The sequence below is a fragment of the Aestuariivivens sp. NBU2969 genome (assembly GCF_019931125.1).
GTDB classification, from domain to species: domain Bacteria; phylum Bacteroidota; class Bacteroidia; order Flavobacteriales; family Flavobacteriaceae; genus Aestuariivivens; species Aestuariivivens marinum.
In genome coordinates, this window is the sequence record NZ_JAIOUU010000021.1 from 1 (window position 1) to 42,812 (window position 42,812).

General features: G+C 35.6%; 36 protein-coding genes and 1 tRNA gene. 18 read left to right on the forward strand and 19 right to left on the reverse strand.

Annotated elements, in window-relative coordinates:
• Positions 1-169: 169 nt before the first annotated feature.
• Positions 170-243: transfer RNA gene (locus K7G79_RS12435), tRNA-Asn, on the reverse strand.
• 69 nt (positions 244-312) lie between these two features.
• Positions 313-1,656 carry an RIP metalloprotease RseP gene (gene rseP, locus K7G79_RS12440; RefSeq protein WP_223551918.1) on the reverse strand — a complete coding sequence of 448 codons (1,344 nt, stop codon included), beginning with the start codon at positions 1,654-1,656 and terminating at the stop codon, positions 313-315.
• Between the two features lie 172 nt (positions 1,657-1,828).
• Between rseP and K7G79_RS12445 the strand changes: the two genes are divergently transcribed.
• From K7G79_RS12445 to K7G79_RS12460, 4 genes are all read left to right on the forward strand, one after another.
• Entirely contained in the window at positions 1,829-2,497 is a 669-nt protein-coding gene (locus K7G79_RS12445) for an SCO family protein (RefSeq protein ID WP_223551953.1), read from the forward strand.
• Between the two features lie 189 nt (positions 2,498-2,686).
• Positions 2,687-2,920 (forward strand): FeoA family protein, encoded by a 234-nt coding sequence (locus K7G79_RS12450; RefSeq protein ID WP_223551919.1) that lies wholly within the window; start codon positions 2,687-2,689, stop codon positions 2,918-2,920.
• Entirely contained in the window at positions 2,913-5,012 is a 2,100-nt protein-coding gene (gene feoB, locus K7G79_RS12455; RefSeq protein WP_223551920.1) for a ferrous iron transport protein B, read from the forward strand. The genes K7G79_RS12450 and feoB overlap by 8 nt, the downstream gene beginning before the upstream one ends.
• 28 nt (positions 5,013-5,040) lie before the next feature.
• Positions 5,041-5,178 carry a FeoB-associated Cys-rich membrane protein gene (locus K7G79_RS12460; RefSeq protein WP_223551921.1) on the forward strand — a complete coding sequence of 46 codons (138 nt, stop codon included), beginning with the start codon at positions 5,041-5,043 and terminating at the stop codon, positions 5,176-5,178.
• Between the two features lie 158 nt (positions 5,179-5,336).
• On the opposite strand, the gene K7G79_RS12465 is transcribed toward K7G79_RS12460, so the two are convergent.
• The 5 genes from K7G79_RS12465 to K7G79_RS12485 all read right to left on the reverse strand — a co-directional run bounded on the left by K7G79_RS12465 (position 5,337) and on the right by K7G79_RS12485 (position 15,487).
• Positions 5,337-8,699, reverse strand: a complete 3,363-nt coding sequence (locus K7G79_RS12465) for a VCBS repeat-containing protein (protein ID WP_223551922.1) — start codon at positions 8,697-8,699, stop codon at positions 5,337-5,339.
• Positions 8,700-8,795: 96 nt separating this feature from the next.
• Positions 8,796-10,364 (reverse strand): RagB/SusD family nutrient uptake outer membrane protein, encoded by a 1,569-nt coding sequence (locus tag K7G79_RS12470; RefSeq protein ID WP_223551923.1) that lies wholly within the window; start codon positions 10,362-10,364, stop codon positions 8,796-8,798.
• Positions 10,365-10,375: 11 nt separating this feature from the next.
• Entirely contained in the window at positions 10,376-13,816 is a 3,441-nt protein-coding gene (locus K7G79_RS12475) for a TonB-dependent receptor (protein WP_223551924.1), read from the reverse strand.
• Positions 13,817-13,894: 78 nt separating this feature from the next.
• Positions 13,895-14,848, reverse strand: coding sequence for a FecR family protein (locus tag K7G79_RS12480; protein WP_223551925.1), 954 nt, complete (start codon positions 14,846-14,848; stop codon positions 13,895-13,897).
• A gap of 66 nt (positions 14,849-14,914) precedes the next feature.
• Positions 14,915-15,487 (reverse strand): RNA polymerase sigma-70 factor, encoded by a 573-nt coding sequence (locus tag K7G79_RS12485; RefSeq protein WP_223551926.1) that lies wholly within the window; start codon positions 15,485-15,487, stop codon positions 14,915-14,917.
• A 223-nt stretch (positions 15,488-15,710) separates the two neighbouring features.
• On the opposite strand from K7G79_RS12485, the gene K7G79_RS12490 reads away from it, so the two are divergent.
• From K7G79_RS12490 to K7G79_RS12520, 7 genes are all read left to right on the forward strand, one after another.
• Entirely contained in the window at positions 15,711-16,370 is a 660-nt protein-coding gene (locus K7G79_RS12490; protein ID WP_223551927.1) for a metal-dependent transcriptional regulator, read from the forward strand.
• Positions 16,363-17,157 (forward strand): transporter, encoded by a 795-nt coding sequence (locus K7G79_RS12495; protein ID WP_223551928.1) that lies wholly within the window; start codon positions 16,363-16,365, stop codon positions 17,155-17,157. The genes K7G79_RS12490 and K7G79_RS12495 overlap by 8 nt, the downstream gene beginning before the upstream one ends.
• A gap of 68 nt (positions 17,158-17,225) precedes the next feature.
• On the forward strand, positions 17,226-18,131 hold the full coding sequence (locus K7G79_RS12500; protein ID WP_223551929.1) for a metal ABC transporter solute-binding protein, Zn/Mn family: 906 nt from the start codon (positions 17,226-17,228) through the stop codon (positions 18,129-18,131).
• Positions 18,132-18,222: 91 nt separating this feature from the next.
• Complete coding sequence (locus K7G79_RS12505) at positions 18,223-18,960, forward strand: metal ABC transporter ATP-binding protein (protein WP_223551930.1); 738 nt, start codon at positions 18,223-18,225, stop codon at positions 18,958-18,960.
• Positions 18,961-19,097: 137 nt separating this feature from the next.
• Positions 19,098-20,225 (forward strand): metal ABC transporter permease, encoded by a 1,128-nt coding sequence (locus tag K7G79_RS12510; protein WP_223551954.1) that lies wholly within the window; start codon positions 19,098-19,100, stop codon positions 20,223-20,225.
• The gene (locus K7G79_RS12515) at positions 20,218-21,378 is read left to right on the forward strand and encodes a metal ABC transporter permease (protein ID WP_223551931.1); all 1,161 of its coding nucleotides are present in this window, start codon (positions 20,218-20,220) and stop codon (positions 21,376-21,378) included. The genes K7G79_RS12510 and K7G79_RS12515 overlap by 8 nt, the downstream gene beginning before the upstream one ends.
• A 148-nt stretch (positions 21,379-21,526) precedes the next feature.
• Positions 21,527-21,886, forward strand: a complete 360-nt coding sequence (locus K7G79_RS12520; RefSeq protein ID WP_223551933.1) for a YraN family protein — start codon at positions 21,527-21,529, stop codon at positions 21,884-21,886.
• A gap of 4 nt (positions 21,887-21,890) precedes the next feature.
• On the opposite strand, the gene K7G79_RS12525 is transcribed toward K7G79_RS12520, so the two are convergent.
• The 3 genes from K7G79_RS12525 to K7G79_RS12535 form a co-directional block, all read right to left on the reverse strand.
• On the reverse strand, positions 21,891-23,237 hold the full coding sequence (locus K7G79_RS12525; RefSeq protein ID WP_223551934.1) for a TlpA disulfide reductase family protein: 1,347 nt from the start codon (positions 23,235-23,237) through the stop codon (positions 21,891-21,893).
• Positions 23,238-23,313: 76 nt separating this feature from the next.
• Positions 23,314-26,727 carry a transcription-repair coupling factor gene (gene mfd, locus K7G79_RS12530; RefSeq protein ID WP_223551935.1) on the reverse strand — a complete coding sequence of 1,138 codons (3,414 nt, stop codon included), beginning with the start codon at positions 26,725-26,727 and terminating at the stop codon, positions 23,314-23,316.
• Positions 26,728-27,113: 386 nt separating this feature from the next.
• Positions 27,114-27,632: a ferritin gene (locus K7G79_RS12535; protein WP_223551936.1), complete on the reverse strand. Its 519-nt coding sequence runs from the start codon at positions 27,630-27,632 to the stop codon at positions 27,114-27,116.
• Between the two features lie 221 nt (positions 27,633-27,853).
• Between K7G79_RS12535 and K7G79_RS12540 the strand changes: the two genes are divergently transcribed.
• Complete coding sequence (locus K7G79_RS12540; protein WP_223551937.1) at positions 27,854-28,285, forward strand: TerB family tellurite resistance protein; 432 nt, start codon at positions 27,854-27,856, stop codon at positions 28,283-28,285.
• A gap of 280 nt (positions 28,286-28,565) precedes the next feature.
• On the opposite strand, the gene K7G79_RS12545 is transcribed toward K7G79_RS12540, so the two are convergent.
• From K7G79_RS12545 to metG, 5 genes are all read right to left on the reverse strand, one after another.
• Complete coding sequence (locus K7G79_RS12545; RefSeq protein WP_223551938.1) at positions 28,566-30,692, reverse strand: Tex family protein; 2,127 nt, start codon at positions 30,690-30,692, stop codon at positions 28,566-28,568.
• Positions 30,693-30,781: 89 nt separating this feature from the next.
• A complete protein-coding gene (locus K7G79_RS12550; protein WP_223551939.1) occupies positions 30,782-31,486 on the reverse strand; it encodes an OmpA family protein in 705 nt (234 codons plus the stop codon).
• Positions 31,487-31,496: 10 nt separating this feature from the next.
• Positions 31,497-31,967: a lipocalin family protein gene (locus K7G79_RS12555; protein ID WP_223551940.1), complete on the reverse strand. Its 471-nt coding sequence runs from the start codon at positions 31,965-31,967 to the stop codon at positions 31,497-31,499.
• 184 nt (positions 31,968-32,151) lie between these two features.
• Positions 32,152-33,036 (reverse strand): DUF6268 family outer membrane beta-barrel protein, encoded by an 885-nt coding sequence (locus K7G79_RS12560; RefSeq protein ID WP_223551941.1) that lies wholly within the window; start codon positions 33,034-33,036, stop codon positions 32,152-32,154.
• 42 nt (positions 33,037-33,078) lie between these two features.
• Complete coding sequence (gene metG, locus K7G79_RS12565) at positions 33,079-35,214, reverse strand: methionine--tRNA ligase (protein WP_223551943.1); 2,136 nt, start codon at positions 35,212-35,214, stop codon at positions 33,079-33,081.
• 57 nt (positions 35,215-35,271) lie between these two features.
• Between metG and K7G79_RS12570 the strand changes: the two genes are divergently transcribed.
• Positions 35,272-36,300: an LD-carboxypeptidase gene (locus K7G79_RS12570; protein WP_223551944.1), complete on the forward strand. Its 1,029-nt coding sequence runs from the start codon at positions 35,272-35,274 to the stop codon at positions 36,298-36,300.
• Between the two features lie 180 nt (positions 36,301-36,480).
• Positions 36,481-36,720 (forward strand): hypothetical protein, encoded by a 240-nt coding sequence (locus K7G79_RS12575; protein ID WP_223551945.1) that lies wholly within the window; start codon positions 36,481-36,483, stop codon positions 36,718-36,720.
• Positions 36,721-37,112: 392 nt separating this feature from the next.
• Here the strand turns inward: K7G79_RS12575 and K7G79_RS12580 are convergent, their stop codons facing one another.
• Complete coding sequence (locus K7G79_RS12580; RefSeq protein WP_223551946.1) at positions 37,113-37,856, reverse strand: TerB family tellurite resistance protein; 744 nt, start codon at positions 37,854-37,856, stop codon at positions 37,113-37,115.
• Between the two features lie 118 nt (positions 37,857-37,974).
• On the opposite strand from K7G79_RS12580, the gene K7G79_RS12585 reads away from it, so the two are divergent.
• The 4 genes from K7G79_RS12585 (at position 37,975) to K7G79_RS12600 (ending at position 40,460) form a co-directional block, all read left to right on the forward strand.
• Positions 37,975-38,385, forward strand: coding sequence for a BrxA/BrxB family bacilliredoxin (locus tag K7G79_RS12585; protein WP_223551947.1), 411 nt, complete (start codon positions 37,975-37,977; stop codon positions 38,383-38,385).
• A gap of 253 nt (positions 38,386-38,638) precedes the next feature.
• The gene (locus K7G79_RS12590; RefSeq protein ID WP_223551948.1) at positions 38,639-39,034 is read left to right on the forward strand and encodes a hypothetical protein; all 396 of its coding nucleotides are present in this window, start codon (positions 38,639-38,641) and stop codon (positions 39,032-39,034) included.
• Between the two features lie 21 nt (positions 39,035-39,055).
• A complete protein-coding gene (locus K7G79_RS12595) occupies positions 39,056-39,796 on the forward strand; it encodes a 1-acyl-sn-glycerol-3-phosphate acyltransferase (protein WP_223551949.1) in 741 nt (246 codons plus the stop codon).
• Positions 39,789-40,460 (forward strand): HD domain-containing protein, encoded by a 672-nt coding sequence (locus K7G79_RS12600; RefSeq protein WP_223551950.1) that lies wholly within the window; start codon positions 39,789-39,791, stop codon positions 40,458-40,460. The genes K7G79_RS12595 and K7G79_RS12600 overlap by 8 nt, the downstream gene beginning before the upstream one ends.
• Positions 40,461-40,480: 20 nt before the next feature.
• On the opposite strand, the gene hemB is transcribed toward K7G79_RS12600, so the two are convergent.
• From hemB to K7G79_RS12615, 3 genes are read right to left on the reverse strand one after another with little or no spacing between them, the layout of a single operon-like run.
• Positions 40,481-41,473 (reverse strand): porphobilinogen synthase, encoded by a 993-nt coding sequence (hemB, locus tag K7G79_RS12605; protein ID WP_223551951.1) that lies wholly within the window; start codon positions 41,471-41,473, stop codon positions 40,481-40,483.
• 37 nt (positions 41,474-41,510) lie between these two features.
• Positions 41,511-42,413 carry an oxygen-dependent coproporphyrinogen oxidase gene (gene hemF / locus K7G79_RS12610; RefSeq protein ID WP_223551952.1) on the reverse strand — a complete coding sequence of 301 codons (903 nt, stop codon included), beginning with the start codon at positions 42,411-42,413 and terminating at the stop codon, positions 41,511-41,513.
• A 2-nt stretch (positions 42,414-42,415) separates the two neighbouring features.
• Positions 42,416-42,730, reverse strand: a complete 315-nt coding sequence (locus K7G79_RS12615) for a GNAT family N-acetyltransferase (protein ID WP_370634225.1) — start codon at positions 42,728-42,730, stop codon at positions 42,416-42,418.
• Positions 42,731-42,812 lie beyond the last annotated feature (82 nt).

Consider the following 42,812-nt stretch of genomic DNA (forward strand, 5'->3'; position numbering starts at 1 on the left):
TTAGGGGAGTCAGGAATACGGAATACTTCTTATATCGCTTGATTAAATTATATTCTTAAAATGGTAAAAACCCAGATTTTGGACTTGATCCCTTCTTTGTAGAGTAAATGCGGATTTCCAAGGATTAGACAAAAAAAAGCCATCAATAATGATGGCTTGTCCAATATAGCTCCCCCTCTTGGGCTCGAACCAAGGACCCTTTGATTAACAGTCAAATGCTCTAACCAACTGAGCTAAGGAGGAATGTTTTTCGCTTTTGCGAGCGCAAATATATATTAAATTTTAATTACTACAAATTTAATAATTAAAAAATTAATTAAAAATAGCCTTAAAAATATCATTCCCATTGGCAAATAAAACCAAAGCTATTAAAATAATAAATCCTACCATTTGAGCATACTCCATAAATTTATCTCCAGGTTTTCTGCCAGATACCATTTCATAAAGTAAAAACATAACATGGCCCCCATCTAAAGCAGGTATTGGCAATAAATTAAGAACGCCTAACATAATTGACAAAAATGCTGTTAACATCCAAAAATCTACCCACGACCATGAGGATGGGAAAATATCATAAATTGCCTTAAATCCACCTAATCCTTTATAGGCTCCTGTTTTAGGATTGAAAATGGCCTTTAACTGGTCGAAGTAAGAAAAGATCATCTTTGTAAATTTATCGGCTCCTACCACTATGCTTTCCGAAAAAGAGTATTCCTTTCTAACAATTTGAAAATACCCTAATTCTGCCATACGTTTTTCACTGATTCCTGGAAAAATTCCAAATTTACCTTCATCGTCAACCCTTAAGTTAAGTGAAATTTTTTCGTCCTCTCTTAATATTTCAACTGGAACCGTTTGTCCTTTAAGCCCTTTCAGCCTCGGCTTTAATTCATCAAAATAGGTTAACGGTTCATTATTAATTGAAAGGAACAGATCTCCCTTTTTTAAATCTGCATCTCTATTTACAGATTCTTTATCAACTTTGCCTACCATAAAAGGCACCCTTAACTCAAACAAGCCATACTCTCTCTTAGAAGTAGATAACCGCCCCAAAAAATCCTCGGGTAAGTCGATAGTAATATCTTCGCCTTGCCTATTTACTGTGATAGATTTTGCTGCAATTATATTAGACCTGATTTCTGACTCATTTTCAATCCGTTCCCCATTGATCGCTAGAACATTATCTCCCGTTTTAAAACCTAACTCAAGTAACAAAGGATTTTCAATCGAAAAACCTCCCTTAAGACTATCCAATGAAATATCTGAATCGCCATAAGTGAACGACACAAAAATGTATATAATTAACGCTAAGATAAAATTAACCGTAACACCCCCCAACATAATAATTAAACGCTGCCATGCTGGTTTTGAACGAAATTCCCATGGCTGTGGTGGTTGGGCCATTTGTTCAGTATCCATGCTTTCATCTATCATCCCAGAAATTTTAACATAACCCCCTAAAGGCAACCAGCCAATACCATAAACAGTTTCACCTATTTTCTTTTTAAATAGTGAGAACTTCACATCAAAAAACAAGTAGAACTTTTCTACACGTGTTTTAAATGCCTTTGCAGGAAGAAAGTGGCCTAACTCATGTAAAACAATTAACAGAGAAAGGCTCAATAGAAATTGGGATATTTTTATAACAAACTCCATAAATCTTCAGTCAATTTTTTATAATCGCACAAAAGTAAGCTTTTAAAGCTAGTTTAAAAAAGATATTTATAAGACACAGACGCTTTTAACACGAATTTAAGTGTCATTAATTCTTTTCCTGATGGCTCTTTCATTGTACTTTTGCAACAATTTAATGTCTCAAAACAATAAAATGCTGTCGTTTTTCAAGGTCTATAAAAAGTTTGCTATCGTTTTTGCCATACTTTCCATTATCATTATTGTTATTATTTACAATACTTTAAACATCTACCAGCCACTGCCTATTTATCAACCTACCATGGTAAGCACAGAATTAGTAGATAGCACCATTCAATACCAAAAAAAATATCATAAAATAGCCGACTTCTTATTGACCAACCAAAATGGAAAAACCATTACCGAAGCCAATTACAAAGACAAAATCTATGTGGCCGATTTCTTTTTTACTACATGCCAGACCATTTGTCCCATTATGACCGATCATATGGCAAGCATTCAAAAGGAAATTATAAATGATGATGAAGTACTATTATTATCACATACCGTTACTCCAGAAATTGATACTGTAGCACAGTTAAAACGCTATGCCGTTGAGAAAGGAGTAATTGATAGAAAATGGAACTTGGTTACCGGAAATAAAGAACAGATTTACAATTTGGCCCGTAAAAGCTATTTGGCTGTAAAAGACAATCCCTATACTGGAAAATATGACATGATACATACCGAAAACTTTATGCTCATTGATAAAAAGCGACAAATACGTGGGTTTTACGACGGTACAAAACCCGAAGACATCGACAAACTCCTTAAGGATATCAAACACTTAAAAAAAGAAAAATAAAGTGCTATTGAAAAGTTGTCAAAGTTGTTTAAGTCTTTATTTACTAAAGAAGCTTCAAGAACCTCGGCCCCCAAATTAAAGTTCTGAATACTTTATAGCCATGGAATTTTTAAAAACTTTGAACTTGAAACTTTGAACTTGAAACTAATTGACTTACTTTTGCTTCTTTAAAATCAATCTAAATAAGCCTTGCAGTATACCATAGCACATCTTAAGCGCGGCGAACGCGGTATTATTACCAATGTATCTTCTAAATCAATTCCCTTAAAGTTATTGGAAATGGGCTGCTTACCTGGCAATATAGTCGAACTTGTTCAAGTAGCACCTTTTCAAGACCCCATGTACCTAAATATTAACGGATCACATTTAGCGATTAGAAAAGAGACTGCGATTCATATTCAAATTGAAAAAATAAATGGGTAAACAAATAAATGTTGCTTTAATTGGAAACCCAAACACGGGAAAAACCTCTGTCTTTAATGCTCTAACTGGCTTAAACCAGAAAGTAGGTAATTACCCTGGAATAACGGTTGAAAAAAAAGAAGGCATCTGCAAATTACCCCGTGGTGTTAAAGCGCATATAATAGACCTCCCTGGAACTTATAGCTTAAATGCCTCATCGCTTGATGAAAATGTGGTTATAGAGCTTTTGCTTAATAAAAAAGACAAAGATTTTCCAGATGTTGCTGTTGTAGTTAGTGATGTTGAAAATTTAAAACGCAATCTGCTGCTTTTTACCCAAATTAAGGATTTGGAAATTCCAACTATTCTGGTCATAAACATGGCAGACAGGATGGACTACAAAGGTATTTCGTTAGACATTGCTTATTTAGAAGAACGCCTCAATACAAAAATAGCATTAGTAAGCACCCGAAAAAAGGAGGGCATCGATCTACTTAAAGATCTAATTACCAATTACAAAGAAATTTCAGTTACACCGTGTTTGGACACTTCAGAAATTGACAAAGATTATTTTGACAATCTGCGCAAGGCCTTCCCCAATCAATTACTCTATAAACTCTGGCTGGTTATTACTCAGGACGTGAACTTTGGAAAAACAGAGCGAAAGGAAATTGAAGACGTGTCCTCTTTTAAGACTAAAAGCAAAGTAGATTTAAAACGACTTCAACAAAAGGAAACTATAAAACGTTACCAGTTTATTAATGATGTTCTAAAAGTAGGGCAAACCATTGATTTAAAAAGTGCTAAAGATTTACGCATTAAATTAGACAGAATTGTTACCCATAAAGTATGGGGTTATCTTATTTTTGGAGTCATCCTGCTAACCATTTTCCAAGCCATTTACGATTGGTCCAGTGTACCAATGGATTTTATTGATAGTACTTTTGCTTCCCTCAGTGAATGGACCAAAAATCAACTCCCTGCCGGCGCATTTACCAATTTATTGGCAGAAGGCATAATCCCAGGGCTTGGTGGCATTGTTATTTTCATTCCCCAAATCGCATTCCTTTTCTTATTCATTTCAGTTTTGGAAGAAAGTGGATATATGAGCCGTGTTGTATTTTTAATGGATCGCATTATGCGTCGTTTTGGTTTAAGCGGAAAAAGTGTTGTTCCTCTAATTTCGGGAACAGCTTGTGCCATTCCAGCCATTATGGCAACCCGAAATATTGAAAGTTGGAAAGAAAGGCTTATTACTATTTTAATTACCCCTTTCACTACCTGCTCGGCAAGGCTTCCCGTATACTTAATTATTATTGCCCTCGTAATTCCCGAAGGTCGTTTTCTTGGTTTAGGATATCAAGCCTTAACCTTAATGCTTCTCTATTTAATAGGATTTGGAACAGCTGTCATTTCGGCTTATATCCTCAATAGGATATTAAAAATTAAAAGTCGTACCTTTTTTGTGGTTGAAATGCCCAATTATAAATTACCACTTTTTAAAAATGTGGTATTCACGGTTGTCGAAAAAACAAAATCTTTTGTGTTTGGTGCCGGTAAAATTATTTTAGCTATTTCCATAATTTTATGGTTTTTAGCATCATACGGCCCTAATGAAAATTTTAATAACGCAGAAAACATAGTTAAAACCAAATTAGCCGATAAAAATATAACTGAGGACGAACTACAGCAAAAAATAGCTTCCCATAAATTGGAACACTCCTTTATAGGTATTACCGGAAGAACCATTGAACCACTTATACGCCCCTTAGGCTACGATTGGAAAATAGGCATAGCCATAGTAAGTAGCTTCGCTGCACGGGAAGTATTTGTTGGCACATTGGCAACCATTTACAGTGTGGGTAGCGATCAAGAAGAAACCATAAAAAATAGGATGGCAGGTGAAATAAACCCTATTTTAGGGGGGCCGTTGTTTAATTTTGCTTCAGGTATTTCACTCTTACTTTTTTATGCCTTCGCCATGCAGTGCATGAGCACCTTGGCCATTGTAAAACGTGAAACCAATAGCTGGAAATGGCCTGTTTTACAACTGGCTATCATGAGTAGTTTTGCCTATATTGTTGCTTTAATTGCATATCAATTTTTGAAATAATAATAGACCTCTAACGTCATAAAGCATTATGAACCATATTGTCCAAACCATATTAGTAATTGCTGCATTGGTTTTGGCTCTTCTGTTTTTAGTGAAAAAATTCTTTTGGAAAAAAGCTTCAAAATCCAAAAAATCGTGTGGTGGGGATGATTGTGGATGCCATTAAAAAAATACACCATGGTTTACACTATAAACAGAAAAAACTTCATATAATTTCACAAAACATCTTATTCAATTAAGGTTATGGATAATTTGAAACCATATAAAAAGTCTGAACGATAGTTAGAAAAAACAAAGTTCAGACTTTCTTCTTTTACTGTATTACTAGTTTATTTGAAGCAGTGACAAAACATCGTTGTTCTTAGCAATTAAGATCGCCTTCTTTCCTCTTACGGTTATAAAAGCTGCATCTTTAACATCGCCGTTCGCCCATAAGTTAGCTGTTGAATTTGATACGAATTGAAACTTCTTATCGCTAGTATTATTTCCTAGCAATAAAAACCCATAGTTGGCATCGTTTCTAGGTGTTTCCACTTCCGACCCAAAAAGATTGCCCAACAACAGAATATCTTTTTGATTGTCGTTGTTATAATCTTCTACCAAAATTTTATTTACAGAAGAAAGTTGCACTCGATTTTCAAAGGGTTGGAATGTAAACTTACCATTATTGTTCACGAGTATTGCAGAAGCAAAGTCATTTGCCTCATAAGTTATCCCTTTGCTAAGTTCATCTCCATAAATATCCCTTATGTTTGCCGATCCAAATTCATTGTAGTTTTTAAATTTCTTTTTAATAAAAGGCATTTGTTGGGAAGAACACTGCCGTCCCCTTACAGGATAAATTTCATTCTCTTGAGTGTACCCCAAAACTATGTCGTCTGTATTGTTGCCATCAAAATCGTTTAAATACAAATAGAAAGGTTTTTCAAAACTCGCCTTATACTTATAATTCTGGCCTAAATTGCCTGCAATAATATCTAAATCCCCATCATTATCAATATCATTTACTTCAATAGCACTCCACCAACCAATATGCTCTGCCAAGCCATATTCCTTAGTTTTATTGCTAAAAGTTCCTGAGTCATTAATAAACAGTTCTATAGTTCCCCACTCATTAGCAACAAGCAAGTCTTGATCTCCATCTTTATCCATATCTGCCCAAGTGGAAGATGTTACCATGGTGTGCTCCAACACCTCTGACATTACATCTTTTGTAACATCTTTAAACTGTATTTTGCCTTTATCAGAAATATTTTCCAACAAATAACTGTTGACTGGCCTACCATAAAAACCTGGTTTAACCCTGCCTCCAACAAACAAGTCTAAATCACCATCATTATCATAATCACCAATGGAAACTCTTAATCCGCTCGACGTTATATTAGGTAATGCGGAAATGTTTTTTACAAAATTACCATTACCCTTATTCTCATAAAAACGATCTAAATAGTAGCTATTACCAACCTCTTTTTCTGTACCTCCGCTAATCACATAAAGATCGCTGTCGCCATCATTATCGGCATCAAGAAATATGGCTCCAACATCTTCATGTTTTCTATCTGAAGTAAATGCCGAAATGGTTTTGATAAAGTTTCCCGATTGGTTTTGTATATACAATGCACTCGATTGGTCTTTGGCTCCACCAATATAAAAGTCATCTAACCCATCGTTATTAACATCTGCGACAGCTAAAGCTGGTCCCAATTGAGACATTCTGTGTGGCAATAATACTTCTTTTTCAAAGTCATCAAAATTGTTTTCTTCATGCTTGAAATCAATTCCCGATTCATTAGTGATGTCTTCAAAATAACCTCTGGAGCTACTAACGGCTTTATTATTTAATCTACCCTGATCTTTAAATGACATTGTAATAGTTTGATTTGGCTTAATGTTTTTAACCACATGGCTAGTATTATCATTCCAAATTACTTTTAAACTGTCTATTATTTGTGTTTGACCTACTCCAAAATGAACATCGCCTGCCATTGCAGATTGAAATCCTCTAGTGAAATGATTTTCTATTATTTGTTGTGTAGATTTGGAATACAACTCAATACGCGTTCCTATGGCATTAAGGTTTTGCTTAGAACCTTTCAATTTTACTTTTAAGTAGTTATTTGAAGTCGTATTGTTTTGATAAATAAACGAAATACCAGATGAGTTGTTAACTACTATATCCATGGCACCATCATTATTAAAGTCAGCATATGCAGCACCATTTGAGTTTGTAACTTCCTGTTCTATATCTAGTTTTTTGAAGGTAAGGTCTCCATTATTAACGTAAAAGTAATTTTCCTTTTTACGAGTTGGCATTCTAGATAGAATATCTGTGATGTAGCTCTCAGTATCTACCTTTTGGTTCTTAATAACCTCTGCTTGTTTTTCTTTTCTGTAATTAACAAAATCGTTATTTCTAAAATCTCCCTTAATTCCATTTGAAATAAATAAATCTTTGTTACCGTCATTGTTAAAATCGAAAAATAAGGGTGCCCAGCTCCAATCGGTACTTGAAACCCCTGCTATTTGTGCTATGTCAGAAAACATTGGGACTCCAGTTTCCTTATTCACTCCATTATTGAGCTGCAATGTATTATACATGTATTGATGGTGCAGACCTAAATTGGCATTTCTGTAAAATCGTTCTGGAGCCATTCCACTCATACTCGTTTTTTGAGAAAAATTGTCTTCAGCCATCATATCAACGGCCATAATATCCAATAGTCCATCATTATTTATATCAGCAATATCATTGCCCATAGAAAAATTAGAAATGTGTTTAAAGGCTTCTAACGAAGCTTCTCTAAAAGTGCCATCATGATTATTAATGTATAAAAAATCTTTTTCAGAAAAGTCATTTCCAATATAAACATCTGGCCAACCATCGCTGTTTAAATCTGCTATTGCTACTCCCAGCCCATAACCAATCATATTATTAATTATTTTGGCTTGTTCTGTGACATCCACAAACTTTCCATTATTATTTTTATAAAGACGATTTCCCCTAAATTCTGATTTTTGTTTGATTAGGTTTTTCAAGTTGTTTTCATCATAGGTGTCAATACCGTGATTTAATAAGAACATATCTAAATCACCATCTTTGTCATAATCAAAAAAAGTAGCTTGGGTTGTAAAATCTGGTATATCCAAACCATAATCGCTAGCTCTATTTTCAAAATGTGGTATCCCACTTTGGTTAGCCCCTAGATTGATCAGCAATTCATTTCTTCTATGGTTTTTATCATCTATTTTTCCAGATTTACAATAATAGATGTCCATTAATCCATCATTATTAATATCGACCAGTGTAACTCCAGTACCAAAACCGTAACTCCCTGTTGCATTGGCTGTTCTGGCAACATTTTTAAATTTCATGTCTCCTAAATTCAAATACAAAGCATTTGATTTAGTACTGTTTACGAAATAAATATCTATTAAATCATCATTATTAAAATCGGCAACAGCAACACCTCCACCATTATAATAATACTCGTAATACAATCCATTATTACTTAGGTTTTCCTTAAGCTCATTTAAAAAAGAAATCCCTGTTCTTTCTGGAGGCAGAACCGTAAACAATTCATTTTGGTTTTCCTCAGCTAATTGGTCATGCGAATTTTGTTTTGCATTATCCTTTTTGCAGGCATTAAGCATTAATAAAAAAGCCAGAACGCAAATTGTTTTTTTCATTTGTCGATTTTCAATTTTGAAAAAGAACCCATCTATAAAAATGGGTTCTTTAAACTATAAAAACTAACTCAAACTAAACTATATATAAAGTTTACATTAATAACCTGAATTTTGAGTCAAATTAGGATTCTTATCAATTTCCCCTTGTGGTATTGGAAACTTAAAGTTTGCATTATCCCAATTTCGGGTTTCCCATACGTCCTTGCCATCATCAATAAGGGCGCCGTTGGCATCCATATCTACTCTGTAAATGGTTAAAACTTCCGAATCACCAGCTATTCCCCAACGTCTAATATCCCAAAAACGATGCTCTTCAAAGGCAAGTTCAACTCTACGTTCACGTCTTACCCTAGTTCTTAATTCAGATTGACTTCCAACAACTATTGGTGGCATATCAGCTCTTTCTCTTACCGCATTTATAGCATCTACGGCCAAATCTAAACTGGTTCCAGATTCAATTAAAGCCTCAGCATAGTTAAGATACACTTCTGCTAATCTTACATGAATCCAATGTTGGGTACTTTGTTCTCCATGATTTCGGTCTTCTTGAATCATTTTCTTCATGGCGTAACCTGTTCTGGTCCAATCTCCACTAGTTTGTATTCCCGCATGTCCACCAGGTCTAAACTCCCAAGTAACGCCTTTCCATACTGAACCTTCATACAAAATTGAGGCTTCAAATCGAGGATCCCTACCATCATATGGATTGTTCGGATCGTAACCAGAACCGGCTTCAGCAGGTAATAACCCCGTATCTTTCATTTCATATTGATCTACAAGATTTTGAGTAGGGCAAGTGCCACCCCATCCACTAACTGAACTGTTGGACTTAGGTGTGTTAAACAAATTTCCCCAATGCCCTTTATCAGGATCACTGAACTGAGTATCAAAAATAACTTCTGAGGCACCATTGTTTACAAAAACACTTTGATAATCTGAATCCAAATCACGTGACGTATTATCCAATACTTGTTTCGATGCTACTGCCGACTCAGAATATCTGCCTTCATATAGTAGCACACGCCCTTTCATGGCCATTGCTGCGTCCCAAGACCCCCTAGTAGATGACGCCGTCTCAGCGTTTTCAAAAAAACCTGCTGAAGTGTCGTACTCAGAAACTATAAAATCTAAAGTCTCTTCTGCTGAGTTTCTTGAAACAAGTAGATCATCTGTCAATTCTTGTGGAACGGTTATTATTGGAACACCTCCATAAGTTCTTAAGAGCAAAGTATAGTAATACCCTCTTAAAAAGTGGGCTTCACCTTTTAATCGATTCTTTACTTCGTCTGTTCCTTCTAACTGATCATAATTTTGAATGAAACCGTTCAATCGTCTTATTTGAAAATAAGCATTACTCCATAAACCATTAAAAGGCGAGTTACCTGTTGTTATGTTTGCTGGGTTAAAAATGGTATTAGAAGCAGGCCAAGTATATGCATTTTCTGCATCATCTGATGCCGCATCGAGCATATACCACCCTCTTGACCAACCATGAGGCACGCCATTATAAACTGCATTTAAGAACGTTTCTGCAAAAGCAGGGTCTGTAAACACCACATCGGACGAAATAGCCCCTTGTGGATCAAAATCAATAGAATCACTAGTACATGAAAATTGTAGTATAACAAATGATCCTATATAAAATAATAATTTTATATTTTTCATGATATTTTTTTTTAGAATTGTAGATTAACACCTAAATTATAAACTCTTTGTTGCGGATAAAACCACCCCCTAGCTTGCGGGTTCTCAGGATCTAGATGCTTAATTTTTGACCAAGTCACTAAGTTTCTTCCATTAAGGTAAACTCGTAATTTGTTTATGCCAATTTTATCTAAAACGTTTTGCGGTAAAGTATAGCCAATTTCTATATTCTTAAAGCGGATATAGTCTCCAGGTACTAACCAATATGATGAAAAACGTTGGTTTACAGCATTATTTATTAATGTTAACCTAGGGTAACTGGCATTCGTATTAGTTACATTGCCATCGGCACCAATTTGAGCGCGGTCTAAATGCCTGCCAAAAACTTTTCCGCCATTAAAAAATGCCCAAGCTGCTTCTTCAGACAAATACATATCAAAATTCGCAGCACCTTGGAACAATGCAGCAAAATCAAATTGTTTGTAATTAAACCCAAGGTTCAACCCAAAAGTAATCTCAGGAACATTAATTTTCCCAATAAATGTTCTATCGTCATTATCTACCTTGCCATCCCCGTTTAGATCTTTATACTTAATATCCCCAGGCTGCGGATTTTGGGTTTGATACACACCGTCTGGTGCTGCTGCATCCAAATCGTCTATCTCCTGCTGGGTTAAGAACAAGCCTTCGGCAATAAATCCAATTCGGCCTTGAGCACCAATTTGTCTACCTGTAAGTCTTCTTAAAGGATCTACATCATCAGGTTCGGCAACATCGACAACCTCATTTTGGGCATAACCAAAATTAAAGTTAGTAAAATAGTTAAAGTCTTTAACATTTCCTTTGTGATTTATTACAACTTCAAATCCTCTATTATCAATTACCCCTATGTTTTCGGCAGGAAGTATGGCCCCAAAGGTACTCGGAACTTCTAATTCTCTTGTAGTTAATATATCGGATGTTCTTTTATAAAACACATCTGTTTCAATAGTTAATGCGTTATGCCATAAGCCCAAATCAATACCAAGGTTATAGGTTTTGGCCTTCTCCCAAGTTGTTGCATCATCTGGCAAACCACTACTAACTATAGTCTGCGCTACACTGGAATTATCTATAAAAGCGCCGCCAAATCCAAAAAACTCCAAATATCTGAATGCCCCAATACCTGAGTCGTTTCCTAATTCACCGTAAGACGCTCTAAACTTTAAATTGCTTATAACATTAGAGTCATTTAAAAAACTTTCCTCTGATGCTCTCCAAGCTAATGAAACCGAAGGGAAAAACCCGAATCGAGAATCTTTACTAAACTTATACGACCCATCATACCTTCCATTAAATTCAAACAAATACTTATTATCGTATGCATAGGTAAATCGACCCGCATAACCTAAAATACCTGTTTCTGAAGTACTATTTGAAATGCTTCTGGTTTCCGCATCACCAGCAATAAAGAAATCAACAGCAGTACCTAAAACATTACTTATACCTGCAGATAGGAAATTGTTTTCTGTTACAGTTCTAGAATATATTAATTTGGCTCCAACATCATGTTTATCGAATGTTTGGTTATAACCTAAAATAGCTTCTGTAACAAGCTTAAAACCTTGGCTTTGCGACTCAGAAAGACTAGCTTTTTCACCACGATCGTTAGGAGTACTCGTGCCAAACGTTCCGTCTGCTGCATTAAAGGTAGTAAATGTTCGAGGCACAGAGAACGATTTATTTCTAAATGTCGCCCTATCATAAGCAACTTGGGTCGTTAAATTTAATCCTTCTAAAAAGGGAAAATCTATTTTCAACGCAATTTTCGATTGAAAATCAAAATTACGCGTATCTGAATACCCTACATTTATCTCTGGCTGTAATCCAAATATAGAATAACCTCCGTTTGAATATTGATTTACTTCAGTAGGAGGCGTTCTCATAATTCTAGAGAACAAGGTTCCTGCACCAATACCTGGTCGGTTACGAGTTTCAAAACTTCCACTAAAATCTGTAGAAAGATTAATGTTGTCGTTTATTTTTATATCTAAGTTAGAACGGAAATTAAAACGGTCGAAGTTGTTTCTATCATAAATAGCATCTTCATAAAGGTATCCCAAGGATGTAAAATAATTGATGCTATTAGTTTTGCTACTACCACTAGATGAAATATCTACATAATGCATTGGTGCACTAGAATCCAGCACCTCGTCTATCCAATCTGTATCTGGATGTGTATCTGGACTAGAACCATCCCTAAACTTTTGTAAATCTTCAGCAGTATAGGCAGCTGCTACACCATCATTAGCATTTGCTTCGTTCAATAAAGTTGCATAATCGTAAGAATCTAAAAAATCAGGCAATCTTGTAGGCTGTTGTACAGCTGTATAAGCATTAACACTAAATGTATTTTTACCCTTTCCTCTTTTGGTTGTTATTAAAACTACTCCATTTGCAGCTCGCATACCATATATAGCTGATGCAGCGGCATCTTTTAAAACACTTATGTTTTCAATATCATTAGCATTAATATTATTAAGTGCTCTTGGAATACCATCAACAAGTATTAGAGGCGCATTAGATCCCAAAGTACTCAATCCACGAATATTTACAGACGAACTACTGCTACCTGGCTCACCAGAGCTTTGTATGGTTATAACCCCAGCTAATCTTCCTGATAATGCACTACTAACACTTGAGGTGCTATTTTTCACAATATCTTCAGACTTTACCGTAGCAACAGAACCCGTTAGATTTACTTTCTTTTGTGCTCCGTAACCAATAATTACAACTTCATCCAACTCAGATGTACTTTCCTGTAAGGTTACATTTATTATGTTCTGATCGTTAACCGCTATTTCTTGGGTTGCATATCCTATATAAGAAAACACTAAAACACTGTCTGGATTTTCTACATTAATGGAGTAATTGCCGTCAAAATCAGTAGTGGTTCCATTTGAAGTACCTTTTACTAAAATAGTTACTCCTGGTAAGGAGTTACCATTAGCATCTACAACTTTACCATTAACACTGGTTTGCAGGACAGATTGAAGATACTCCTTTACCTTTGTAGGAGATAAAGAAGAGGTAACATTGGTTTCTTTTTCCCTAAAAAGATTTTCAATTTTTAATTTTAATTCTGGCCTATCCTTTGGAAATAATATAATTTGATTTCTAAGGAAACTGAAGTCTATGTTAGTGTTTTCAAACAGTTGACTTAAGACATCATTAATTTCAACATTCTCAACAGCTAGTGACTTTTTTAAGCCAACATTAACAATACTACTGTTGTAAAAAAAGCTAAAGTCGCTTTTTTGTTCAATTTCAGTAAGAATTTTTTTAATTGGTACATTTTCCGCATTTAAGGTGATACTCTGTGAGTACACTTCACTTGCAAAGATCTTTGTAAGCGCAACGCAAAGTAAGACTAAATAAATTTTCATAATCCGAAAAATAGGGATCCCTGAAAAAAAGTGTTGCTTTTTTTTCATACTTAGTTTGGTTTTAATTGTTTAATACTTAATGTGCTAAATGATTAGCTTATAGGGTAAGTGGTGGTAACACTTACCCTATTTATTTTCAATGTTTAATCTTATAATGTTGTTTTGTATTGAATAGGTTATTGGTGATGATATTTCGAATAATTCCAATATTTGCTTAATCTCAAGATTATCAAATTCTCCTTTATATTTATAATCAAGAATTTTGCTTGACGTAATATCAAATTTTATATCGTACATCCTTTCCAAATCCTTGATTACCTCTCGCATTGGGGTATCATTATAAATTAATCGTCCTTCTTTCCAAGAGGTATAATTTACAGTGTTTACTTGCTCTACAATCATTTTATCCTCATGCTTAATATAGGTGGCCTTTTGAGATGGTGACAATTCTACAATAGTGTTTTTTCGCTCTTCAATCACTTTTACTTTTCCGGACACTAAGGTCGTTTCCATTTTTTTGTCCTCTGGGTAAGATTTCACATTAAAAGATGTACCAAGCACCTTTATTTTTAAGCCTTCGTTAGTGGTAACAATAAAGGGCTTGTGTTCATCTTTAGTGACATCAAAAAAAGCTTCACCCTTAATGACTACTTCCCTTGTATTCCCCTTAAAATGTTTTGGATACGATAACGCACTGTTCGAATTCAAAATTATTCTTGTACTATCCTCTAAAATAATCTCCTTTTTTTCAGCTTTCTGAGTTGTTACTAAAACCAATGACGTATCGCTTATACTTTTATCACTTAAATGAGTATCATTAAACAGCATGTGCCATGTTAAAACAGATGAGAATATAGCTATTAACATAACGGCCACATATTTTGATAAATGACTTGTCTTTATTTTATACGATGAAGAAACTTTGCTAGCCTCGCTTAAGCTAGACGCAACCTCCTTGGCTTTAAGAATCTCGTACTGCTTCCTTTTTTTAGGATTATTTAGCAACCAATCAACAACAACCTTCTCTTCTTGTGGGGGCAGTTGTCCTTTAATTAGTTTTAATATCTTTTTATTATTCATTTAGATAGCCTTACACTATTAAATACGAGTAAATTCAAAGTACCCCCTAGTAGCTATATGATAAATTTATAAAAAAGGTAAATAATCTTTTAAAGACTTTCTTAAATGCTTGATTGCCTTAGAAATATGATTCTCGACCGTTTTATTGGAAATATCAAGCTCAGATGAAATTTGCTTATGTTTCATCCCTTCAAATCTGCTTTTAATAAAAACCAAGCGACATTTTTCAGGTAGAGATTCTATACTTTCATTTATTAAAGCAACGAGTTCATTCTTAATTATAGTAGACGCTGTATCATTAGTTAAAGCATGAAAGTTTAATAAGTTTTTTTGCTGGATTGAATTAGTTTCAAGAGCTAAAGCGTGCCTTTTACTCCTTAAAAAGTCTAAGCAGGTATTTCTAGTAATTTTAAACAGATATCCTGTGACATTTTTATTCATGTCTATCTTTTCAAAATTATACCAAATCTTCATAAAAACATCCTGCAACACTTCTTCAGCATCTTCAATTGAAGGCACATACTGCCTTACAATTTGCAATAATAAATCATAATGCAAATTATATAACAAGTCAAATAAATCCTTTTTACTGGTTTTATTTAAAGGAATTGTTTTTTTAAACTGTTTTTTGTAGTTCAAGAATAAATTAATTTGTTGCAATATAATAAAAGTTAGGACATCTTGACAACACCAAGTAACTTCTTACTCAATACCAATCTGTAACCGTATAGAACTATGTTGTACTTATGTTGTCATGACAAACGCTAATGAAAAACTAAAAATTACCTACTTAAAAACATTTTTTTTTGCTACATTTGAAAAATTTTTAAGCATACTTAAAAATATTTTAAAGCAATTATAAATGTCTGTAGCCATAGAAAACTTTGTAAAGGCCATTTACAAAAACGGAAAACGCGATAACAACGACACCAAACCAGGAAGTATTGCTAAAGAATTGGGCATTTCTAGTGCTGCTGCAACTGATATGGCACAAAAGTTAGCTGCAAAAGACATTCTGCACTACGAAAAATATCAAGCCTTAAAGCTAACCGAAAAAGGCAATAAAATAGCTCTGAACGTTGTTCGTAAGCACCGTCTTTGGGAATCGTTTTTATTTAAAACCTTCGATATGTCATTACACGACATCCACCGTGAAGCCGAATTGTTGGAGCATCAAACCTCTAATTTCTTGGCCGATAAAATCAGTGCCTATTTAGGGAATCCTAAATTTGATCCACATGGTGACCCTATTCCTAATGCCAATGGAGAAATCACCACGACAGATACCTCCATTATGTTGTCCAATGCCAAAGAAAGCAAAACGTATATCATCTCCCGTTTAATGAGTGATGACAAGGAGTTCTTTGACTTTTGTTCACAACATGGCTTAAAATTTGGCAATACTGTTTTGGTTTCAAAACAGTTCAGCAAAAATAAAATGACACAAATACTAATAAACAATAACACCATCATTTTAAATGAAGATTTTACCTCAATTATTTATGTTAACGAAAATGAATAAAATTACCTTACTAATAGTTGCATTTATACTAACGGTTCCAGTAGTTGCACAAGAAACAGAACATTTACCAGGAACCTTAATAACCGATCGTCCCGATGCAACCGAATCTCCAAATACGGTTCCTGTGGGCTACCTCCAAGTGGAGACCGGAGCCTTTTTTGAAAGTTTTAAAACAGGAAATACAAAGTTTGAAGATTTTACCCTGAACACCTCATTGGTAAGAATTGGGCTTCTTGACAATTTAGAGTTACGCTTAGGATGGGATTTTGTTGAAAGCTCCCTAAAAGTAAACGGTTCAAAATTAGATAATGTTATGAGCGGTTTTAGTCCTATGCTTTTTGGAGCAAAAGTTAATATAGCTAATGAAAAAAAGGGCTTCCCAGAAATCGGACTTATAGGCCATGTGTTCTTGCCATTTACCGCAGGTAAAGATTACAAACCAGAAACCACAGGCATTGATTTTCGCTTTGCTTTTGCCCATACACTTAGTGAAAATTCCAGCTTATCCTATAACATTGGTGCCCAATGGGGTGACGATTCCCCTGAAGCATCTTATGTTTATACCATAGCCTATGGAGTAGGCATTACCGACAAACTTGGTGCCTATGCAGAGTTATACGGTGACCTCCCCGAGAACCATAATGCTAATCATTTTTGGGATGCAGGCTTAACCTATTTAATCTCAGATAGCGTGCAATTGGATGCCACCTTTGGTTCAAGCATTACAGAAGGTCAAGATATTTTATTAAGTGGAGGCGTTAGCTTCAGAATACCAACTAAAAGATAAAAGTAGGAAGACCGAAGACGGGTGCAAACATCTTTTTAAGCTTTTCAATAAAAATAAAAAATAAGGACATGAGAAAAATTATTTTATCAATATCAATTATAATCACACTTTTCAGTTGTAAAAACACCCAAAAGGACAACTCAAAATTAAATGTGGTCACTACGACCACAATGATTACTGACCTAGTTAAAAATATTGGTGGCGACCACATTAACCTACAAGGTTTAATGGGTAGTGGTGTCGATCCGCATTTATACAAAGCCAGTGAAGGCGATGTTAGCAAATTGGCTAATGCTGATATTATTTTTTACAACGGATTACATCTAGAAGGGAAACTAGTGGAAGTGTTTGAAAAAATGAAAAACAAGAAAGCCATTGCTATTGCCGATGCTTTAGATAAAAGTACATTGATTGGTTCTGAATACTTTGCGTCCAATTACGATCCGCACATTTGGTTTAATATCGAGTATTGGAAACAAGCAACTCAATTTGTGGTTAAAAACCTTACTGATGCTATTCCAGAACAAAAAGAGAGCTTTAAAACCAATGGAAGTAATTACATTAAGCAATTAGACGTTCTAAGAAATAAACTTGAAACGGTTATTGAAACCTTACCGAGTGAAAAGCGTATTTTAGTAACAGCACACGATGCTTTCAACTATTTTGGAAAGGCCTTTAATTTTGAAGTGGTAGGACTACAGGGTCTATCGACAGCTACTGAAGCCGGTGTTCAGGATGTACAAAATTTGTCAGCCTTCATTATAGAACACCAAGTAAAGGCTATTTTTGTAGAAAGCTCTGTACCAAAACGTACCATTGAAGCCTTGCAAGCAGCTGTAAGATCGAAAGACCACGATGTTACAATAGGTGGTACCTTATATTCAGATGCCCTAGGTGATGCTGGCACAATAGAAGGCACCTATATTGGTATGTTTGAATATAACGTTAATACTATCGTGAATGCTTTAAAATAAAATATCATCAAAAGCGAAGCGTTGAATCTAATATTTGGTTTTATAATAAGATTCTTTAGTCGTTGTTCCTTTTGAATGACAATATATAAATATGGAAAACAAAATAGCCGTACAAGTAGACGATTTAACAGTAGCCTATAACTACAAACCTGTACTATGGGACATCGATTTAGAAATCCCAGAAGGGGTACTTATGGCTATTGTTGGCCCCAACGGTGCTGGTAAATCCACATTAATCAAATCTATTTTAGGTATTTTAAAACCCATTGCCGGTAGTGTTAGCATTTATGGTAAACCTTATAATAAGCAACGCACCCTTGTTGCCTACGTTCCACAAAAGGGAAGTGTGGACTGGGATTTCCCAACCACAGCTATAGATGTGGTTATGATGGGAACTTATGGTAATTTGGGTTGGATAAGGCGCCCAGGGCAAAAAGAAAAGAAAGCAGCTTTGGAAGCCTTAGAAAAAGTTGGTATGTTGCCGTTTAAAAACCGCCAAATAAGTCAGTTATCAGGCGGACAACAACAACGTATATTTTTAGCACGAGCCTTGGTACAGAAAGCCTCCATATATTTTATGGACGAACCTTTTCAAGGGGTTGATGCCACTACCGAAATTGCTATTATCAACATTCTTAAAGAGCTTCGTAAAGCAGGAAAAACTGTCATTGTAGTTCATCACGACCTTCAAACTGTTCCAGAGTATTTTGATTGGGTCACTTTTTTAAACGTAAAAAAAATAGCAACTGGCCCTGTTAAGGATATTTTTAATGATGATAATTTAACAAAGACCTACGGTATTAATTATAAAGTGAGTGTACAGGAATGACATTCATATCATCCTAACTGTCACAATGAGCTTGCCTACGTGTTATTAGTAGGATTATATATTGAAACTTGAGATTCTGTATAAAATAATTTTTAATAGATTCCACATCAAGTGCGGAAAGACAAAAACAAAGAAAAATAGACCTAACAGAATACATACAATTAGTTTTTACAGATTACACCCTACGTACCATCACGATTGGCACAGCCGTTTTAGGCGCGATAACGGGTATGTTGGGTAGTTTTGCTGTATTGCGAAAGCAAAGCCTACTTGGTGATGCTATTTCACATGCCGCACTGCCCGGCATTGCCATTGCTTTTTTGGTTACTGGAACAAAAGACAGTAACATATTGTTAATAGGTGCTTTGATTAGCGGGCTTATAGGTACCTTTTGGATTCAGGGCATTATCAAAAAAACCCACTTAAAATCCGATACTGCTTTAGGATTGATTTTGTCATTATTCTTTGGGTTTGGCATGCTATTACTCACCTTTATCCAAAAACAACCCAATGCCAATCAAGCAGGATTAGATAAGTATTTATTTGGTCAAGCAGCCACATTAGTGGAAAGCGATGTGTGGATGATGACCCTAGTAACTGGTATTTGTTTGTTTGTATTACTATTATTCTGGAAAGAATTCAAGATTCTTTTATTCGATGCCGATTATACCAAAACCCTTGGGTTTAACGCTAAGTTTATTGATATTTTAATCACTACTTTTATTGTTTTGGCTATTGTTTTAGGCTTACAGACCGTTGGTGTGGTTTTAATGAGTGCCATGCTATTAGCCCCAGCTGCTGCTGCTAGACAATGGACCAACAGCTTGGGACGCATGGTTATCATAGCCGCCATATTTGGGGCATTATCGGGTGTTTTTGGTACAGCGGTAAGTGCAAGTCAAAACAATTTATCTACAGGCCCTGTTATTGTTATCATAGCTGGAATTTTTGTGTTAATCTCCTTTGTGTTTTCACCAAGTCGTGGGTTACTTTTTAAACAAATTCGGTTTATAAAAAACAGGCGGGACCTACAATTGCATAAAACTTTATCTTTTATGTACAACATTGTTAAAACCCATGATGATACATCACATCCGCATGCTATTAAAATCCTAAATAATTTTCAGGGTTACACCAAAGGGACGCTTCAAAAACTGGTTAGAAAAAATTATGTGCGTTTGGATGGCAATCAATGGAGTCTTACCAACGAAGGCTATAATACAGCATCTAATTTGTACAATCAACAATCTAAAACCAATGAGTAGTGCTCAAATAGAAATACAGCTTATCGCCAGCCTAGTTGCCATTGCCTGTGCCATCCCTGGAACATTTTTAGTTTTACGTAAAATGGCCATGATTAGTGACGCCATAAGTCATTCTATTTTACCTGGCATTGTTATCGGCTTTTTTATAACCCAAGATTTAAACTCCCCACTCCTAATTTCATTAGCAGCGGTTACTGGAATTGTCACCGTGGTTTTGGTGGAATACATTCAAAAAACAGGTTTGGTAAAAGAAGATACTGCCATAGGATTAGTTTTTCCAGCGCTTTTTAGTATTGGCGTTATATTGATAGCTAAAAATGCCAATGACGTTCATTTAGATGTTGATGCTGTATTACTGGGCGAACTGGCCTTTGCCCCTTTTGATAGGTTAATCATTTATGGAGTTGATGTTGGCCCAAAATCCTTATGCATTATTGGGTGTATATTATTAACAACCCTTGGTTTGTTATCTGCTTTTTTTAAGGAACTAAAAGTGAGCACTTTTGATGCTGGATTAGCGGCTTCTTTGGGGTTTTCTCCAGGAGTGATCCATTATGGACTCATGTCTGTATCGTCTGTAACCACTGTTGGCGCCTTTGATGCTGTTGGTGCCATATTGGTCGTGGCTTTAATGATTGCGCCAGCAGCCACCGCTTATCTATTGACTACAAATTTAAAGCGCATGCTTGTTTATGCCATGTGCTTTGGAGTTTTTAGTGCCATATCGGGGTACTGGTTGGCTCACCTACTCGATGCCTCAATCGCTGGATCCATTACCACCATGTTAGGGTTTCTTTTTTTTGTGGTGTACTTATTTGCCCCAAGCAAGGGTATCATCGCTGTTTTGTATCGCGAGAAACAGCAACGCACCGAAGTTTCCTTATTAACTTTTTTGCTTCATCTTAAAAACCATCATGAGGAAACCGAACGCCACGTTAACCACTTAAACGAACACATTAATTGGCAAAAAGTACGTAGTAAAACCATATTGGATTTAGCCTTAAAAAATAACATGGTTACCATAAAGAACAAAATTGTTTCGCTCACCGAAAAAGGTAACGATTTTACCACCCAGGCCATCGATTACATTATTACCAACGAAGATGCCCAGATTGAACACATGAAAGATGATTTCTTTTTATTTAGGGGGTAATGTCATTTAAGATGCAACTAAGAATCTATACTTTTTTACTATTTTAACCTTATAAAATCAAAAAGCAATCAAAAAGCAATCAAATAACGTTTAGATTCTTCAGTCGACCTTTGGTCTCCTTCTGAATGACAAAATATAAAACATTCTAATGGCGCAACACAACCAACTCGGTAAAAAAGGCGAACAACTGGCTGTAGACTTTCTACTGAAAAAAGGCTATGAGATTGTAGAACGCAACTTCCGTTTTGAAAAAGCAGAAGTGGATATTATTGCTCAGTACAATGACACACTTGCCATTGTAGAAGTAAAAACCCGCTCCTCGGCTGATTTTGGCAACCCCCAGGATTTTGTAAAACCTAAACAAATTAAAAATTTGGTGAAAGCTGTTGATGAATATGTTACCGTTAACGATTTAGACGTCGAGGTTCGGTTTGATATTATCGCCATTGTTAAAAACGGTAAATCCTTCGAAGTTGAACACTTAGAAAATGCGTTTTATCATTTTTAAATTTCTATAAGTCTTTGGTAAACCAGGCTTTCAAAGCTTCAACATCTTCTGGTTTGGAAATAATTTTCTTGTCCTTGTCCAAAATAAAATAAGTAGGTGTTGCCGTTACACCATAGCTGTTCCCTATCTCATTATCCCATTTACCCTTTCCATAAATATGTATAAATTCAGGGTAGTTCAATTTCAACGTTTTCCATTTAATATCTTCATCTTCAATGGCTATAGCAATAACTTTAACCAATCCTTTTTCTAGTGTTTTTGCAAATGCTTGAAGCCTAGGAATTTCATCCAAACAGTATGAGCAGGTAGTACTCCAAAATACAACAACATAGTTTTTATACTCTGAAAGTTCACTTAATCTTTTAATAGTTTTTTCACCCTCTTTGGTCATTTCAAATGAAAAATCCGGAGCTTCATTTCCAACAGAAGTATCCCTATAAACCACCAACCCATGCAACAAATGTTGATCGTTTAGAGCGACTGCGATATCCATTAAGTAGGTTTCGGCTAGGTAATTAGCTACTGCTTCTTTGTTTAGGTCAACCATCTGTTGCCATAAATCGACTAATAAAATACGTTTTACTTCAAGCGGTGTTGGTTTTATAACCGTACAAAATACATCAATATTATCTTTATAATTGTTGATTTCGTCTTTGGTTTTTGAAAGCATCCCAAAGACATAATTAAGCATTTTCTCTTCTAAAAAACTAGAGCTTTGAAGTATTTTATTGTTAAAATCGATATAATCAAAATAATGGTCTTTTAACTGCTTGACATAAGTTTTAAAATCAACATACTTCTTTGGAATATAAGGTTTATTCGCTTTAATAAATTGAAAAACAATACTGCCCTTAGCTGTTTTTTCGAAATTTTCTTGAGTTTCTTTTTGGGTTTTAAAAATAGCCTTTAAAGCTATAGTATCTTTATTTTGTTGACTATAATAATTTGCTATGGCTTGTGTTACCATGGCCATGCTATTAGTATAAGAAGTCAATAATTTGTTTTCAAAAGACTTTTGAAATGTAACCCCCGTTTCGGCATTAAAAGTTAACTCAACATCTTCCTTGGCGTTGTAGATCACATCGAAATTATAGTCTTCCTGAGGAATGGCATACACTATTTTATATATGCCCTTGGTCATTGTGGAGTCTAATTGAAATTGAAAACTACCATCTTCTTTTATCTCTGAACTGGCAATATAATTTGAAACCGTTGGCATCGATTTATATAAAAGCACCACACTGTAGTCTTCAGCAGGCGAGAACACCCCCTTTATGGTATGTTGGGCCAAAAGCAAACTCGGCAACAAAAAGAATGTTAATACTAAACGTTTCAATTTTATTTTTTTCATCGGTCAGATGTAATTCGCCAATAATAATCTCTACAGATATAAAGATTTGCTATGGTTCGCTTCATAAAATCAACAATTAAGCCACAATAGGTTTTAAAACCTGCAATGCATGTTTAACCGTTTTGATGTTTTCAAAAGTAAGCATTAAACGCAACCCTTTTCTAGTTTGCTTTTCTTTCATTCTGCATACATTGGAATGTGTTTGAACAAACTGTAATACTTTTGTAAATGCAGAACTCTGATAAAAACTACTTTGTTGATCACTAATAAAATATCCAATAAATTTACCTTGTTTCATCACCACTTTTTCCAACCCTATCTTAGTAGCCAACCACTTTATTTGAACACTATTTAATAAATCGGTTACTTGTGGTGGCAATGCTCCAAATCGATCCGTCAAAGACGCTTCAAAAGTATGCAATTCTTCTTCGGTTTTAATATTATTAAGCTGAGTGTACAGATTTAATCGTTCAGTTATGTTATTCACGTAACTATCTGGAAATAACAACTCAAAATCGGAATCGATAGTGACATCCTTTACAAAAACTTTATCTTCTTTTTGGCCTTGATATAGGTCTTTAAATTCATTTTCCTTAAGTTCTTCAATGGCTTCATTTAATATTTTCTGATAAGTATCAAAACCTATTTCATTGATAAAACCACTTTGCTCGCCACCCAACAAATCCCCTGCGCCACGTATTTCCAAATCCTTCATGGCTATATTGAAGCCACTGCCCAATTCTGTAAGCTGCTCTAAGGCCGTAATACGTTTTCTGGCATCTTCGGTCATCGCCGAATACTCTGGTGTGATGAAATAGCAAAACGCTTTTTTGTTGCTTCGCCCAACCCGACCTCGCATTTGGTGCAGATCACTCAACCCAAAATTATTAGCATTATTAATAAAAATGGTATTAGCGTTGGGGACATCAAGTCCACTTTCCACTATAGTTGTGCTTACCAGCACATCGAAGGCACCATCCATAAACGCCAGCATCAACTGTTCCAATTTTTTGCCTTCCATTTGTCCGTGACCAATACCAATTTTGGCATCTGGAACTAAACGCTGAATCATCCCAGCTACCTCCTTTATGTTTTCAATCCGGTTATGGATGAAAAAAATCTGTCCGCCACGCTGAATTTCATAACTTATTGCATCCCTAATGGTTTCTTCATTAAAGCGAACAACATGGCTTTCTATGGGATAACGGTTTGGTGGTGGTGTAGTAATCACCGATAAATCACGAGCTGCCATTAAGCTAAACTGAAGTGTTCTTGGTATAGGCGTTGCTGTTAAGGTTAATACATCTACATTTTCCTTTAAGGTTTTTAACTTCTCTTTTACAGCGACACCAAACTTTTGCTCTTCGTCCACAATTAATAATCCCAGATCCTTAAAATTCACATTTTTATTCACCAGTTGGTGTGTGCCAATAATAATGTCTACACCACCTTTTTCAAGGCCCTCTAAAGTCAATCTTTTTTCTTTAGCCGTTCTAAATCGATTAAGATAGTCTACATTTACAGGAAAATCTTTTAACCGCTGTGAAAAGGTTCGGTAATGTTGATACGCCAAAATAGTTGTGGGGACTAAAACGGCAACTTGTTTACCATTATCAACTGCTTTAAATGCCGCCCGAATGGCCACTTCTGTTTTACCAAATCCTACATCGCCACATACCAACCGATCCATTGGACGTTCACTTTCCATATCAGCTTTAATATCGGCTGTCGCCGTACTTTGGTCGGGCGTGTCTTCATAAATAAACGAGGCTTCCAACTCGTGTTGCATATAGCTGTCTGGATGGTATTGAAATCCTTTTTCGGTCTTACGCTTGGCATACAGCTTAATCAAATTGAATGCAATATGTTTGACTCGTGTCTTGGTCTTTTCTTTTAGGGTTTTCCAAGCATTGCTTCCCAACTTGTAAATTTTGGGAGGTTTGCCATCCTTGCCATTAAACTTCGTGATTTTATGTAGTGAATGGATGCTTAAATACAAAATATCACGCTCTCCATAAATAAGCTTTATTGCTTCTTGTTTTTTTCCTTCTACGTCAATTTTTTGAAGCCCTCCAAAACGGCCAATCCCATGATCAATATGGGTTACATAATCGCCTATATCTAAATTGGTTAGCTCCTTTAATGTAATGGCCTGTTTTTTGGCATAACTGTTTTTTATATTAAACTTATGGTAACGCTCAAAGATTTCATGATCGGTATAGCACACTATTTTATTATCGTGGTCTATAAACCCTCGGTATAAGGATAAAATAACTGTTTTGTATTGCTTGACATCTAAATGAGCATCGTCAAAAATATCATGAAATCGCTTGGCTTGTTGTTCGCTTATACAAGCAATATAATTGGTATAGCCTTTATCGTTATTAGCATTTAAGTCCTCAATAAGTAGATTGAACTGTTTGTTGAAGGACGGTTGGGGAGTGCTGTTGAATACTATTATATTCTCATTACGAGGAGCTTGCGACGTGGTAATCCCATCTTTTGACAAAGATTGCTTCATTTCATTCGCAATGACGCTCCTGCTAAAAAAAGAAGTGCCTCCAAACTCAATAACCGAAAAACCCAATAACTGTTTTTTAAGTTCCTGAGAATCGCAAAACAGTTCATTGGGTTCTACATGTTTTATATCAGAAGACAACTTTTTAAAGGCCTCTTCGGCTTTGGTATAAAAATCGTCTATTCTTGAAAATAGTAAATCGGCATTTTTTAGACCTATTATCGTCTTTTGGGCAATGTAATTTAAAAAACTTTGTCGTTTTTCATCCAAAATTTTATTGGCAACATTGGGAATAATATTGATCTTTTTAATCTGGTTTAAGGAAAGCTGTGTTTCCACATCAAAAGTCCGTATACTATCAACCTCATCACCAAAAAACTCAATGCGATAGGGTTCATCATGTGAAAACGAAAAGACATCAACAATACCTCCCCTAACGGAAAACTCGCCAGGTTCGGTTACAAAATCCACACGCTTAAACCGATATTCAAACAGGACTTCATTAATAAAATCGATGGACAAGCTTTCTCCAACCGAAATATTTAAGGTATTACGTTCCAACTCTCTTCGGGTTACTACTTTTTCAAAAAGAGCATCGGGATAGGTAACAATTATAGCTGGTTTTTTTTGGGAGTTGATGCGGTTTAACACCTCAGCACGTAATAGCACATTGGCATTATCGGTTTCCTCTATTTCGTAAGGCCTTCGGTAACTCCCAGGATAAAACAACACATCCTTATCATTAAGCAGTTGTTCTAGATCATTCAGGTAGTGGGCCGCTTCTTCCTTATCGTTGAAAATGAGCAGAAAAGTCTTTTCAGCATCCTTAAAAACACTTGATATTACGAAAGAAAATAACGAACCAACTAAGCCTTTTGCATGTGTTTTTTGTTTGGGATGGACAATAGCAGTCTGCAGATTTTGCGTTTGCAAAGCCTGTGCAAAAGTTTGGGAGAGGGTAATTTTACTCACCTAATGTTGTTTTGGATTGCAAAGATAATATTTCAAACCGATTATATAATGCTTAAAAAGAACCCTATCAACCTAGAAACAAAATTTATTAAAAAAGCGAACCTTTTGAGTTCGCTTTTTTATGCTACTTTTTTTAGCAAATCGAAACACGGACATTTTTTACAACGCTTCATGTCACACTTCTTATATTTTTTACAGCAACTCGTTTTTACATTACATGAAGTAATAAGCCCCAATTGCTGTAGTTTTTTAATCTTTTTCTTTTGCTTCTTTTTTCCCAAACCTTATAGGTAATAAGAGACTGTCCAAATTTCAAAACAGCTTCTAGAGATTTATCACAAAAGTATGTTATTTTTATTAAATCTAAATAAGATTAGGTGTTAAATTTATTCTCTATTATCCATTGAAGCAGAATTCACTGTTAGATTCACAATATCCCTGTCAAATAAGTATAAACCTCCTTTATCATTTCCAATAAGGTTTATTTTATCCAAAATAGTTCTAGCCATGGCTTCTTCTTCAATTTGTTCAGACACATACCATTGCAAGAAATTATGTGTGGCATAATCTTTTTCCTGAAGGGTAATATGTACCAAATTGTTAATACTTTCGGAAACAAAAACTTCATGCTCGAAAAGCTTTTCAAACATTTCCTTAAAGGATTCGAACGTAACATTAGGAGCCTTTAATTCCGAAATATGGGCATGTCCACCACGTTCGTTCACGAACTTAACCAATTTAAGCATGTGATCACGTTCTTCATTGGACTGATCGTACATAAATCCTGCAACGCCTTCCAAACCTTTTACCTCGGCCCAACATGCCATAGCCAAATAAATTTGCGAAGATTCTGCCTCAATACGAATTTGATCGTTTAGTGCCTTTTCTATAGATTTTGATAACATGATATTGTTTTTTTCAAAGTTACGGAAATATTTAGCTTATGTAAAATCTTTCGGTCATTACCTTTACCTAAAAATGTGTTAAAATTCTAGTTGTTTTTTATCAATTAATTTCAAAAAAACAATGAAAAAAAGCCTCGGAGTATCAACCAAAAAATTAAAAATTCAGCTTAGTTTGTTAAAAAAAATATGTACGTTTGCAGCATTAATAAAGAATAAAAAATATGTCTATTTCAGATTTATTTGATAGTGGATTTAAAAAACGTAATGAGGATCATTTTGCTGCAATTGTGCGTGTAGCCATGGACGATGGTGTGATTACTGATGAAGAAAAAGCATTTTTGGATCGTTTGGCTCGCAATTTAGATATTAGTGATACAGAATATAAAACTATCTTAAAGGATTATCAATCGCATCCCATCAATCCGCCTGTATCTTACGACAGTCGTTTGGAACGCTTATATGATTTAGCTCGAATGGTATATGCTGACCATATTAGGGATGAGCATGAAGAAGCCTTGCTTAGAAAGATTGCAGTTGGGCTAGGGTTTCATGCAGTAAATGCAAAATACATAGTTGATAAGGCGCTAACATTAGTGCATAATGGTGCAGACCTAGATACTTTTATGGACCAAATAAAAAATATGAATAGATAATAATAGTAGAACTATCATACAATTAAAAGCGTCCAATGGTGTTGGACGCTTTTTTTATGGGAAAATTTGAATGTTTTTTGAGAACCAATTTTAAAAAGTAAAGATAGAGCCGTTGAAAAGTAAAAAATTGATTAAAAGATTTTTGACATAACACTCGAAGTATCCTTAAGGCGGACAAGATTTCTTTTTGAATTAATTTTTGAGCTAAAACAGTTGTATTATATAATGAATAGGTTCAAATCCTGCAATTTTAGCAATGAATGTGTCACTGTTTTGAAACCTATTTATGCAACTTCAACTGAATTCTCTTTCGTGGCACATCAATCTCCAATACTTTTACAATAATTTGTTGGTGCAAATGTACATGGTCGTTCACATCTTTTACAAAGCTATCCGAGAGGTTGGACACATGGATCAAACCACTTTCTTTAATACCAATATCGACAAAAGCACCAAAATTGGTAATGTTGTTTACAATACCGGGCAGTAATTGGCCTGCATGTAAATCGGTAATCGTCTTGATGTTTTGATTAAAGGTAAACACCTTGGCCTGCTCCCGAATGTCCAATCCGGGTTTTTCAAGTTCCTTGGCAATATCTTCCAATGTAAGTAGACCAATGGTTTTGGCACAATAGGCTTTTAAATCGATTTGTTTGATGAGGCTTACGTTACCGATTAAGTCCTTTACTGTTTTGCCCCAATCCTTGGCCATTCGCGCAACTAAACCATAACTTTCGGGATGTACCGCCGAATCATCCAACGGATTGTCGGCCTCCTTAATTCGTAAAAAGGCTGCACCCTGTTCAAAGGCTTTATCGCCCAAACGGGGCACTTGTTTGATTGCTTCACGGGATGCAAATGCTCCATGTTCGCTTCTATAGTTTACGATATTTTCAGCCAGTTTAGGCCCTATTCCCGAAACATAACTTAATAAGCTTTTGCTAGCAGTATTAAGGTTTACGCCAACGGCATTTACACAGTGCTCTACGACCTTATCTAGCGATTTTTGGAGTTTATTTTGATCAACATCGTGTTGGTATTGCCCCACCCCAATGGATTTAGGGTCTATTTTCACCAATTCGGCCAAAGGGTCTTGTAAGCGCCTTCCAATGGACACCGCACCACGAACAGTAACATCATAGTTGGGAAACTCCTCACGGGCTATTTTTGAAGCTGAATAAATACTCGCTCCAGCCTCACTCACCACAAACACCTGGATATCATTTTTAAATCTAATCTTTCTAATGAGTGCTTCGGTTTCCCGTGATGCTGTACCATTACCAATGGCAATGGCTTCTATTTTATAGGCATCACTAAGCGAACTGATTTTTTTCATCGCCCCCACACTATCATTCTTTGGTGGATGTGGATAAATGGTTTCGTTATACAACAAACCGCCTTGGGCATTTAAACACACCACCTTACAGCCCGTACGATATCCTGGATCGATGGCCAATACCCGTTTTTCACCTAAAGGGGAGCCTAACAGCAGTTGCTTTAGGTTTTTTGCAAAAACGGTAATGGCTTCATCATCAGCTTTGGCTTTGGCAAGTTGCAGGGCTTCGTTGCTTAAAGACGGTAACAACAAGCGTTTATAAGCATCTTTAATGGCCAACTGAATGTGTTCTGCACAATCATTGTTAGATCGCATCAACCGGAGTTTCATTTTATCCAAAGTCCGCTCATCGTCAATTTCTATTTTGGTTTTGATAAACCCTTCAGTTTCTGCACGCAAAATAGCTAATAAGCGGTGTGAAGGGATGCGGCTTAGGGATTCGTTCCAGTCGAAATAATCCTTGAATTTTTGTGCTTCTTCCAAAGCAGCTTTGTCTTTTACGGCTTTTGTAGAAATGCTTGCAAAGTGCTCTAATTGGTAACGGATGTTGTTCCTAATATCGGTCCTCTCATTAATCCACTCGGCAATAATATGGCGCGCGCCTTCCAAAGCATCATCAGTAGAACTTACCTCACCTTTCACATATCTATAGGCAACCAATTCAATATCGTTGGCATTCTGAGCCATCATGATTTTTGCCAATGGCTCCAATCCGTTTTGTCTAGCCTTTTCGGCTTTGGTCTTTCGGCTCTTTTTGTAGGGTAGATAGAGATCTTCTAAAGCAGTTAAATCTATTGTCGCCTTAATTTTTTTCTCTAATTCTGAAGTTAAAATGTCTTGTTCAGTTAAAGCTTTCAATATGGTGTCCTTGCGCTTTTCCAAAGCTTCAAATTGCTCCTTGAATTTTACAATTTCACCAATTTGAACCTCATCTAAATTGCCTGTGCGTTCTTTTCGGTAACGGGAAATAAAAGGAATGGTGCAGGCTTCATCAAGTAAGTCAACAGTATTTTTAACCGACTTTTCTGGAAGTTGGCTATGGGAAACAATATAAGAAATAAGGGCTGTCATGGGTATAAACTAATAAAGAGCGAAAATAACAAAAACAAAAAAGGCTATCCAAAAACAGATAACCTTTCTTTCATCATCAATCAAACAATCTACTCGCCTGCTTGTTTTTTAGCGTCTTCAATCATTTTTTCATTTGGTAAAATCGCTACGTTAACACGTCTGTTCTTTGCTCTTCCTTCAACGGTTGAGTTATCGTGCATAGGTTGTGTTTCTCCAAACCAACTGGTCGTTAAACGTGATGAGTTCACACCGTTATTCGTAAAATAATTGGTTACAGCATAGGCTCTATTCTTAGAAAGTGTCATATTATAATCGGCATCCCCGGTACTATCTGTATGCCCTACAACCAATATATTGGTATCCGGAAATTCCTTAAACACGCCTGTTAATTTATTCAATGTGGTTTGTGAGGTGCTATTAATGTTATATTTATTGGTGTCGAAATACACCCCACTGCCTTCATCGAAAGTCACAACAATACCATCATCGACACGTTCTACTTGAGCTCCAGGTATTTCTTCTTCAATCTTTTGGGCCTGTTTATCCATTTTAGCGCCAATCAGTACACCAGCAGTACCACCAACTACACCGCCTATTACGGCTCCTAACTCACCATTACCGCCTTTACCTACATTGTTACCTATTATGGCTCCCAATACAGCGCCACCTGCAGCACCAATTACGGCTCCCTTTTGTTTGTTATTTGCATTTTGAACCGCTTTACAGTTGGTAAAACTGATGGTTAAAACACCTGCTAAAACTAATATTCCTATCTTTTTTATAATTGTTCCCATATTTTAAGTCTTATTGTTTATTGAAATTCATGTTAATCATAAATGGCTTGCCGTCTACATAAATCGTTTGTTGCCATTGCATGTTCGTATCGGACAAACTGGTCAATTTTAATCTGAAGCCTTGATTGGTTTCAGACTTACCCTTTTCATTTGTTGGCTTCAACAAGAAATTATAAAGTCCTGTTTTCTCATCCATTTCTTGAATTGTAAAATTGAAATAGCGTATTCCTGTTGAGCAGCCAGCATTAACAATATTATAAGTACCTGTATTGTTATTAGGCACAAAGCTCCACGAACTACCCTCAAAACAATCTTTTGAAACATCATTTAACAAGGTAACATTATAAGTTCCTAAAAGACTATAATTTATAGTATTTAGCACCCAATCACCTTTTATTACTTTTTTAGATTCACGTACCGTTCTTGATGTTCCGCAAGAAAACAATCCCACAGAAATTATGAGTATCAATAATTTTTTCATAAAGTTGATTTTAATATCAAGAATAATCTTATTGGTATTCTACAATGGTTAATCATACATATTTACGAAGACGAGAAATTCTATAGATGTTAAAAAAGTTATAAATATTTTAAAATATTCATAATCAATTAATTGAAGTATTAAAAACTTTAATACAAACTATTATACTAAAGCTACAGAAGACTTAATCAAAATAAATTCGGTAAATAAATTCAACTTTTGCAAATAAAGTGCCATTCATTTTTGGATTCAATCGTGTCCTATCATCTCCAAAGGCAAAAGCTATAAATTTAAAATTAACTTTATCTCCATTTTCAAAGACTTTATGTTCGTTGTGTGCATATCCCAGTTTAAGTCTAAGTAAAACATTTTTATATAATTTATTGAATTGAAGATAACCAGCAAACTCCCAGCGATTTTGTTCTACATATGTATTTAAACTGTTTTCAGGTTCCAAATTGTAACTTCTTTCAATCCCAAAGTAGTCAAAACCTAAAGAAACCTTGCCATAATTATAATTTAAATTGGCTGCCACTGGCAAGGATATATCTGCTTCAAATTTGTCATTAGGCGAAACAAAATAAAATCCCAATATGGGCGTAAAAGTCATCCCAAATGCTTCACTGGAAGTATAAAGTCCATATCGGTAAAATAGATTTTTGCTTTTTTTCTTTTTAAGAATTGCAAATCCTCCAATGTAAAAGTCATCAGAGGTTATAGAGGAATAATCTGAAGCTACTTTTGGCAACAAAACTATGGTACAATTCCATTTTTCAGAAAAATTGCTAACAATTCCTACCCTTAAGGTCGTACTGTAAAGATTCGTTCTATCAGTATCAGAATAAAGCATTAAATTGTTGAAATCAAAATTTAAACCACTAAGGAATGTGTATTTTTGATTAATCACTTTTGGAAATATTAATCCTGCTTCCAACGTATTTACAGTAGTACTTTCTGAAGAATTTTCAAACTTAGAATCGAAAGAATAAGCATAGCTTAGCTTGACTAAATCAGCATAGTTTTGAGAGCATGCTGCGATAGGTAATAATAGAAATAATAAAACCTTCATCAATATTATTTTACTTTTAAAGGTAAAATAATTAATTGAAAATCAGCTTATTTTCAATCCATTAGATGCAGTAGTATCATCAGGATTAACAAAAATTAGTTTCCCTTCTGGGGTTTCGGTCATTAAAATCATCCCTTGACTTTCCACACCACGCATGGCTCTTGGAGCAAGATTTACTAAAACAGTTACTCTTTTCCCAACAACTTCCTCGGCAGTAAAGCTTTCTGCTATTCCAGACACTATGGTACGCACATCAATACCTGTATCGACTTTAAGTTTGAGTAACTTTTTAGTTTTCGGCATTTTTTCGGCTTCCAAAATCGTCCCTACTCGAATATCCAACTTGGTAAAGTCCTCAAAAGTAATGGTATCTTTTTGAGGTTCTACCCTTTTATTAACTGCCTCATTAACTTTTTTACTGGCTTCCAATTTATCGAGCTGCTTTTGGATGGTTTCGTCTTCAATTTTAGAGAACAATAATTCTGCTTTGCCTATTTGATGTCCTGCAGACAATAGTACTTCTTTGGTTGAAATATCGTTCCAAGTTAAACCGTCATTGCGAAACTCATTTTTATGAGTTGAAGCAATCTCTTTACTTGATGAGATAACTACGTCGCTTTGCTCCTCATTATGATGCATTCTTAATATTGCTTTTAATTTTTCCGAAGTAAATGGTAAAAAAGGTTCACTAAGGGCCGCTAAAGCCGAAGCGATTTGAAGTGCGACATACATGATTGTCCTGGTACGCGCTTCATCTTCTTTAATCTTTTTCCATGGCTCTTCGTCGGCTAAATATTTATTCCCCAAACGGGCTAGATTCATCAATTCCTGTCCTGCTTCCCTAAAACGGTAACGTTCAATGGAGCTTGCAATAACATCTGGGTAAGCTCGCAGTGCTGCCAAGGTTTCTTCATCTATTGGTGTAAACTTAGAAGGGTCCGGTACCACACCTTTGTAATATTTATTTGTTAATACTACAACACGGTTTATAAAGTTTCCAAATATAGCTACCAATTCGTTATTGTTCCTTGCTTGAAAATCCCTCCAAGTAAAATCGTTATCCTTAGTTTCTGGTGCATTTGCATTTAAGGCATAACGTAATACATCTTGTTGTCCAGGAAATTCTTCCAAATATTCTGGTAACCAAACCGCCCAATTTTTAGAGGTTGATAACTTATTGCCTTCTAAGTTTAAAAATTCATTGGCTGGAACATTATCTGGTAATATGTAACTACCTTCAGCTTTTAACATCGCCGGAAAAATAATGCAGTGAAACACAATATTATCCTTTCCTATAAAATGTACTAGTTTGGTGTTTTTGTCTTTCCAATACGGTTTCCAATCCTTACCTTCTCGTTCTGCCCATTCTATGGTTGACGAGATATAGCCTATTGGTGCATCGAACCACACATACAAAACCTTACCCTCACCTCCTTTTACGGGGACTGGAATGCCCCAATCAAGGTCGCGTGTCACAGCACGTGGGCGCAAACCGTCATCAATCCAAGATTTTACTTGTCCGTACACATTGGGTTTCCAATCTTTTTTATGGCCATCTATAATCCACTCTTTTAAAAAATCTTCATGCTTATCTAAAGGTAAAAACCAGTGTTTGGTCTGTTTTAAAGTTGGTGTATTACCTGTTAATGTCGATTTCGGATTAATTAAATCGGTAGCATTATGGCTGGTACCACAGTTCTCACATTGGTCGCCATAACTTTCTTCGTTTCCACATTTTGGACAGGTCCCAATAACAAATCGATCTGCCAAAAACTGATTGGCCTGTTCATCGTATAACTGTTCGGTAGTTTCCTCGATAAACTCACCTTTATCATATAATGTCTTAAAAAAATCTGATGCTGTTTTATGATGAATCGGTGCTGATGTACGGGAATAATTGTCGTATGTAATACCAAAATCTTCAAACGATTTTTTAATAATACCATGATATTTATCGACAATGTCCTGTGGTGATACGCCTTCGTTCTTGGCCTTAATGGTAATAGGGACACCATGTTCATCACTACCTCCAATAAAAGCAACATCATGGCCTGTTAAACGCAAATAGCGTGCATAAATATCTGCAGGTACATATACTCCTGCCAAATGTCCTATATGAATGGGGCCATTGGTATAAGGCAATGCGGTGGTAATGGTATATCGTTTTGGTTGACTCATCAATACTAAATTTACAAGCCGTAAAAGTACACATTTTAAGAGCCATTTAGAAAAAAAATGTACATTTACAATATGTCTAAAATCTCATTAACAATCCTGCTGTGTTGCACGTTCTTTTTATTCAAAAAAGAATCTGTTGCTGCACAAGAACTGCTAAATAAAACAACAACCTTGAAACGACCACCATACCTTAAAATAGGAGATACAGTTGCTATTGTAGCTCCTTCTGGGATTTTAAAAAACCGAACTAAAGAAATTGAAAAATCTAAACATTTGCTTAAAAGCTGGGGGTTGAATGTGGTTGTAGGAAAACATGTGTTTAACCAAGCCAATCACTTTGCAGGTACTGATGATGAACGTTGTGATGATCTACAAAAAGCCATGGATGATCCAAAAACCAAAGCCATTTGGTGTGCTCGTGGCGGTTATGGTACTGTAAGGATTTTAGATAAACTCAACTGGACAAAATTTAAAGAAACCCCAAAATGGGTTATTGGATATTCCGATATTACAGTACTGCACAACCAAATCCATAATGAAGGCATAGAAAGCATTCACGCTTTGATGTGTACCAGTTTACAAGATGATTTAGCCGAAATTGAACAATCTATTTCAACCTTTAGGGAGGCTGTTTTTGGCAAACCATTAAGCTATATCTTAGAAGGTTCGGAATACAATAAATCAGGCTCTAGTTCTGGACAATTAGTTGGTGGCAACCTAACCTTGTTACATACTATGTTAGGTTCTAAAACCAGTATTGATACATCAGGGAAAATTCTGTTTATTGAAGAACTAGGGGAATATAAATACCATATCGACCGCATGCTACAAAGTTTAAAGCGTGCAGGATATTTTGATAATTGCAATGGACTAATCGTAGGTGATATGACCAAGCTTCGAAGAAACACTACGCTTTGGGGTACTTCCATACAACAACTTATTTTAGATGCTTTGTCCAATTATAACTTCCCCATAGCTTTTAACATGCCCGCCGGACATGAAAAAGATAACAGAGCACTAATTTTAGGAAGAACAGTTAAGTTAACAGTAAATGATCAACAGGCTATGGTGACTTTTGAAGAATAAAATAGGTCTCGCCAGATACAACTCCTTAATTTACAGTGTTTTTCGTCCTTTAAAAATTACACTTCGTAGAACAGTCGTTGATTGAACGGTAAAATACTGAAAATCAACTATTTTTTTTAGGACTTAAATCGTTATGCCATAATCTTGTAGTGTAATAATTTTAGAAAACCCCAAATTATCATGAAAACATTACAATCATTATTCGCAGTTATTTTGCTTTTATTATCCTTTAATGCAAAAGCAGACGACATGACCCTAAACACCAACTTAAATCTGTTTAATCCAGATGTACGTAAATGTTTAGTAGAAGCCTCAAAAGCTGAAGGTTGGGAATTAAAATCTGTTTACCTTAATGCCAAACATGAAATCGTTATGATTTTTGACAAAGGCGAAGAAACTAAAATTTATAAGAGCAGATAATTACTAAAATAATTCAAGAAACCAAATACTGGTAGGTGTAAAATGAAGCCGTTAACTTAAAATCTGATTTTTCTAGATTTCAGTTGAGTATAATCAAGACTTCCTGAAATACATCGGAAGCATCTTGTTTACTGCCTCCTTTAGGTAGGATAAGGGTTTCTATTTTGGGATAAATACCATAAAGTTTTCTAAAGGCTTTTTCTCGCCGACCTTACTTAAAGAGTTCCAATATTTTTGTATCGTTCATAAAACGGGTTTATTACTTAATGGTCAAAATGTAAAAAGGTCTCCCTACTAAGTAACAAAATTTATGCCTGATAACGCTTTTAACATAATATAAGGCTGGTCTTATTTCTAAAAATAGATTCCTGCCCTCGCAGGAATGACAAAAATCAAAACCCCCGCTCCTTCAGCAACTGCTCGTAGGCGGCTTGGACTTGCCTAAATTTTTCTTCGGCACCACTACGGTGTTCTTCTCCAAGATGGATGACCTTATCGGGATGATATTTTTTGGCCATTTTACGATAGGCCTTTTTAATATCGTCGTTAGTAGCGGTTTTATCGATTTCCAAAATCTTATAAGCATTATCACTACTGTTAAAGAACATGGCCTTAATACTTTCATAATCAGCATTACTAATTCCTAAATACCCAGCCATCAGGTGAATTTGTTGCTCTTCGTCGTGGGTAACTACCCCATCGGCTTTCGCAATCCCAAATAAAAAGTGTACTAACTGCAAACGTGACGGATGTTGCATCATCTTTCGAATTTGCATACATACCTGTCGTGTAGAAACATTTTGTTGTCTATTAATTTCCTTAAACAATCGAAACGCATGGTTCGCCCGTTCTTTCCCATACATGCTTACAAACTGCTGACGCACAAAATCCAATTCACGTTGATCCTGCTTGCCATCGGCTTTAATAATTATAGAAGATAAAATGAGTAAGCTCACTTCAAAATCACCTGATTGTGTAACAGGTTTCTCTCTGTAAATGCGTTTTGGCTGTTGCTCAAAACCCATTTCCTCCCCCAGAGAGTCTACCATACCGCCTACAGCCAATCCAATAATAGCACCTATAGGGCCTCCAAATGACCACCCCAAAGCGGCCCCTATCCATTTTGAAAAACTCATTTAATTATCAATTTTATTTATCGTCAAATATAATATTAGTTAGTAGATTACCTCCTGTTTTTGTTACACAATTGGTATCTTTGCACACCTAAAACGTTTTTTATTAAAAATTAAATATATGTACCCAGCAGAATTAGTAAAACCTATGCGTGAGGATTTAACCCGTGTTGGTTTTGAAGAATTACAAACCGCCGATCAAGTAGATACGGCCTTAGCCAAAGAAGGAACTACTTTAGTAGTGGTAAACTCGGTATGTGGTTGTGCTGCCGCTAATGCTCGTCCTGGTGCTAGAATGAGCTTACAAAATACCAAACGTCCAGACCATATTGTTACCGTTTTTGCCGGTGTTGATAGGGAAGCCGTGGAAAAAGCACGAGAATATATGATTCCGTTTCCACCTAGTTCGCCTAGTATGGCCTTGTTTAAAGATGGTGAGTTGGTGCACATGTTGGAGCGTCATCATATTGAAGGACGTCCTGCAGAATTGATTGCTGAAAATTTAATGGATGCTTATAACGAACATTGTTAGAAGCCTCTCTCCCTATCTCTCTCTCCAAAGGATAAAGGGGGATACTCAATTGAAAAAGTTAAACCACATTGGTTCATGAGCGTAGTCGAATGACAATGTGGCTTTTTTATATACTTACGCAACCTTTTCCCTATATGAACATCTATTAGATAAAAATTTGCTATGAAATGAGCCATAACAAGAAGTTGATACCAACCAAAATGATTATTGGCGAATTACATCTGACCATTTAAAAACAATAAAATATAAACAGATGAAAAATTCTTTTTTTGCTGCTATTTTACTTCTTCTTTGTTTCAGTTTTACTGCTTTTCAATGCGATGATGATGTTCCGTTAACCCAAGGAGAGGAACTTGCCCGATTACAAGATTTTAAATCTGAAATTGAAGCTTTGGCAAACGCATCAGTTTGCAATGAGACCTCAGAATGTAAATTCATTGCCTTTGGCAGTAAACCTTGTGGCGGACCTTGGTCTTACCTTATTTATTCAACATCAATTGATGTGAGTGCTCTAGAAGCTATGGTACAAGATTACAATGCTAAGGAACAAACCTATAATCAAAGATGGAGTGTTGTTTCAGATTGTGCTCTAGCACAACAGCCTTCTAGTGTCACTTGTGAAAATAACACCTGTGTTGCTGTGTACTAATATTTAGTTTACTTTTGGGGCATGTTAAAACTTTTATCATATCCCTTAACTAGTATATATTATCTATTATTTGGGTCGACCCTTGTTATTTTTCATCCTATTCAATGGTTTTGTTTTAACATTTTTGGTTACAAAGCCCACAAAATCAGTGTCGATATTTTACAGTTTTGCCTCTTAAAATGCACTCATGTATTAGGCACACGGTTAACGTTTAACAATCCTCATAAGATTAGCACAGGGCAACCTCTTATTATTGTGGCCAACCACCAAAGTTTATACGATATATCACCAATTATGTGGTATATGCGAAAGCACCACACTAAATTTATAAGTAAACAGGAATTAGGCAAAGGTATCCCCAGTGTATCCTACAATTTGCGTAACGGAGGGTCGGTGTTGATCGATAGGAAAAATCCAAGACAATCCCTTCCCGCCATCATGAAATTTGCGGAATATATTGAAACAACTAAACGTGCTGCCGTGATTTTTCCCGAAGGCACCCGTAGTAAAAATGGTGTTCCCAAACCCTTTCAAATGAAAGGACTGGAAATGTTGTTTAAAAAAGTCCCATCGGCTTTGGTTGTGCCCATTTCAATTAATAACTCCTGGAAAATGCAACGCTATGGCTGGTTTCCTCTGGGGTTGGGAACCCATATTAAACATACAGTTCACAAACCATTAAAGATTTCGGATTTTGGAAACAAATCAGATTTAATCTGCCAAATAGAAACCATTATTAAAGACCATATCCATATTGAGTAGGAATAAAGAACAACATAAAACCCTTATTAACAAAACTAAAACCTTTGTAAAACAAACTCTTGCCAATGCCGAAGGCGGACACGATTGGTTTCATACGTTACGAGTATACCATAATGCCTTGCTCATTTCAAAAACAGAAACAGTAGATATTTTGGTTGTAGAATTGGCCGCCTTATTACATGATATTGCCGATAGTAAATTCCATAATGGTAATGATACCATCGGTCCTAAAATGGCACGAGAATTTTTATTTCAATTGAATGTAGATTCGAAAACTATAGAACATGTGGTTAAGATCATAGAAAACATCTCATTTAATAAATCTTTAGGCAATGACACCTTGTTCATTTCCGAAGAATTAAAAGTGGTTCAAGATGCAGACAGGCTTGATGCCATTGGTGCTATTGGTATTGCTCGTGCCTTCAATTATGGTGGGTTTAAAAACAGACCACTTTTTAACCCAGAGATTAAGCCTATTCTTAATATGAGTAAAACTGAATATAAAACCTCTGCAGCTCCTACAATTAACCATTTTTATGAAAAGTTGTTACTACTTAAAGACAAAATGAATACCAAAACTGCTAAACAAATTGCAAAAAAACGGCATGCTTTTATGCTACATTTTTTAGAGCAGTTTTACGATGAATGGGATGGATTGAAATAACCTTTAGTTTCTTAAAAGAATTATCCTTTTAAAAATTTAACAATATCTTTTGCAAAATAAGAAGCAATAATATCTGCACCAGCACGTTTAATGGCGGTAACCTGCTCTATCATAACGGCATCGTGATCTAACCAACCTTTTTCTGCTGCAGCTTTAAGCATAGCATACTCGCCTGACACCTGATAAACAGCCACTGGCACATCCACTTCGTTTTTAATTTCTCTAACTATATCCAAATAACACAGCCCGGGTTTTACCATAACAATATCGGCGCCTTCGTCAATGTCCATTTCAGTTTCCCGAATGGCCTCAAACCGATTGGCAGGATCCATCTGGTATGTTTTTTTATCCTTTGGAATCTCAACTAAATCTACAGGTGCAGAGTCCAATGCATCACGAAATGGCCCATAAAAAGCTGAAGCATATTTGGCAGAATAGCTCATAATACCAGTATTGATAAAGCCTTCGTCATCTAATGCTTCGCGGATGGTTAAAATACGTCCATCCATCATATCACTTGGGGCGACAAAATTGGCTCCAGCTTTCGCATGCGATATGCTCATTTCTGCTAACACTTCAGTAGTTTCATCATTTAGTATTTGTCCGTTTTCAATAATGCCATCATGACCGTAAGCTGAATATGGATCTAGCGCTACATCAGTCATCACCAACATATCAGGGCAAGCGTTTTTTACTGTTTTAATGGCGCGTTGCATCAATCCGTTTGGATTTAAGGCTTCTTTACCAGCATTGTCTTTTAAATTGTCAGGAACTTTTACGAATAGTAATACCGATTTTAAACCTAATTTCCATAGTTCTTTTACTTCGTTTTCAAGCAAATCTAGACTATAACGAAAATAATTAGGCATCGATGGAATTTCGTCTTTTACACCTTTACCCTCGACAACAAATAATGGTACTAAAAAGTCGTTTGGAGTAATAATTGTTTCTCGAACTAAAGAACGAATGGCATGGTTGGTTCTTAATCTGCGATTTCTTCTAAGTGGATACATCCTATTAAGTTAAAGTTATAAGTACAAAATTAAAAGTTTACACCCAGTCTAAAGGTGTTTTTAAAACGTTAATTAGTTTTTCCTCTTCACTACCAGCTTCTGGGTGATGGTTATAAACCCACTGCACATGTGGTGGTAAGCTCATTAAAATGCTTTCTATGCGTCCGTTAGTTTTTAATCCGAACAAGGTCCCTTTATCATGGACCAAATTGAATTCTACGTAACGCCCTCTACGAATTTCCTGCCAATCCCTATTGACTTGCGTATAGGGTAAATCTTTTCGTTTTTCAATAATAGGGATATATGCCTCCAAAAAGCTATTGCCGACTTCGGTTACAAAATTATACCAATCATGCATAGTCATGGTTTCTGTTTTTTTGCAATAATCAAAAAACAACCCCCCAATGCCACGGGCTTCATTGCGGTGATTGTTGTAAAAGTACTCATCACAACGTGCTTTGTAATTAGAATAAAAATCTGGATTATGCCTATCACAAGCCATTTTACACACTTTGTGAAAATGTTTGGCATCAGCTTCAAATAAATAATAAGGTGTTAAATCCTGTCCGCCACCAAACCATTGATCAACAATATTTCCAACTTCATCATACATCTCAAAATAACGCCAGTTCGCATGCACTGTAGGTACCATGGGGCTTTTAGGGTGAATAACCAAACTTAGCCCGCATGCAAAAAAATCGACATCACCCACTTTAAAATAGTCCTGCATAGATTTAGGCAATTTACCATGTACGGCCGAAATGTTAACCCCGCCTTTTTCAAACACCTCTCCATTTTCAATCACACGGGTTCGTCCACCACCACCTTCTTTTCTCTCCCAGATATCCTCTATGAATTTTGCTTTACCATCAACTACTTCCAGCTTTGAGGTTATACTTTCTTGTAAATCCTGTATGTATTGGTAGAATTTAGTTTTCATTTTTAATGTTCAATGGTTTTATAAAGCTCATATAATTCCATGTCGAGAGGTTTTTCTCCTGGTGGTGCATGCTCATTTTCTAATGTTTTAATCCAAGTAAAATGACAGTTTTCAGCAACTCGTATACTCTGTAAATTTGTTTTATGAACTATAATCTTAAGAGTTTTTAAATCGAATTTTGAAAACACATAATTAGTTAATGCTGTTATTGCTTTTGTTGTAATACCTTTACCTTCAAATTGATAACCAATACAGTAAGCCAGTTCACCATGTTTATTCTTCCAATCTAGTGCTTTTAAATAAATTAATTGAGTTATTAATTTAAAATCCGTATTTTAATGCTTTAAAACATTAAGATATGGAACAATATGAAGGTAAAAATATACTAAACTTTGTAAA

What these genes read in the sequence shown, in the direction of transcription:
- feoB (WP_223551920.1), top strand. Translation starts at nt 2,913, where the DNA reads ATGGGTAAACAAATAAATGTTGCTTTAATTGGAAACCCAAACACGGGA.
- K7G79_RS12460 (WP_223551921.1), top strand. Translation starts at nt 5,041, where the DNA reads ATGAACCATATTGTCCAAACCATATTAGTAATTGCTGCATTGGTTTTG.
- K7G79_RS12545 (WP_223551938.1), bottom strand. Translation starts at nt 30,692, where the DNA reads ATGACAGCCCTTATTTCTTATATTGTTTCCCATAGCCAACTTCCAGAA.
- K7G79_RS12505 (WP_223551930.1), top strand. Translation starts at nt 18,223, where the DNA reads ATGGAAAACAAAATAGCCGTACAAGTAGACGATTTAACAGTAGCCTAT.
- K7G79_RS12495 (WP_223551928.1), top strand. Translation starts at nt 16,363, where the DNA reads ATGAATAAAATTACCTTACTAATAGTTGCATTTATACTAACGGTTCCA.
- K7G79_RS12445 (WP_223551953.1), top strand. Translation starts at nt 1,829, where the DNA reads ATGCTGTCGTTTTTCAAGGTCTATAAAAAGTTTGCTATCGTTTTTGCC.
- K7G79_RS12525 (WP_223551934.1), bottom strand. Translation starts at nt 23,237, where the DNA reads ATGAAAAAAATAAAATTGAAACGTTTAGTATTAACATTCTTTTTGTTG.
- K7G79_RS12575 (WP_223551945.1), top strand. Translation starts at nt 36,481, where the DNA reads ATGAAAACATTACAATCATTATTCGCAGTTATTTTGCTTTTATTATCC.
- K7G79_RS12595 (WP_223551949.1), top strand. Translation starts at nt 39,056, where the DNA reads ATGTTAAAACTTTTATCATATCCCTTAACTAGTATATATTATCTATTA.
- K7G79_RS12515 (WP_223551931.1), top strand. Translation starts at nt 20,218, where the DNA reads ATGAGTAGTGCTCAAATAGAAATACAGCTTATCGCCAGCCTAGTTGCC.
- K7G79_RS12475 (WP_223551924.1), bottom strand. Translation starts at nt 13,816, where the DNA reads ATGAAAAAAAAGCAACACTTTTTTTCAGGGATCCCTATTTTTCGGATT.
- rseP (WP_223551918.1), bottom strand. Translation starts at nt 1,656, where the DNA reads ATGGAGTTTGTTATAAAAATATCCCAATTTCTATTGAGCCTTTCTCTG.
- K7G79_RS12585 (WP_223551947.1), top strand. Translation starts at nt 37,975, where the DNA reads ATGTACCCAGCAGAATTAGTAAAACCTATGCGTGAGGATTTAACCCGT.
- K7G79_RS12540 (WP_223551937.1), top strand. Translation starts at nt 27,854, where the DNA reads ATGTCTATTTCAGATTTATTTGATAGTGGATTTAAAAAACGTAATGAG.
- K7G79_RS12550 (WP_223551939.1), bottom strand. Translation starts at nt 31,486, where the DNA reads ATGGGAACAATTATAAAAAAGATAGGAATATTAGTTTTAGCAGGTGTT.
- K7G79_RS12535 (WP_223551936.1), bottom strand. Translation starts at nt 27,632, where the DNA reads ATGTTATCAAAATCTATAGAAAAGGCACTAAACGATCAAATTCGTATT.
- K7G79_RS12570 (WP_223551944.1), top strand. Translation starts at nt 35,272, where the DNA reads ATGTACATTTACAATATGTCTAAAATCTCATTAACAATCCTGCTGTGT.
- K7G79_RS12590 (WP_223551948.1), top strand. Translation starts at nt 38,639, where the DNA reads ATGAAAAATTCTTTTTTTGCTGCTATTTTACTTCTTCTTTGTTTCAGT.
- K7G79_RS12480 (WP_223551925.1), bottom strand. Translation starts at nt 14,848, where the DNA reads ATGAATAATAAAAAGATATTAAAACTAATTAAAGGACAACTGCCCCCA.
- K7G79_RS12465 (WP_223551922.1), bottom strand. Translation starts at nt 8,699, where the DNA reads ATGAAAAAAACAATTTGCGTTCTGGCTTTTTTATTAATGCTTAATGCC.
- hemB (WP_223551951.1), bottom strand. Translation starts at nt 41,473, where the DNA reads ATGTATCCACTTAGAAGAAATCGCAGATTAAGAACCAACCATGCCATT.
- metG (WP_223551943.1), bottom strand. Translation starts at nt 35,214, where the DNA reads ATGAGTCAACCAAAACGATATACCATTACCACCGCATTGCCTTATACC.
- K7G79_RS12500 (WP_223551929.1), top strand. Translation starts at nt 17,226, where the DNA reads ATGAGAAAAATTATTTTATCAATATCAATTATAATCACACTTTTCAGT.
- K7G79_RS12520 (WP_223551933.1), top strand. Translation starts at nt 21,527, where the DNA reads ATGGCGCAACACAACCAACTCGGTAAAAAAGGCGAACAACTGGCTGTA.
- K7G79_RS12560 (WP_223551941.1), bottom strand. Translation starts at nt 33,036, where the DNA reads ATGAAGGTTTTATTATTTCTATTATTACCTATCGCAGCATGCTCTCAA.
- K7G79_RS12580 (WP_223551946.1), bottom strand. Translation starts at nt 37,856, where the DNA reads ATGAGTTTTTCAAAATGGATAGGGGCCGCTTTGGGGTGGTCATTTGGA.
- K7G79_RS12555 (WP_223551940.1), bottom strand. Translation starts at nt 31,967, where the DNA reads ATGAAAAAATTATTGATACTCATAATTTCTGTGGGATTGTTTTCTTGC.
- K7G79_RS12490 (WP_223551927.1), top strand. Translation starts at nt 15,711, where the DNA reads ATGTCTGTAGCCATAGAAAACTTTGTAAAGGCCATTTACAAAAACGGA.
- K7G79_RS12470 (WP_223551923.1), bottom strand. Translation starts at nt 10,364, where the DNA reads ATGAAAAATATAAAATTATTATTTTATATAGGATCATTTGTTATACTA.
- hemF (WP_223551952.1), bottom strand. Translation starts at nt 42,413, where the DNA reads ATGAAAACTAAATTCTACCAATACATACAGGATTTACAAGAAAGTATA.